General features: G+C 73.2%; 54 protein-coding genes (1 of these 54 running past the window's edge). 40 read left to right on the top strand and 14 right to left on the bottom strand.

The features are described from left to right. On the top strand, nt 1-420 hold a 420-nt coding region (locus C5N14_RS14675; RefSeq protein ID WP_133305766.1), incomplete at its 5' end, for a DUF305 domain-containing protein. Nucleotides 421-561: 141 nt separating this feature from the next. Here C5N14_RS14675 and C5N14_RS14680 read toward each other — a convergent pair. After that, nucleotides 562-864 (bottom strand): metal-sensitive transcriptional regulator, encoded by a 303-nt coding sequence (locus C5N14_RS14680; RefSeq protein WP_117668654.1) that lies wholly within the window; start codon nt 862-864, stop codon nt 562-564. 148 nt (nt 865-1,012) lie between these two features. Between C5N14_RS14680 and C5N14_RS14685 the strand changes: the two genes are divergently transcribed. From C5N14_RS14685 to C5N14_RS14705, 5 genes are all read left to right on the top strand, one after another. Continuing rightward, nucleotides 1,013-1,222: a heavy-metal-associated domain-containing protein gene (locus C5N14_RS14685; RefSeq protein ID WP_117668655.1), complete on the top strand. Its 210-nt coding sequence runs from the start codon at nt 1,013-1,015 to the stop codon at nt 1,220-1,222. Between the two features lie 29 nt (nt 1,223-1,251). Beyond that, nucleotides 1,252-2,259: a hypothetical protein gene (locus C5N14_RS14690; RefSeq protein WP_117668656.1), complete on the top strand. Its 1,008-nt coding sequence runs from the start codon at nt 1,252-1,254 to the stop codon at nt 2,257-2,259. Nucleotides 2,260-2,272: 13 nt separating this feature from the next. Continuing rightward, nucleotides 2,273-4,543 (top strand): cation-translocating P-type ATPase, encoded by a 2,271-nt coding sequence (locus tag C5N14_RS14695; protein WP_117668657.1) that lies wholly within the window; start codon nt 2,273-2,275, stop codon nt 4,541-4,543. Between the two features lie 218 nt (nt 4,544-4,761). After that, nucleotides 4,762-4,935: a CsbD family protein gene (locus C5N14_RS14700; RefSeq protein ID WP_117668658.1), complete on the top strand. Its 174-nt coding sequence runs from the start codon at nt 4,762-4,764 to the stop codon at nt 4,933-4,935. Between the two features lie 186 nt (nt 4,936-5,121). Then, complete coding sequence (locus C5N14_RS14705; RefSeq protein ID WP_117668659.1) at nt 5,122-5,631, top strand: hypothetical protein; 510 nt, start codon at nt 5,122-5,124, stop codon at nt 5,629-5,631. A 78-nt stretch (nt 5,632-5,709) separates the two neighbouring features. On the opposite strand, the gene C5N14_RS14710 is transcribed toward C5N14_RS14705, so the two are convergent. Then, on the bottom strand, nt 5,710-6,972 hold the full coding sequence (locus C5N14_RS14710) for a DUF2786 domain-containing protein (RefSeq protein WP_117668759.1): 1,263 nt from the start codon (nt 6,970-6,972) through the stop codon (nt 5,710-5,712). Nucleotides 6,973-7,302: 330 nt separating this feature from the next. Then, nucleotides 7,303-7,749 carry an ATP-binding protein gene (locus tag C5N14_RS14715; protein WP_117668660.1) on the bottom strand — a complete coding sequence of 149 codons (447 nt, stop codon included), beginning with the start codon at nt 7,747-7,749 and terminating at the stop codon, nt 7,303-7,305. A gap of 239 nt (nt 7,750-7,988) precedes the next feature. Here C5N14_RS14715 and C5N14_RS14720 point away from each other — a divergent pair, with 239 nt between their 5' ends. Then, nucleotides 7,989-9,512 carry a glycosyltransferase family 2 protein gene (locus C5N14_RS14720; RefSeq protein WP_117668661.1) on the top strand — a complete coding sequence of 508 codons (1,524 nt, stop codon included), beginning with the start codon at nt 7,989-7,991 and terminating at the stop codon, nt 9,510-9,512. 63 nt (nt 9,513-9,575) lie between these two features. Then, a complete protein-coding gene (locus C5N14_RS14725) occupies nt 9,576-9,911 on the top strand; it encodes a YnfA family protein (protein ID WP_117668662.1) in 336 nt (111 codons plus the stop codon). A gap of 155 nt (nt 9,912-10,066) precedes the next feature. Here the strand turns inward: C5N14_RS14725 and C5N14_RS14730 are convergent, their stop codons facing one another. The 5 genes from C5N14_RS14730 to C5N14_RS14750 form a co-directional block, all read right to left on the bottom strand. Then, nucleotides 10,067-11,470 carry an LLM class flavin-dependent oxidoreductase gene (locus C5N14_RS14730; protein WP_207892740.1) on the bottom strand — a complete coding sequence of 468 codons (1,404 nt, stop codon included), beginning with the start codon at nt 11,468-11,470 and terminating at the stop codon, nt 10,067-10,069. 83 nt (nt 11,471-11,553) lie between these two features. Beyond that, nucleotides 11,554-12,453 (bottom strand): ABC transporter permease, encoded by a 900-nt coding sequence (locus tag C5N14_RS14735; protein WP_117668663.1) that lies wholly within the window; start codon nt 12,451-12,453, stop codon nt 11,554-11,556. Further along, complete coding sequence (locus C5N14_RS14740; protein WP_165878113.1) at nt 12,450-13,496, bottom strand: ABC transporter permease; 1,047 nt, start codon at nt 13,494-13,496, stop codon at nt 12,450-12,452. Before C5N14_RS14740 ends, C5N14_RS14735 begins: the two co-directional genes overlap by 4 nt. Before the next feature lie 44 nt (nt 13,497-13,540). Further along, nucleotides 13,541-15,091 carry an ABC transporter ATP-binding protein gene (locus tag C5N14_RS14745; protein WP_243639598.1) on the bottom strand — a complete coding sequence of 517 codons (1,551 nt, stop codon included), beginning with the start codon at nt 15,089-15,091 and terminating at the stop codon, nt 13,541-13,543. Then, complete coding sequence (locus C5N14_RS14750; RefSeq protein WP_207892741.1) at nt 15,075-16,130, bottom strand: BMP family ABC transporter substrate-binding protein; 1,056 nt, start codon at nt 16,128-16,130, stop codon at nt 15,075-15,077. The genes C5N14_RS14745 and C5N14_RS14750 overlap by 17 nt, the downstream gene beginning before the upstream one ends. Nucleotides 16,131-16,293: 163 nt before the next feature. On the opposite strand from C5N14_RS14750, the gene C5N14_RS14755 reads away from it, so the two are divergent. The 32 genes from C5N14_RS14755 (at nt 16,294) to C5N14_RS14910 (ending at nt 47,353) form a co-directional block, all read left to right on the top strand. Further along, nucleotides 16,294-17,154 (top strand): riboflavin kinase, encoded by an 861-nt coding sequence (locus tag C5N14_RS14755; RefSeq protein WP_165878114.1) that lies wholly within the window; start codon nt 16,294-16,296, stop codon nt 17,152-17,154. 1,153 nt (nt 17,155-18,307) lie between these two features. Continuing rightward, nucleotides 18,308-19,411, top strand: coding sequence for an SUMF1/EgtB/PvdO family nonheme iron enzyme (locus C5N14_RS14760; RefSeq protein WP_207892742.1), 1,104 nt, complete (start codon nt 18,308-18,310; stop codon nt 19,409-19,411). Continuing rightward, nucleotides 19,399-21,258, top strand: coding sequence for a WD40 repeat domain-containing protein (locus C5N14_RS14765; RefSeq protein WP_117668667.1), 1,860 nt, complete (start codon nt 19,399-19,401; stop codon nt 21,256-21,258). Before C5N14_RS14760 ends, C5N14_RS14765 begins: the two co-directional genes overlap by 13 nt. Further along, entirely contained in the window at nt 21,252-21,932 is a 681-nt protein-coding gene (locus C5N14_RS14770; protein ID WP_165878115.1) for a hypothetical protein, read from the top strand. Before C5N14_RS14765 ends, C5N14_RS14770 begins: the two co-directional genes overlap by 7 nt. Continuing rightward, entirely contained in the window at nt 21,929-23,044 is a 1,116-nt protein-coding gene (locus C5N14_RS14775) for a pyruvate kinase (RefSeq protein WP_117668669.1), read from the top strand. Before C5N14_RS14770 ends, C5N14_RS14775 begins: the two co-directional genes overlap by 4 nt. Further along, complete coding sequence (gene udk / locus C5N14_RS14780) at nt 23,041-23,769, top strand: uridine kinase (protein ID WP_117668670.1); 729 nt, start codon at nt 23,041-23,043, stop codon at nt 23,767-23,769. The genes C5N14_RS14775 and udk overlap by 4 nt, the downstream gene beginning before the upstream one ends. Continuing rightward, nucleotides 23,766-25,001, top strand: a complete 1,236-nt coding sequence (locus C5N14_RS14785; RefSeq protein WP_117668671.1) for a serine hydrolase domain-containing protein — start codon at nt 23,766-23,768, stop codon at nt 24,999-25,001. Before udk ends, C5N14_RS14785 begins: the two co-directional genes overlap by 4 nt. Nucleotides 25,002-25,021: 20 nt before the next feature. After that, the gene (locus C5N14_RS14790; RefSeq protein WP_165878116.1) at nt 25,022-25,534 is read left to right on the top strand and encodes a VOC family protein; all 513 of its coding nucleotides are present in this window, start codon (nt 25,022-25,024) and stop codon (nt 25,532-25,534) included. Further along, on the top strand, nt 25,485-26,807 hold the full coding sequence (locus tag C5N14_RS14795) for a bifunctional diaminohydroxyphosphoribosylaminopyrimidine deaminase/5-amino-6-(5-phosphoribosylamino)uracil reductase RibD (protein WP_117668673.1): 1,323 nt from the start codon (nt 25,485-25,487) through the stop codon (nt 26,805-26,807). Before C5N14_RS14790 ends, C5N14_RS14795 begins: the two co-directional genes overlap by 50 nt. Nucleotides 26,808-26,818: 11 nt before the next feature. After that, a complete protein-coding gene (locus C5N14_RS14800) occupies nt 26,819-27,478 on the top strand; it encodes a hypothetical protein (RefSeq protein WP_117668674.1) in 660 nt (219 codons plus the stop codon). Beyond that, nucleotides 27,475-28,101, top strand: coding sequence for a bifunctional 2-polyprenyl-6-hydroxyphenol methylase/3-demethylubiquinol 3-O-methyltransferase UbiG (locus C5N14_RS14805; RefSeq protein WP_117668675.1), 627 nt, complete (start codon nt 27,475-27,477; stop codon nt 28,099-28,101). Before C5N14_RS14800 ends, C5N14_RS14805 begins: the two co-directional genes overlap by 4 nt. Nucleotides 28,102-28,350: 249 nt before the next feature. Beyond that, on the top strand, nt 28,351-29,223 hold the full coding sequence (locus tag C5N14_RS14810; RefSeq protein WP_165878117.1) for an ABC transporter ATP-binding protein: 873 nt from the start codon (nt 28,351-28,353) through the stop codon (nt 29,221-29,223). Next, nucleotides 29,220-29,957: a hypothetical protein gene (locus C5N14_RS14815; protein WP_128763585.1), complete on the top strand. Its 738-nt coding sequence runs from the start codon at nt 29,220-29,222 to the stop codon at nt 29,955-29,957. Before C5N14_RS14810 ends, C5N14_RS14815 begins: the two co-directional genes overlap by 4 nt. Further along, a complete protein-coding gene (locus C5N14_RS14820; RefSeq protein ID WP_128763586.1) occupies nt 29,954-30,700 on the top strand; it encodes an ABC transporter permease in 747 nt (248 codons plus the stop codon). Before C5N14_RS14815 ends, C5N14_RS14820 begins: the two co-directional genes overlap by 4 nt. 55 nt (nt 30,701-30,755) lie before the next feature. Continuing rightward, a complete protein-coding gene (locus tag C5N14_RS32165; RefSeq protein WP_117668679.1) occupies nt 30,756-30,941 on the top strand; it encodes a hypothetical protein in 186 nt (61 codons plus the stop codon). A 67-nt stretch (nt 30,942-31,008) separates the two neighbouring features. After that, the gene (locus C5N14_RS14830) at nt 31,009-32,085 is read left to right on the top strand and encodes a nucleotidyltransferase domain-containing protein (RefSeq protein WP_117668680.1); all 1,077 of its coding nucleotides are present in this window, start codon (nt 31,009-31,011) and stop codon (nt 32,083-32,085) included. Continuing rightward, nucleotides 32,082-33,476: a TldD/PmbA family protein gene (locus C5N14_RS14835; protein ID WP_165878118.1), complete on the top strand. Its 1,395-nt coding sequence runs from the start codon at nt 32,082-32,084 to the stop codon at nt 33,474-33,476. The genes C5N14_RS14830 and C5N14_RS14835 overlap by 4 nt, the downstream gene beginning before the upstream one ends. A gap of 1 nt (nt 33,477) precedes the next feature. Beyond that, a complete protein-coding gene (locus C5N14_RS14840) occupies nt 33,478-34,848 on the top strand; it encodes a metallopeptidase TldD-related protein (RefSeq protein WP_117668682.1) in 1,371 nt (456 codons plus the stop codon). A gap of 77 nt (nt 34,849-34,925) precedes the next feature. Next, nucleotides 34,926-35,990 carry a cobalamin-independent methionine synthase II family protein gene (locus C5N14_RS14845; protein ID WP_117668683.1) on the top strand — a complete coding sequence of 355 codons (1,065 nt, stop codon included), beginning with the start codon at nt 34,926-34,928 and terminating at the stop codon, nt 35,988-35,990. 64 nt (nt 35,991-36,054) lie between these two features. Further along, nucleotides 36,055-36,750 (top strand): pentapeptide repeat-containing protein, encoded by a 696-nt coding sequence (locus C5N14_RS14850; RefSeq protein WP_117668684.1) that lies wholly within the window; start codon nt 36,055-36,057, stop codon nt 36,748-36,750. Nucleotides 36,751-36,928: 178 nt separating this feature from the next. Further along, on the top strand, nt 36,929-37,927 hold the full coding sequence (locus C5N14_RS14855) for an ABC transporter substrate-binding protein (RefSeq protein WP_117668685.1): 999 nt from the start codon (nt 36,929-36,931) through the stop codon (nt 37,925-37,927). 60 nt (nt 37,928-37,987) lie between these two features. Continuing rightward, on the top strand, nt 37,988-38,755 hold the full coding sequence (locus tag C5N14_RS14860; protein ID WP_117668686.1) for an ABC transporter ATP-binding protein: 768 nt from the start codon (nt 37,988-37,990) through the stop codon (nt 38,753-38,755). After that, nucleotides 38,752-39,552 (top strand): ABC transporter permease, encoded by an 801-nt coding sequence (locus C5N14_RS14865; RefSeq protein WP_117668687.1) that lies wholly within the window; start codon nt 38,752-38,754, stop codon nt 39,550-39,552. The genes C5N14_RS14860 and C5N14_RS14865 overlap by 4 nt, the downstream gene beginning before the upstream one ends. Then, the gene (locus tag C5N14_RS14870; protein ID WP_117668763.1) at nt 39,549-40,616 is read left to right on the top strand and encodes an Ldh family oxidoreductase; all 1,068 of its coding nucleotides are present in this window, start codon (nt 39,549-39,551) and stop codon (nt 40,614-40,616) included. The genes C5N14_RS14865 and C5N14_RS14870 overlap by 4 nt, the downstream gene beginning before the upstream one ends. A 32-nt stretch (nt 40,617-40,648) precedes the next feature. Continuing rightward, nucleotides 40,649-41,383 carry an SDR family NAD(P)-dependent oxidoreductase gene (locus tag C5N14_RS14875; RefSeq protein ID WP_117668688.1) on the top strand — a complete coding sequence of 245 codons (735 nt, stop codon included), beginning with the start codon at nt 40,649-40,651 and terminating at the stop codon, nt 41,381-41,383. After that, nucleotides 41,380-42,984, top strand: coding sequence for an FAD-dependent monooxygenase (locus C5N14_RS14880; RefSeq protein ID WP_117668689.1), 1,605 nt, complete (start codon nt 41,380-41,382; stop codon nt 42,982-42,984). The genes C5N14_RS14875 and C5N14_RS14880 overlap by 4 nt, the downstream gene beginning before the upstream one ends. A gap of 29 nt (nt 42,985-43,013) precedes the next feature. Beyond that, entirely contained in the window at nt 43,014-43,385 is a 372-nt protein-coding gene (locus tag C5N14_RS14885) for a hypothetical protein (protein ID WP_117668690.1), read from the top strand. Then, nucleotides 43,382-43,918: a cupin domain-containing protein gene (locus C5N14_RS14890; RefSeq protein ID WP_207892743.1), complete on the top strand. Its 537-nt coding sequence runs from the start codon at nt 43,382-43,384 to the stop codon at nt 43,916-43,918. Before C5N14_RS14885 ends, C5N14_RS14890 begins: the two co-directional genes overlap by 4 nt. 27 nt (nt 43,919-43,945) lie before the next feature. Next, entirely contained in the window at nt 43,946-44,356 is a 411-nt protein-coding gene (locus tag C5N14_RS14895; RefSeq protein ID WP_117668765.1) for a RidA family protein, read from the top strand. Next, nucleotides 44,356-45,237, top strand: coding sequence for a fumarylacetoacetate hydrolase family protein (locus tag C5N14_RS14900; protein WP_117668691.1), 882 nt, complete (start codon nt 44,356-44,358; stop codon nt 45,235-45,237). The genes C5N14_RS14895 and C5N14_RS14900 overlap by 1 nt, the downstream gene beginning before the upstream one ends. A gap of 197 nt (nt 45,238-45,434) precedes the next feature. After that, a complete protein-coding gene (locus C5N14_RS14905) occupies nt 45,435-46,205 on the top strand; it encodes a GntR family transcriptional regulator (protein ID WP_207892744.1) in 771 nt (256 codons plus the stop codon). Nucleotides 46,206-46,396: 191 nt separating this feature from the next. Next, on the top strand, nt 46,397-47,353 hold the full coding sequence (locus tag C5N14_RS14910; protein ID WP_117668693.1) for an amidohydrolase family protein: 957 nt from the start codon (nt 46,397-46,399) through the stop codon (nt 47,351-47,353). A 61-nt stretch (nt 47,354-47,414) separates the two neighbouring features. On the opposite strand, the gene C5N14_RS33105 is transcribed toward C5N14_RS14910, so the two are convergent. The 6 genes from C5N14_RS33105 to C5N14_RS14940 form a co-directional block, all read right to left on the bottom strand. Beyond that, on the bottom strand, nt 47,415-48,809 hold the full coding sequence (locus tag C5N14_RS33105) for an N-acetylmuramoyl-L-alanine amidase (protein WP_243639601.1): 1,395 nt from the start codon (nt 48,807-48,809) through the stop codon (nt 47,415-47,417). Between the two features lie 273 nt (nt 48,810-49,082). Then, complete coding sequence (locus C5N14_RS14920; RefSeq protein ID WP_117668694.1) at nt 49,083-50,336, bottom strand: S8 family peptidase; 1,254 nt, start codon at nt 50,334-50,336, stop codon at nt 49,083-49,085. 320 nt (nt 50,337-50,656) lie between these two features. Beyond that, nucleotides 50,657-53,950, bottom strand: coding sequence for an Ig-like domain-containing protein (locus C5N14_RS14925; protein WP_243639603.1), 3,294 nt, complete (start codon nt 53,948-53,950; stop codon nt 50,657-50,659). Between the two features lie 324 nt (nt 53,951-54,274). Beyond that, nucleotides 54,275-56,518 carry a M4 family metallopeptidase gene (locus tag C5N14_RS14930; protein ID WP_243639604.1) on the bottom strand — a complete coding sequence of 748 codons (2,244 nt, stop codon included), beginning with the start codon at nt 56,516-56,518 and terminating at the stop codon, nt 54,275-54,277. A gap of 222 nt (nt 56,519-56,740) precedes the next feature. Beyond that, entirely contained in the window at nt 56,741-57,343 is a 603-nt protein-coding gene (locus tag C5N14_RS14935; RefSeq protein WP_117668697.1) for a hypothetical protein, read from the bottom strand. After that, a protein-coding gene (locus C5N14_RS14940) for an ABC transporter permease (RefSeq protein WP_117668698.1) crosses the window boundary here: on the bottom strand, nt 57,340-57,671 show its end. Its footprint extends 991 nt past the window's final position; only the last 332 of its 1,323 coding nucleotides appear in the window; the start codon falls outside the window, past its right edge; the stop codon is at nt 57,340-57,342. Before C5N14_RS14940 ends, C5N14_RS14935 begins: the two co-directional genes overlap by 4 nt.

Here is a 57,671-nt window from a genome sequence, read left to right on the forward strand (position 1 = left end):
CACCGGCAGGCGGTGGAGATGGCCGAACTGGCCGCCGCCCGGGCCGCCGACGCCGAGGTCAAGCGGCTCGCCACTCGGATCACGGCCGCCCAGGGGCCGGAGATCGCCACCATGACCGGCTGGCTCACCTCGTGGGGCCGCCCCGTTCCGTCCGACGGGCCCGGCATGCCGGGGATGGACCACGGCATGCCCGGGATGATGTCCGACGCGGACCTGACCAGGCTGGCGGGCGCGTCCGGGCCCGAGTTCGACCGGCAGTTCCTGGCCATGATGATCGCCCACCACGAGGGCGCGATCACCATGGCGAACGAGGAGCTGGCGAAGGGCACGAACGCCGAGGCCAGGGCGATGGCCCAGCAAATCGTCACCGCCCAGCGGGGTGAGATCGACGAGATGAACAAGATCCTCGCCAGGCTCTGACACCGGCGGACCCCGTGGTCGGGGGACGGGTCTCCCGCCCGCCCCCGACCCGGGCGCGTCCGGCGGCCACGCCCCCGAACCCGGCGACGGGGGCGGCGACGTGGCCGCCGGACGGCGGCGGGTGCGGGTGCGGGGTGGCGGTCAGCCGCGCTTCATGAGGCGGCCGACGGCGGCCATCATCTCGGTGGCCATCTCGTCGGCCCGGCCCCCGACGGCACCCTCGTGCATGCAGTGCCGGGCATGCCCGTCGAGCAGGCCGAGGGCGACCTTGTCGAGGGCGGCCTGGATCGCGGAGATCTGGGTGAGCACGTCGATGCAGTAACGGTCCTCGTCGACCATCTTCTCGATGCCGCGGACCTGGCCCTCCACGCGGCGGAGCCGCGCGAGCAACTGGTCCTTGCTGGCGGTGTATCCCCGGGTCGGGGCGGGCGTCGGTGCGGTCATGACACCGAGAATAGCCTACCCCTGGGGGGTATGCTACGGTCCTTGGTGACGCCGATACCCCCTCCGGGTATTGGGTTCTCGGAGACGGCTGTGGTCCGCCCCACAAGTACCCCCCCGGGGTAACGTGGGCCGGGAGAGGAGAATTGCGATGGTCACCACGACGTACCAGGTGCAGGGGATGACCTGCGGGCACTGCGTCAACTCGGTCAGCACCGAGGTCGGCGCGATCGAGGGCATCAGCGACGTCCAGGTGGAGCTGGCCTCCGGCCGGCTCACCGTCACCAGCGAGGGCCCGCTGGACACCGACACCGTGCGCGCCGCCGTCGACGAGGCCGGTTACGACCTCGTCGGCGCGTGACGCCGCCCGCACAGAAACCGAGGTACCCGATGAACACGGCGACGAAGCTGAGCGGTTTCGCCCTCGGCCTCGCGGCGGTGTTCGGCGCGGCGTACGGGGCCGGCCGGGTGGCCGGCCCCGTCACCCCGGCCGCCGAGACCCGCCACGACGCCGGTGACCCCGCCCACGGCGGCGCCGCACCGCCCTCCGGCGGCGCGCACTCCTCCACCGACGACGCGGTGCGCCTGCCCGGCGGGCTGCTCGTGTCCGACCGGGGCTACACCCTCGCCCCGGTGGCCGCGCCGGCCGGCGAGTTCGCCTTCCGGATCACCGGTCCCGACGGTGCCCCCGTCACCCGCTACGACGTCGCGCACGACAAGCGGATGCACCTGATCGTCGCGCGGCGGGACCTCTCCGGCTTCCGGCACGTCCACCCGGAGCTCGCCCCGGACGGCACCTGGCGGGTGGCGTCCCCGCTCGGCGGCCCGGGCGTCTGGCGCGCGTTCGCCGACTTCACCCCCACCGGGGGCCCGGCGCTGACCCTCGGCGCCGACGTCACCGTGCCCGGTGCGGTCGACGCCCGCCCGCTGCCCGTCCCGGCGACCAGCGCCACGGCCGACGGGTACACCGTCACCCTGGCCGGCTCGCCGCAGCCGGGCCGCGCCACCGAGCTGACCCTGACCGTGAGCCGGGACGGCACGCCGGTCACCGACCTACAGCCCTACCTCGGCGCGTACGGGCACCTGGTGGCGCTGCGCCAGGGGGACCTGGCGTACCTGCACGTGCATCCCGAGGGCGCGCCCGGGGACGGGCGGACCCCGGCCGGGCCGGCGGTGACCTTCTCCGTCGAGTTCCCCTCGGCCGGCGCGTACCGGTTCTACCTCGACTTCCGGCACGGCGACGCGGTGCACACCGCCGAGTTCACCGTCGTGGCGGGCGTCCCCGGCGGCCCGGCCACAGCCACCCCGACCACCACCGAGAGCCCGAGCGCCACCGCCCCGACCGGCACCCCGACCGCCGGTGCCGGGCACGGGGTCCCCGGGCACGGACACGACTGACAGGAGGGCGGCGATGACCTCGCCCCCGCGGCCGTTGCAGGTCGCAGCGAACCAGATCGACCTGGCGATCGGCGGGATGACCTGCGCGTCCTGCGCCGCCCGGATCGAGAAGAAGCTCAACCGGATGGACGGCGTGACCGCCACGGTCAACTACGCCACCGAGAAGGCCACCGTCTCGTACGCCGACGGGGTCACCCCGGACGACCTGATCGCCACCGTCGAGAAGACCGGCTACACCGCCGCCCTGCCGCCCCCGCCCGCCCCGGCCGGCGCGGAGCAGGCAGCCGCCGAGCCGGTCGACGAACTGCGCGGGCTGCGTACCCGGCTGTGGGTGTCGGTCGCGCTGGCCGCGCCGGTGATCCTGCTCGCCATGGTCCCGGCCTGGCAGTTCGACTACTGGCAGTGGCTGTCGCTGACCCTGGCCGCCCCGGTCGTGGTCTACGGCGGCCTGCCGTTCCACCGGGCCGCGCTCGTCAACCTGCGGCACGGCGCGGCGACCATGGACACCCTGGTCTCGCTGGGCACCCTGGCCGCGTTCGGCTGGTCGCTGTGGGCGCTGTTCCTCGGCGACGCCGGCACACCCGGGATGACCCACCCGTTCCGCCTCGACATCACCCGCACCGACGGCGCCGGCAACATCTACCTGGAGGCCGCCGCCGGGGTGACCGCGTTCCTCCTCGCCGGCCGGTACTTCGAGGCCCGGTCCAAGCGGACCGCCGGGGCGGCGCTGCGCGCCCTGCTGGAGCTGGGCGCCAGGGACGTCGCCGTGCTGCGCGACGGCGTGGAGACCCGCCTCCCGGTGGACCAGCTCGCGGTGGGGGACCGGTTCGTGGTCCGCCCCGGCGAGAAGATCGCCACCGACGGGGTGGTCGAGGAGGGCACGTCGGCGGTCGACGCCAGCATGCTCACGGGTGAGTCCGTCCCCGTCGAGGTCGGCCCCGGCGACACCGTGGTCGGCGCGACCGTGAACGCCGGCGGCCGGCTGGTGGTCGCCGCGACCCGGGTCGGCGGCGACACCCAGCTCGCCCAGATGGCGAGGCTGGTCGAGCAGGCCCAGACCGGCAAGGCGGCCGTGCAGCGGCTGGCCGACCGGATCTCCGGGGTGTTCGTCCCGATCGTGATCGCGCTGGCCGCCGGCACGCTGGGCTGGTGGCTCGGCTCCGGGGCCGGCCCCACCGCCGCGTTCACCGCCGCCGTGGCGGTGCTGATCATCGCCTGCCCGTGCGCGCTCGGCCTGGCCACGCCGACGGCGCTGCTGGTCGGCACCGGGCGGGGCGCCCAGCTCGGCATCCTGATCAAGGGCCCGGAGGTGTTGGAGTCCACCCGGCAGGTCGACACGGTGGTGCTCGACAAGACCGGCACCGTCACCACCGGCCGGATGGCCCTGGTCGACGTGCTCCCCGCCGCCGGCGGGGACGCCGCCGAGCTGTTGCGGCTGGCCGGGGCGCTGGAGGCCGCCAGCGAGCACCCGATCGCCCGGGCCGTCGCCGCCGGGGCCGCCGACGCGGGGCCGCTCGCCCCGGTGACCGGATTCGCGAACGTCGAGGGGCTCGGCGTCACCGGGACCGTCGAGGGCCACGAGGTGACCGTCGGCCGGCTGCGGCTGCTGAGGGAGCGCGGGCTCGACGTACCGGAGGGGGTCGAACGGGCGGTGACCGGCGCGGAGGCCGCCGGCCGGACGGCGGTGCTGGCCGGCTGGGACGGTCGGGCCCGGGGCGTGCTCGCGGTGGCCGACGTGGTCAGGCCGACCAGCGCGGGGGCGGTCGCCGGACTGCGCACGCTCGGCCTGACCCCGGTGCTGCTCACCGGCGACAACGCCACGGTGGCGAAGGCGGTGGCCGCCGAGGTCGGCATCGACGAGGTGACCGCCGAGGTGCTGCCCGCCGACAAGGTGGCCGTGGTGCGGCGGCTCCAGGCCGAGGGCCGGACCGTGGCGATGGTCGGCGACGGGATCAACGACGCCGCCGCCCTCGCCCAGGCCGACCTGGGCCTGGCCATGGGCACCGGCACCGACGTGGCGATCGAGGCCAGCGACCTGACGCTGGTCCGGGGCGACCTGACCGCCGCCGTGGACGCGATCCGGCTGTCCCGCCGCACCCTGGCGATCATCAAGGGCAACCTGTTCTGGGCCTTCGCCTACAACGTGGCCGCCCTGCCGCTGGCCGCCGCCGGCCTGCTCAACCCCATGATCGCGGGGGCCGCGATGGCCTTCTCCTCGGTCTTCGTGGTGGCCAACAGCCTCCGCCTGCGCCGCTTCCGGCCGGCGTACCCCACCCACCCCTGAACCGGCGACCCGGAGTTGACGGCAGGTCCGGTCCCGGGACCGCCGGCAACTCCGCGGCCGGCCGGCGGGACGCGGACCGGGTCGACCGGCGGGGCCGCGGTCGTCCAGCCCCGTCACCCTGGGTGAGTTTCGCCCGGGCGAAGACGGTTGGGCGGCCGGGCGGCGGGGTACATCCAGGGCGTCGAAGAACTGGGAAACCAGAAACGCTGGAGGTTCGCATGGGTATCGACGACAAGATCGCCAACACGTCCGAGAACGCGGCCGGCAAGCTGAAGGAAGGCGCCGGGCGGGCCACCGACAACGAGCGGCTGGAGGCCGAGGGGCGCAACGACCAGGCCAGCGCCAAGCTCAAGCAGGCGGGCGAGAAGATCAAGGACGCCTTCAAGAGCTGAACAGCTCGCACCCGCGCCGGGCCGGCCCACGCCGGCCCGGCGCGCTGCGTGCCGGTGGCCGCGTACCACGGGCGGGGCCGCTGCCGGCCGGGTGGACACCCTCGTGCCGGTGGGCACGGTCCGTGACACGTCCGGCATGCTGGCACGGTCCACCACCGAACGGGGGAGAACATGTCTCGTCGTGCCGTGACCGCGCTCCGTGCCACCGCCCTGCTGACGCTGGCGGCGCTCGCCGCCGGCTGCCAGTCGGCGGAGGACGGCGCAGAGCCGGCCGCCGCGCCGGCCACCAGCGACTCGACCGTGTCGACCGGGACCGCCGTGCCGGCCACCAGCGCCGCGTCGACCCCGTCGGGGTCGCCGTCCGCCGTCACGGCAGCCAACACCGACGAGGTGTGCCGGGCGGTCGACAAGCTGATCCTCACCGGGAGCAAGAAGATCGTCGCGGACTCCGCGGACGCCACCCGGGACGAGGCGACCAACGAGGAACTCGACGCCCGGCTCAAGCGGACCCTCTCGGGCCTGGCCGACGGCGTACGCAAGCAGGCCGCCCGCGCCGAGGACCCGCAGATCGAGGCGCTGATCAGGGCCACCGCGAAGCAGCTCGACGCGGGCGCCCGATCGGCCAGCCCGGTGAAGTGGATGAGCACCACCTTCGTGAACATCCCGCCGAAGCTGGCCCGGGAGTGCCGCGCCTGACGCCCGGCGAGAACGTCGGTGTGGACCGTTCCGCGCGGGGGCGACCCGGGGCTGAACCGGCGCCAGGTGCCCGGCGGGTCAGCGGTCGGAGCGGCGGGCGGGCCGGTGGCCGGCGGGCAGCGGCCGGGACGGGCGGCCGGCCGGGTCCAGCGACGCCCGGTCGGCAGCCGACGTGCCGGAGGACCAGCCCTCCTCGTCCGAGACCGTGAGCCGCTTGCGGGTGACCCCGGGGAAGAGGTCGTCCAGCCGTTCCCGCACCGCGTCCGTGCGGGCCGCGAGCACCGGCAACAGCCGGTCCGCCCCCTGCTCCCGGGCCGCCTCCCGGCTGGCCTCGTCGGTGGCCGAGCGCAGCCGCTCGCCGATCCGCAGCGCGAACGCGTTGAGGAACGACTCGTCGTACGCCTTCGTCCGGCGGCTGCCGCCCGTGGACCGGCGCTCGGCCCGGCCCCGCAGCATCGCGGCGGTGGCCTGCACCAGCAGAGACGTGTAGAGCAGTTCGACGGCGGCCAGGTCGGCCGGGAAGCCGAGCACGGTGGCGAACTCCAGGTCGTCGGACCAGACCGACTCGCACCGGTTCGCCGCCGCCACCTCCTGCACCAGCAGCGCCTTCGCCCCCGGGTACGGCGGCTCCGCGCCGAGCCGCACGCCGCCGGGCGCGTCGGCCCGCTCGGCGGTCGCGGCGACCAGGGCGACGTCGAGGCTGTGCCGGGTCATCAACTCCTGCGCCTTGCCGGTCAGCGCCTCCGCCTCCGCGGGGAAGGTGGTCGACTCGGCCTTGGCCAGCAGGGCCCGCACCCGGTCGAGCATCCGCGACCCGCTGCCACCGGCCGGGACGGCCGCCGCCGGGGCGGTCGTGCCAGGTGGCGGGCGGAGCACCGCGATCGGCGGCAGCCCCTCGACCAGCGCCAGCACGTCCACCGCGTCGCGCAGGGCGGCGATCCGGTCGGTGCCCTCCCGGGCCGCCCAGGACGTCAGGTACCGGCGATCGTCGTCCCACCACACGGCCGCGTCGAGGCCGGCGAGCTGGTCGTCCCACCAGCCGGGCACCGGACCGGGCTGGTCGCGGCGCTGGGCGGCGGCCAGGTCGACCGCCAGCCGCCCGGCCGGCGGGCCGAGCCGGCGGGCCGCGATCCGGGCCAGGTCCGCCGGCTGCCAGCCCCGGGGCCAGAGCCGGCCCACGCCGCGCACCAGCCGGGCCGTCAGGGCGGCGTCCACCGCTGCGGGGCCGTCCGCGACGCCCGCGCCGACCACCAACCGGTCCAGCAGCCGCTCCGCCGCGCGTACGTCGGTGCCACGCGCCGCCGCGAGGGCATCGGCGACCAACTCGTCGGCGTCCGGCACGGTGTCCTCCGTCGGTTCTGGTCCCCGGTGTTCGGCCGGCGGCTCGCGGGGCGGCCGGGTGCCGTTCCGCCCCGGGAACCGTACCGCCGGGGCGTGCCGGGCCGGGCGTGAGCGCCGCCACGCCCGCCGGGCCGCCGGGCCGCCGTCGGCTCCGTCCCGCCCCCTGGGGCGGGTGCCGCGGTGGTGACGGGCGGGGCCGGCGCGGACGACCGACACCGGCCGGAAGGCCCTCCGGCCCGGCCCGCTCGTCGTCGGTCGGCTCCGCAGATCGGCTCCGGGGTGGGTCCACCCGGCGAACCCGCAGCACCGTGGCGTCGTCGGGGTGGCCGCTCAGCCGTCTGCCTGGCCCTCCCCGCGCGGGAAGGACGCCCAGATGTGCTTCGTGTCCTCCGTGGCGTACCAGCCGACCGCCAGGGAGAACGCCCGGGCGAGTTGGAGGCCGCGACCGCCGGCGCCCAGCGGGCGGATGTCGGCCAGTTCGGGCACGGTGCTCAGGTCGCGGTCGGCGACGTCGAGGATGAACACCTCCTCGCCGCGCAGCAGCCGGACCGTGGTCGGCGGCAGCCCGTGCAGCAGGGCGTTGGTGGCCAGCTCCGTGGCGACCAGCACGACCCGCTCGGGAATGCCGTCGAGCTCCTCGCCCTCGGCGAGGGCGTGCCCGGTGAGTGCCTCGTGCAGGGACGCGCGGAGATTGCGCAGCTCCGCCCCGGTGGACAGGGCCCAGCAGCGCAGCTCGGTGGCGCGGGGCGGTGGCGGCGAAGTACGCAGCGATCGCATGGTCCCGGTTTACCCGCGGCGCTCGCCGCTCACACGGCCTCCGCCGGTCCCGCCAGCAGCCTGCCACCGGTCACGCGAGCACCTCGCCGGTGATGTCGATCTTGTTGGGGCGGAGGGCGCCAGGGGTGTTTTTGTGTAACGAGTCGGACACAGGAGAGACAACATGTGGTGCCTTCAACGGTCCATGATGGGCATTTGAGGCCGACCAACGATCCGCGGATCCGACGGGGAAGAAGACGATGACCGCCAGTACGAGTGCTCCGAAAGTCAGCGTCGTGGTGCCGGCGTACAACTCCGGGCCACACCTGGAGAAGCTGGTCGCCTCGCTGTTGCGCCAGTCGCTGCCGCCCGGTGAGTTCGAGGCGGTGTTCGTCGACGACGGCTCCACCGACACGACGCCCGCCCGGCTGGACGAGCTGGCCGCCGCGCACCCGCACATCCGCGTGCTGCACATCGACAACTCGGGCTGGCCGTCCCGGCCGCGCAACCTCGGCGTCGCCCACGCCCGCGGCGAGTACGTCTTCTTCGCCGATGACGACGACTGGTTCGGCGACGAGGCGTTGGAACGCCTGCACGCCCACGCCGTCGAGCACGACGCCGACATGGTGGTCGGCAAGATGGCCGGGCACGGGCGCTCGGTGCCGCGCGAGCTGTTCCGCCGGGACCGCTGCGACGCCACCCTGGCCAACTCGCCGCTGATCGACAGCCTGACCGCGCACAAGCTGTTTCGCCGGTCCTTCCTCGACGAGCACGAGATCCGGTTCCCGGAGGGGCCCCGCCGGCTGGAGGACCACGCCATGGTGACCCGGGCGATGTTCCTGTCCCGGCGCACCTGCGTGCTGGCCGACTACGTCTGCTACCACCACCTCCGGCGTGCGGACGCCGGCAACGTGACCGCCCGCAGGCTCGACCCGGCCGGGTACTACGCCAACCTCCGCGAGGCGCTGGACATCGTCGACGCGCACACCGAGCCGGGCCCGGTGCGCGACAGGCTGCACCGGCGCTGGCTGCGCAACGAGATGATCAACCGGCTGCGCGGGAAGCGACTGCTGGAGGCCCCGCCGGACTGGGCGGCCCAGGTGGCGCTGGAGTGCGGGAAGGTGATCCGGGAGCGCTTCGCGCCGGGCGTCGCGGCCGGGCTGCCGCCGCTGCAACGGGCGATCGCGTCCCTCACCGCGCGGGACCGGCTGGCCGAGCTGCGCCGGCTCGCCGAGTGGGAGGCGGGGGTCCGGGTCCGAGCCCGTGTCGACGGACACCTGCTGGCCGGGTCCGCCGTCACCCTGGCCGTCACCGCCCACCTGGAGTCCGGCGACCAGCCGGTCACCCTCGCCGTCTCCGACGGGCGGCACCGGCTCGCGCTGCCCGTCGACGGCGTCGACCCCGACCTGCTCGACGTCACGGACCGGCGGTCCAAGGCCCGGCTCGACGTCGTCGTGCGGCGCAGGGACGGCGGGGAGGAGTTCTTCCTGCCGGTCGACCAGCGCGCCGAGGAGGAACCGGTCCGGTCGGCCGGGCCGGGGCGGGTGCACCTCGTGCACCACGCGACCGCCCGGCTCGACTTCGCCACCCTCAACGCCGGCCGGACCGAGGGCACCTGGATCCTGAAGGCGCGGCTCACCGAGAACGGGTGGACCGAGGACGCCCGCCTGCCGCTGAGCTTCCACTGCGCGGCCGACGGCGCGGCACCGGTCCTGCTGACCCCGGCCCGGCCGGGCCTGCGGGCCCGCCTGCGCCGGGCCGTGCAGCGCCTGCTGGGTCGCTGACCGGGCGGTTCCGGGGAGCGCGGTGCGGGGGCCGGCGAGGGTGGCTGGGGTACGGTCCGGCAGGTGACCGTCTTCCGTTCGCTGCTGTTGTTCGCCCTCGCCGCGCTCGCGGAGATCGGCGGCGCCTGGCTGGTGTGGCAGGGCTGGCGCGAACATCGCGGCCTGTGGTGGGTCGCCGCGGGCGTCATCGCCCTCGGCGCCTACGGCTTCGTGGCCACCTTCCAGCCCGACCCGAACTTCGGCCGCATCCTGGCCGCCTACGGCGGGGTGTTCGTCGCCGGCTCGCTCGCCTGGGGCGTGCTCGTCGACGGGTTCCGCCCCGACCGGTGGGACCTGACCGGCGCAGCCATCTGCCTGCTCGGCGTCGCCGTCATCATGTACGCCCCGCGCGGCGCCTGACCGGCTCGACCCGCCGCCCGCCCGGGGCGGGTGGGGCCTGGTACTCCTCGTCGGTGACGAGGTCACCCCGCTGCGACCCGCGGACCGAACCCCGGCCGGTGACCGCCAGGGCCGGGCGGGCGGGGTGCCGCGAGCCGTGGGGGCCGGGCGGCGGCTCAGCGCTCCGACCCGGAGCCGTCCAGCTTGCGGAACTGGGCGCCCGGGTGGTCGTCGCGCAACCGGCGCTGGCCCGTGCCCTGGTACCGCTCACGCAGCGTCTGCGGTGTCGCGGCATAGGGCCGGAGCAGCCCACGGTCCCGCAGCACGGGGACGACCTCCCGGATGAAGTCCTCGAACGTGCCGGGGAACACCGCGTCCGCGAGCGCGTAGCCGTCCAGGCCGGTCCGGTCGGCGAAGTCGACCATCTCGTCGACCACCCGCTCGCCGGACCCGACGAACTTCGGGTGGATGCCGCCGATGCCCATGTACTCGGCCACCGCCCGCAGGGTCCAGGTGCGGCTCTTGTCGATCTGCGTGAAGGCCGCCAACGTCGACCGGCTGGCCTCGGTCTCGATGTGCACCAGCGGCTGGTCCGGGTCGAACTTCGACCAGTCGACGCCCGTCCAGGTCGAGAAGAGCACCAGGGCGGCCTCGTGGTTCGGGTAGGTCGTCAGCTCGGCGTACCGGGCCTGCGCCTCGGCGTCCGTGGCACCCGTGATCACGCTCACCGCCGTGATGAACCTGATCGAGTCCGGCGCCCGCCCGAGCTCGACGGCGCGACCCCGGATCAGGTCGATCGACCGCTTCACCGACTCGGCCGAGTGCCCGCCGAGGAAGACGACCTCGGCGTTGCGCGCGGCGAACTCCCGGCCCCTCGGCGAGGCGCCGGCCTGGTACAGCACCGGGGTCCGCTGGGGGCTGGGCTCGGACAGGTGGGCGCCCGGCACGCGGTAGTACCGGCCCACGTGGTCGATCGGGTGCACCCGGCGGGCGTCGGCGTAGACCCCCGCGGCCCGGTCGGCGACGACGGCCGTGTCCTCCCAGGAGCCCTCCCACAGCTTGTAGCAGACCTCCATGAACTCCTGGGCCCGGTCGTAGCGCTCGTCGTGCGGGACCTGCCGGTCGAGCCCGAGGTTGCGGGCCGCGCTCTCCTGGAGGCTGGTCACGATGTTCCAGGCGATCCGGCCGTTCGTGACGTGGTCCAGCGTGCTGAACTTGCGGGCGAGCTGGTACGGCTGCTCGTACGTGGTCGACACGGTCACGCCGAAGCCGACGTGCTCGGTGGCGGCTGCCATCGCCGAGACCAGCAGCAGCGGGTCCAGCAGCGGGGACTGCACGCCGTTGCGGAGGGCCGCGTCCGCGTTCCCGCCGTACACGTCCTGGTGGCCGAGCGTGTCGGCCATGAAGATCCCGTCGAAGCCGCCCCGTTCGAGTCGCTTCGCCAGCTCGATCCAGTGCTCGATCCGGGTGTACCCCGTCGAGTTGTCGTCGGGGTGGGCCCACAACCCCGAGGGGCTGACCGCGCCCAGGCCGAAGGCGTTGAGGATCAGCGGCCGGCGGGGCAGGTCCGGCATGGTCATCGGGGGCTCCTTAGTGTTGCCGGGGGTGGCTTCTCTCGGGCGGTGTCGACCGGCGGGCGGGGGCTGTCCGGCCGCCCGCCGCCTCATGTGAGCCCCCGCCGGAAGGGCACGCCGAGGGCGGCGGGGCCGTGCCCACGGCGGGCGAGGACGGTCATGGTGAGCAGCGCGAGGAGGTACGGCGTGGCCAGGAGGAGCTGGGGGTTGAACTGGTACCCGAGCGCCGGCAGGGCGAGCCGCATCGCGTCGGCGGCGCCGAAGAGCAGGCAGCCGGCCAGCGTCCCGCGCAGCGTCCAGCCGCCGAAGATGACGGCGGCGAGGACGAGATAGCCGCGTCCGGCGGTCATGTTCGGGTTGAAGAGCCCGACCTCCGCGACCGCCAGGTAGCCGCCGCCGAGACCGGCGAACGCCCCGCACACCAGCACCGCCTGGCGACGTCGGCGCGGCACGTCCACGCCCGAGGCGTCGGCGGCCCGGGGACCGTCCCCGCAGGCGCGCAGCTCCAGGCCCCAGCGGGTGCGGTACCCGACCCACCACAGCGCCGGCGCCAGGCCGAGCAGCAGGTACGCGGGCCACGGCTGGTCGAACAGCGCGCCGCCCACCACCGGCAGGGCAGACAGGCCGGGGACGGTCAGGTGCGGTACGTCCACCGGCTCCGTGGGCGCCGGCAGGTAGCTGGTCAGGCCGAGGACCAGCACGTTGAGGGTCAGGCCGACGACGTTGGCGTCGACGGTGAGCCGGTAGCTCATGCCCGACTGGGCGAGGGCGACGCTCAGCCCCGTCGCGGCGGCGCAGAGCAGGCCCAGCGCGGAGGAGCCGGTGGCGACGGCGCCCACGTAGCCGCCGAAGGCGGCGGCCAGCATCATCCCCTCCAGGGAGACGTTCAGCGCGCCGGCCCGCTCGGCGATCCACTCGCCCAGCGCCGCGAACAGCAGGGGGACGCTCAGCCGCAGCGCGCTGGCGAGGACGAGTTCGAGGCCCGTCACGACCGGCTCCGCCCGGGACGCCGACGCAGGCGCAGTTCGGCGAACGCCGCCGGCAGGGTCGAGGCGATGACGATCAGCGCCGTCAGCACCGACACCAGATAACGGGGGACGCCGGTGGAGGCGAGGAAACCCGCGCCGGCGCGCAGCGCGCCGAAGAGGACGGCGACCGGCACGACGGCGGCGGGATGGTGGCGGGCGACGAGCGCCACGAGCAGCCCCTCCCACCCGAGATTGTTGGCGATGCCGCCCTGCATCCGGTGGACGTCGCCGGCGAGGACCACGCCCCCGGCCAGGCCGGCGCAGCCGCCGGAGATCAGCAGCGCGCCCCCACCGACGAGGCCGGCGCGGACGCCGGACCGGCGGGCGGCGACCGGGTTGAGCCCCAGCAGGCGCAGCCGGAAGCCCCACTGACTGCGGGCGAGCAGCACCACCGTCGCCGCGGCGATCCCGATGGCGAGCAGCGCGCCCGCGCCCACCTCGATCCCCGGGTATCGGCCCCACCGCGGCAGGTGCGCGGCGGCGGGCAGGACGGCCGACTGGGGCAGCCGGTTCTGGCCGGCCGGCGTCGCCTCCTGGAGCAGCCAGTCCCGGTTGAGCGCGAAGGAGACGAGCTGACTGGCGAGGAAGATCAGCAGCAGCGTGCCGATCACCACGTTGACCCGGCGCCAGTAGTGCAGGGCGGCGGCGACGCCGGCCCACAGGGCGCCGCCGGCCGCCGCCGCGCCGAGGGTGAGCACCGGCGCCAGCCAACCGGGGGCGGGCACGCGCAGGGCGACGAAGGCGCCGGCCAGGGCGCCGATCACCAGTTGACCCTCCTGGCCGATGTTGAACATCCCGGCCCGGGCGCATACCACCGCACCCGTCGCGACCAGCAGCAGCGCCGTCGCCTCGTCGAGCACCCGCCCCAGCGAGAGCAGATCCGCGAAGCTGCCCTGGTAGAGGGTCAGCGCGACCTCGGCGGCGGAGTGTCCGGTCAGCTCCACGAGCAGGGCGACCGCCGTCATCGTGACGGTGAAGGACGCCAGGTAGGCCAGTGGCGTCACCAGCCTGGCCGGTACGGCTGGGCGCATCCGGGCGACTCGGTCGGTCATTCCGGCCGGCCGCCCAGCAGCAGGCCCAGCCGCTGCGGATCGGCTGTGGCCTGCGTCAGCTCCCCGACGACGGCACCCCGGTGGAGGACCACGATCCGGTGGGCGAGCCGGCGGATGTCGGCGAGGTCGCTGGAGATCAGCAGCACGGCGACCCCCTGCGCGGCGAGGCCGCCGATCCGCGCGAAGACGTGCTCGACGGCGGCGGCGTCGAGCCCCCGGGTGGGCTGGGCGACGACCAGCACCGAGGCGGCGGCGCCGAGCTCGCGGGCGAGCACCACCCGCTGCTGGTTGCCGCCGGAGAGCAGCCGCAACGGGGTGTCGGGCGACGCGCCGCCGATGGCGAACTCGCGGATAGTCGCCTCCGCCCGCTGGCGCAGCCGCCCGCGGCTGACGAATCCCCACCTCGACACCGGGCCGAGATCCGTCATGGCCAGGTTCTCGGCCACGCTCATGTCGAGCACGCATCCCGAGACGTGCCGGTCCTCCGGCACGACTCCGACACCGGCGCGTTGCATGGCGCCCGGCCGGCCGGGCGGCACCGGGTTCCCGTCCACCTCGACGTTGCCCCGGTCGAGCGGCAGCAGGCTGGACAGCAGGTCGGCGAGGGCACCCTGACCGCTGCCCTCGACGCCGGCGACGCCCACGATCTCGCCGGCCCGGACCCGCAGGTCGAGGCCGCGCAGGACCGGCCGGCGCGCCTGCGTGGCCCAGGCGTCCCGGATCCGCAGCCGCACCTGTTCCCGCGGCTCGCCCGCCGGCGCGGCGACGGCGGCGGGTAGCTGGTCGCCGACCATCAGCCGGCCGAGTTCGCCGACGTCGACCTCCGCCGCGCTGCGCCGGGCCAGCACGGCGCCGTCGCGCATGACGGTTACCTCGTCGGCGGCGTGCGCCAGCTCGTCCAGGTCGTGGCTGATCAGGACGACCGCGCGGGACTCGTCGGAGACGACCCGGCGGAGCACCGACAGCAGGTGCCGCGCCTCCGGCGGCGTCAGCGTCGAGGTGGGCTCGTCGAGGATCAGCACCTGCGGCGCACGGATGAGGCACTTGACCAACTCGACCCGCTGCCGCTCGCTGGTGGTCAGCTCATCGACCCGGCGGTCCGGGTCGACGAGCAGGCCGTACCCGTCCGCCACCCGGCCGATCTCCCGGCGGGTCCAGCGGCTGTCCAGCCGCCCGCGCCCCCCGAGCGCCACGTTCTCCCACACCCGCAGCCGCCCCACGAGGCTGAAGTGCTGGTGGACCATGGCGATGCCGAGCGCGGTGGCGGTGGCCGGGTCGGTGACGGTCACGGGCCGGCCCGCGACCAGGATCCGTCCGGCGTCGGGGCGGACGAGGCCGGCGAGCATCCTCATCAGGGTGGTCTTGCCCGCCCCGTTCTGGCCCAGCAGGCCGTGGATCCTGCCGCGGAGCACCGTCATCGACACGTCGGCGCAGGCGAGCACCGGGCCGAACCGCTTGGTCAGGCCCTGGAGCTGCACCGCCGGCGCGTCGGCGTCCGGTGCCTCGGCGCCCCGCGCCGCCCGGACCGGTCTACCGAAGCTTCGCAACCGCTGCGTCCACGTCGAGCCGGCCGCTGCCGATGTCCTTCATCACCTGGTCGAGCCGGGCCTGCTGGTCGCCCTCCGGGGCGCAGATCCGTACCGTCGGCACGGGGTCGACGCCGAGGGTCCACAGCCTCGTCGTGCCCATCTTCAGGGTGCCGTCGCGGAACTCGTCGAGGGCCGCCGCGAAGTACGTGCCAGGGCTGAAGACGACCGACACCGCGTACCGCACGGTGCTGTCGGCGCACCGGTCGGTGCCGGGCGTGAGCACCGGGACCCCGGCCAGGTTCGCCTCCCGGGCCACCGCGTCGGTGGCCCCGCCGAGGTACGGGTAGACGATCCCGACCCCCTGGGCGCGCTGCGCGACGAATGCCTCCTTGGCCTTGGCCGAGTCGTCGAAGCTGCCGGTGTAGGTGACGACGAGCTGCGCCTTCGGCAGCACGGCCCGGAGCCCGGTCTCGAAGGCGCGGGCCCCCTGCTTGGCGAAGTCGAGCTCAGGGCCGGTGATGTAGCCGGCCTTGCTGCCGCCGGAGCGTTGCAGCAGCAGCCCGGCGGCGTAGCCGGCCGCGTAGAGGGTCTGGTTGATGACGTCCTTCGACTGGGCGAAGTACTCGGTCTGGGCGATGCCGCTGCCGCTGTTGACATACCAGTTGACCCCCTGGCAGTAGTCCTCCGGGGCAGCGGTCAGCGCGTCCTTCAGCTCGCCGGCGCCCACGGCGATCAGGTCCACCCGCTGTCGGCAGAGGTTGCGGGCCTGGGTGAGCGCGTCCGCCGGGTTCACCCGGTCGATCGTGCGGACCTCCCAGCCGGCGGCGCGAGCGATCTTGTTCGCGTCGTCGACGAAGCTCTGGTAGTAGCCGCCGTCCTTGGTGTCGCCCGGGCTCAGGATGCCGACGACGACCTTGCCGTCTCCGTTGACGTCCGGTTGTCTCCGCTCGCCCGGGGCGCCGGAGCCGCCGGACGACTCGGAACCGTCGCACGCGGTGAGCAACAGGCTCATGACGGCCGCCGAGGCGATGACCGCCCGGACTCGGGATCCTCTCAAGGCTGACTCCTGTCGTCATGTCGATCCGGGCGGTCGTCGGGCGGGCGCCCCGCCGCTCGCCGAGCTTGGCGGGGCCGCCCCGGCAGACCGGTAAGGTGGCACGGTGCGTATCTGGCGAGGCGTCTCAGACGTACCTTCCGATGTGGGCCCGTGCGTCCTTGCCGTGAGCGACGGATCGCAGCTCGGAAGCGACCGGCTGGTGTGGAGCGCCGTCGCGGAGGCCCGTCGCCTCCGGGTGGCCTGCGTGCTGCTGCTCGTGGTGCCCTCGCCGGCCGAGGCCGCCGCCGTCGAGGACGACGGACGACTGCTCGCGGGCCTCGGCGTCGACGCGATCTGTGTGCAGCCGCTCGCCGTCGCGCCGGCAGGTGGCGGCTGGGACGAGCCGGCGGTCGCCACCCTCGTGGCGAAGTTGCCGGCGGTGGAACTGGTGCTCGACCCGGTGGCCGTGGCCGCCGGCGGGGGCGACCTGGTGGCGCTGGGCCGGCGTACCGGCGTGGCCGTGCACGCCGTCGACTCGCCCGGGCAGCGGCAGCCGGACCGGCTGTCCGTGGCCTACGTCAGGGAACGCCTGCTGGCGGGTGACGTGGCCGCGGCGGCGGAGACGCTGGGCTGCCCGCACCGGGTGGCGGGGGTGGTCGTGCACGGCGAGGGCCGGGGCAGCGGTCTCGGCTTTCCCACCGCGAACCTCGCCCTCGCCGAGCATTCGGTGGTGCCCGGCGACGGCATCTACGCGGGTTGGTTCACGGTGGTCGACAAGGGCTGGTCCGACGGGGACATGGTCGGGGGCATCTGCTACCCCGCCGCGATTTCGATCGGCCGGAACCCCACTTTCGCGGGCCGTCGGCGCACGGTTGAGCCGCACGTGCTCGGCGTGTCCGCCAACCTCTACGGCCAGACGGTGACAACCGACTTCGTCGAGCGGGTACGCGTTACCGAGCGCTTCGATTCGATCGAGGAGTTGATCGCCACCATGCAACGGGACATCGAGCGTGTTCGCTCGGTGTTGCGTGAGGCGCACTGCTAGTGCGCCAGTGCTGAGCCGGCTCGCACACGCCCAGGAATCGTCGACATCTTCAGCTCCTTTGCCCCCGCAAGACTGAAGTGCCGATCCTGCGGCAGGATGCGGAACGTAGTCAAGCGATTGCGGGAACCCGCCACCCCGCCTGGGCGCTGACCCGGCGCCCAGGTGGTGCCGAGCGGCGGAGGGCCCGCAGGTCGCGGGCCTGGTGGGAGTCCCATCCCCGGGCCGACTGGAAAATGTGACGTGCGTCTCAGTTGGCGAAGCGTTGCCGCTCGGCAGATCGAGGTTGACGATTCGCCTTTTCGGCTGGGCTGTCCGCATTCCGACCCGATTCCGCTCGCGCGTTCGACGGCTTTCCGGGGTGGCCCGGGCGGCGACTGACGACGGTGTCGCTCATCCGACCTGGATCGGGGAGGGGTGACCGCCAGGAAAACGCCGCCGGCCCTGCCGCGCGTCCGGCGTTCCGGCCATTCATGCAGGTCATACCCTGATTGCCGGGACGGATGACGACGGCCGCGAGAAGATCGTCGGGCGAACCGCCCACCCGCGGTGACGGCCGTCGAGGTCTTGTCAGCCCCCGACCCGTCGGGCACGATGGCCAGCAACGGGGAGGCGCTGTGATTGTTGTGGACGACAACGTCATTGGACGACTACGGCGGATCTGGCAAGAGAATTTCGGTGTGACCGGCATGGGCATCGGCGTAATTTCCATTTACGGCGGTCGGTGCCGATGTAATCGGCAGTCCCGCCCGGTGGACGCCTGCCTCTCGCGGTGACCGGCCGGTTCCGGCCCCAATTCGGCCCAGGACCCGGGACGGTCCTGGCGGGGCCGCCCGAGCGGGTGGAGCCGCCCGCCGTGCCGTCCAGCGACCGATGGTGCCGCGGGTCCCACCCGTACCCGGGATCGAGCTGACGGCCGGGGGCCCGCCCCTGCCGATCCGACGGAAGCCGGCCGGGTCCCGCCCGACGGTCGGCGGGCCGGCCTGGCCCTGGACGCTGCGCAGCTTCGCCGACGCCCCACATCGGAGACGGAGGTCAGGACCGTGATGCCAGAGATCGCCGGATACCCCTCGGCCTACCTGGAGGTCAAGCGGCTCCACCCGGGGCACCTCCCCACCGACGAGCCGGCGGACGCCGACGCGACGAGGGAACCGGTGTGACCGGCGGGGCCCCGGGCCCGAGCGGCGACACGGCGGCGCGTACGGCGGTCGGGCCCGCGCGGCCGACCCGCGCGACCGGTGGCGCCGACGTCGTCGTCCACGGCGAGATCAACTCGATCTCCGACCGGGCGGCGATGGGCCTGCCCGCCCACTACGTGTCGCCGCGGTTCGAGGATCTCGGCGCGGCGGTCGACGCGCTCCGCGACTGTGGCGCGCCCGGCTGGGTCGCGGTCGTCGAGTCGGCCGAGGCGTCGCTGGAGTCGCGCCTCGCCGCGGGCCTCCTCCTCGGCATTGCCGGCGACCCGCGGATCCGCCCGCTGGACCCGGAGATGATCACAATCCCCGGCGCGACCGTGCGGCTCGGGCTCGATCCGTCGCGCGTCGACGAACTGCACGGGCGCTATTCGAGGTACGGCGTCCAGCGGAACTGGATCGAGAAGGAGTGCCCGCGCTTCGCCGCGACGGTCGGCGCGTTCCGGATCGCGAAGTACCCGGTGACGAACGCCGAGTACGCGCTGTTCCTCGCCGACACGGAGCACACCGAACTGCCCACGTCCTGGCCGTTCGGGCGGGTGCCGGTCGGGTGTGCGAACCACCCCGTGTACACGGTGACGCCAGCGATGGCGGACGCGTACGTGCGGTGGCTCGCCGCGAGCACGGGCCGGCCGTTCCGCCTGCCCACCGAGTACGAGTGGGAGTACGCGGCGTCGGCCGGGCGCGAGCAGGACTTCCCGTGGGGGCACGACTTCCGCGACACGTGCGCCAACACGATGGACCTCGGTCTCCTGTCGACCACCGCGGTGGGCACGTTCCCTGCGGGGGCGTCGCCGTTCGGCGTCCTCGACATGGCCGGCAACGTCGAGGAGTACGTCTCGACGCACTACCACGCCTATCCGGGCGGTGAGCTCGTGGAGGACGACCTCTTCAGGGTCCTGGGCCACTACCGGATCGCCCGCGGCGGCGCGTTCAACCGCTTCAGCGACCTCGCGCGGTGCGGGCGTCGCCACGGGCCGTACCCGAAATCGCTCTACGCCATCGGACTTCGCGTGGCCGAGGACGCCTCGGCCGAGGACGGAAGGGACCCCGCGTGCAGCACATAGCCCCGATCAGCGGCGTGGCCTGCTGGAAAGACGAGTACGTCGCCACCGCGGGGTACGACAACCAGCTCATCGTGTGGGACGCCGCCACCCACCTGCCGGTCGCCCGCTCGTTCCACGACCACCTCGCCAACCAGTGCACGTTCAGCCCGTGCGGGCGGTTCCTGGCGAGCGCGAGCAGCGACCACACCGCGCGCCTGTGGCGGGTGCCGGACCTGACCCTCGCCGCGGTGTACGCCGGGCACGACGACGACGTCGAGATGGTCGCCTTCCGCGCCGACGGCGAGCGGGTCGCGACCGCGTCACGTGACCGGAGGATCCGCGTCTTCACCCGCGAGGGCGGGCTCGTGCACGTGCTCGCGGGGCACGAGGCCGACGTCATCTCCGTGCAGTGGCTCGCCGGGGGGCGGCGGCTCGTGTCGAGCAGCGACGACGGGACGGTCCGGCTGTGGGACGCGGAGGCCGGGCGCCTCGAACACGTCGTCGATCTCGGTGACTGCGAGACGGACACGGTGGTCGTGGGCCCCGACGGCCGGCTCTACGCCGGCAACGACGACGGCGAGATCGTCGTCATCGACGGCGGCGAGAAGCGCGGCGCGGTCAGGGCCCACGACGCCGGGATCAAGCGGCTCCAGTTCGACCAGGCCACGGACGCGCTGATCAGCATGAGCTACGACCGGCGGGTGAAGGTGTGGTCGGCGAGCGCGACCGAACTCCTCACGCTGGTCAGCGAGACGGCCGCCCCGCCGTCGATCTGGATGCGGTCGGCCGCCGCCGCGCCGAACGGCCGGACCGTGTTCGCGACGTTCGGCAGCACGTACGCGACGTACGACCGGGCGACCGGCGAGTGGGACGCGTCGCGGGTGGAGGACACCCAGGGGGTGAACGCGACCGCCGTGATCGACGGCGCCGTCTGGACGGTGGGCGACGCCGGCGTGGTCCGGGTCGACGGCAGGTTCGCGCGGCGGCTGCCGAGCCTGTGCAACTTCCTGCTGGAGTGGCGGGGCGACGGGCGGGGCGACGACCTCGTCCTCACCGGCGGGCAGACCGGCGAACTGTTCGACGCGCGCACCGGGGCGCTCGTGCACCGCCACCGGTCGCCGCTCAACTGCGGGGCGCTCGTCCCCGCGCCCGGCTCGCCCGCGGACGCCGGCCCGCCGACGACCAACGCGGTGGTCGGCGCGTACACCGGCGAGGGGCTGCTGTTCGAGCGTGCCGAGGACGGGTCGCCGCGCCTCGCCCGGACGATCCCGCTCCACACGAACGCGATCAAGGGACTCGCGTGCGACGGCGAGGTGCTCTTCAGCGTGAGCGCGAACCGCGCGGCGGCGTACCACGCCGCGGACGGAACGCTCGTCGAGCGGCTCGACGGCGCGCACGACAAGATCGCCAACGCCGTGGTGGCGGTCGCGCCGGGCCTGTTCGCGTCGGTGTCGCGCGACCTGCACCTGCGGCTGTGGAGCGGCGACGGCGTGCGGCGGATCGAGTCGCCGCACCGCCACTCGATCAAGTGCGTGGCGGCCTGCCCGGTCACGTCGCTGGTCGCCACCGGCAGCTACGACGGGACGATCGTCGTCTACGACCTGGCGGCCGGCGGTTGGCTGACCCCGCACCGCCCCACCGCGGCCGGCATATCGAGCCTCGCCTGGTCCGGCGTGCCGGGGATCTTCCTCGCCTCGTCCTACGACGGGGCGGTCTACGCGAGCGGCCCCGCCGTCGACCGGGCGCGGTCCGCGTCCCGCGTCCTCCCGCCGGTCACCGGCCGGGACGGCGGCGACGATCCGCTGGCGAAGCTACGCGCCGCCGCGGGCGTCGGCCCCGGGGCGTCGGCCGGAGCGCTCCCGTGCTGATCACCTTCTCGGGGATCGACGGGTCCGGCAAGACGACGTACGCGGAGACCGTCGCGGAGGCGCTGCGCCGGCGAGGGCTCCCGGCGTTCGCGGGCCGACCGGTGTACCTCACCTGCAAGGCGGTCGAGTCGTTCTGCGAGGCGCAGTTCGGCAGCCTGACCAGCTTCGTGACGCGGCTCGATCCGCAGGTCTACCTCCACGCGCTGATGGCCGACTGGCTGGAGCACCTGACGCGGACGCTCCGGCACCACGAAGGAAAGATCATTCTCTGCGATCGCTACGTCTACGACGTCTGCGCGCAGCTCCTGCACTACCGCACCGATCCCGCGCCGGCGCTGCGGCTGCTCGGGTACTTTCCCCGGCCGGCGCTGAGCTACTTCCTCACGGTGTCGCCCGAGCAGGCGCGGGCGCGGATCGACCGGCGCGGGCAGGCGCCCCGCGATCTGGAGAGCCTGGACAACCTGATGGTGCTCGATCAGGCGTACCGCGACGTGCGGGAGCTGCTCGCCTGGTCGCCGGTGGAGCGGGAGTCGACGTTCGACTTCGACACGGTGGTCGCGGAGATCCTCGCCGCGCGTGCCGACGAGCGGGCGCGGGGCCCGGCGGGCGGTCGGTACGGCGGCGGGCCGGGCGCCCCCGCCGTCGACCTCCTGCGGGTGGGAGCGGGGGAATGACCGCGCCGCAGATCATCGCGACCATCGGGCACGGCAGCCACCACGACGACCTGGTACGCGCGATCGTCGACGCCGGGGCCGACGTGCTGCGGTACAACGCCGCGACGATGAAGACGCTGGACGGGACCGTGGAGCGCATCGTCGGCGCGAGGCGCGCGCTCGCGGATCGCCCGACGTCCCCCGGCCCGGCGGCGCCCCGTACCGCTGTCCCGATCATGGTGGACCTCCCGTTCCCCCGGCGGAAGCAGCGGCTGCACACGTTCCGTGGCGCGGAGCACGACGTCCCCGGGGGGAAGACGTTCCGGTTCGTCTGCCGGCCCGCGCTCCAGACCGGGCCGGACCACGTGCTCGTCGAGGTGCCCACGTTCGACGGGGTCGTCACGCCGGGCGAGGTGTTCGTCATCGGCGACGGTGAGCTGGCGTTCCGGGTGACGGAGGTCGTCGACGGGGATCGCTTCGACGCCGTGGCGCTGACGAAGTGGTACCTCAGCGACGGCAAGTCGATCCACCTCGCGCGCGTGCCGACCCGGGCCGTCGACGCGGCGCGGTACGTCGCCGAGGTCGCGGCGGCGTTCGGCGGCGTCCGGCCGGAGTACCTGGCGTTCTCGTTCGTCTCCGGCGCCCGCGACATGACGCGGATCCGCAGCCTGCTCGCGCCGTACGCCGCCGCAGCGCACCCGCCCGCGAACGGGCCGGACGTCGAAGCCGGCTGGCGCCCGAAGCTCGTCGCCAAGATCGAGACGAGCGAGGCGGTGCGGAACATCGACGAGATCCTCGACGCGTCCGACCTGGTCCTCTTCGCCCGCGGCGACCTGGCGATCCAGGCGCCCTACGAGCTGCTCGGCATCTACCAGAAGCACGTGGTGGCACGGGCGCGGGCCCGGGACGTGCCGGTGATCATCGCGACCCAGGTGCTGGAGACGACGATGACCCGGTACGTGCCGAACCGGTCCGAGGTGCTCGACCTGACGAACCTCGTCCTCGACGGCGCCTGGGGTGTGCTGCTCGCGAAGGAGACCTCCGCGCCGGGCAACCCGGTCTATCCCGTCACGGTCGCGAAACGGATCATCGACCAGGTCGTCGCCTCCGGCCTGCCCGGGAAGCCGTCATGACGCCCCCGGCGCACGCGGCGCGCCGCGCGTGGGTGGTCGGCGTGGCCGGGCCGACCGGGTCGGGAAAGTCGCTGGTGGCGGACATCCTCGCCCGCGACCAACCCGGCGACGCGTTCGTCGTCGGCGCCGACTGGTACTGCCGCGACCAGAGCGCCGTCCCCTGGCCGGAGCGGGCCGACGCCAACATGGACCATCCCGACGCCATCGAGGACACCCTGCTGGCCGAGCACCTCGCGGCGCTGCGCGCCGGCCGCCCGGTGGAGTCCCCGCAGTACGACTACGCCACGTTCTCCCGGCTGCCGGCGACGCGCCGGGTGCACCCGCACCGGCTGATCGTCGTCGAGGGGATCCTCGTCCTCGCGTCGGAGGTCGTGCGGCGCGAACTCGACCTGCGGATCTACGTCGACGCGCCGCTCGACCTCTGCCTGCACCGCCGACTCCTGCGCGACGAGTCCAGCCGCGGGCTCGGCGTGGCGCACACGCTGCGGCAGTACCCGCGCACGATCCGCCCCATGTTCGAGCGCTTCGTCGGGCCGTCGAAGCGCCACGCCGACGTGGTCGTGCACAACGACGGACCGCCCGAGTCGCTCCCCGACGCGATCACCGGCCTGCGGAAGCGGGTGCGCGCGATGCTGTCCGACGCCGAGGCGGACCCGGCCACCGGCCGCCCGACGGCGGCAGGCGTCCCGGTGGGGTCCGAACCCGGGCCGGGAGGCCGGCGGTGAGCGGCGGCACCGTCCACGGGACCTGCGAGCCGCGCTACGAGCGGGTCCGGTCGGTGTTCGCCGAACACTTCGAGACCGGCGTCGAGGTGGGGGCGTCCTTCGCGGTCGTGCACCGTGGGCGCACCGTCGTCGACCTCTGGGGCGGGCACGCCGACGCGGCGCGCACCCGGCCGTGGCGCGACGACACGATCGTCAACGTCTACTCGACGACGAAGGGCGTGGTCGCGCTGCTCGTGGCGCTCCTCGTCCAGGAGGGGAGGCTCGCCTACGACGCGCCGGTCGGCCGGTACTGGCCGGGGTTCGCCACGAACGGCAAGCAGGACGTCACCGTCGCGATGATCCTGTCGCACCGCGCCGGGCTGTGCGCGGTGGACCCGCCACTGCTGACCCACGACCTGTACGACTGGGCCGGGATGACCGGGATCCTCGAACGCGCCGCGCCGCTGTGGCCGCCGGGGACGAGGACCGGCTACCACGCGCGGACGTACGGGTTCCTCGCGGGCGAACTGATCCGCCGGGTCACCGGCCGCGGCGTCGGCGCCTTCCTCCGCGAGCGCCTCGCCGGCCCGCTCGACGCCGACATGTTCATCGGCGTCCCGGCGTCGGAGACCGCGCGGGTCGCCGACATCGTCGGACCGGCGAGCCTGGTGCCCGACGACGGGTCGGGCGAGGAGACGCGTCTCGCCGAGCGGATGGGGCCGGTGCTCGCCGGGATGATGGGGACCGACGTGCGCTCCGGCGCGCAGGAGCCCCCGCCGCCCGACGTGCTCGCGATGATGGAGAGGGTCTTCACCAATCCGGTCAACCCGCCGGAGTCGGCCAACGATCCGGGCTGGCGCGCGGCGGAGATCCCCTCGTCGAACGGCCACGCGAACGCCCGCGCACTGGCGCGGATCTACGGCGCGGTGGCCTGGGGCAGCGATGGACGGCCGCCGCTGCTCGGCCCCGCCACCGTCGCCGAGGCCACCCTCGTGGAGGGGGATCCCTTCGACGGGGTGCTCGGCTTCCCGGTGCGGTGGGGGCGCGGCTTCACCATGAACGGTGGCGAGTTCGGCCCCCGCCCGGACGCCTTCGGCCACCGCGGGATCGGCGGCTCCTTCGCCTACGTCGACCCCGCCGAGGGGATGGGCGTGGGCTACGCGATGAACCAGTGGATACCCAAGTTCGGGGACAACCCGGGAAACGATCCGCGCGCCGACCGTCTGGTCCGAGCGCTCTATGGATGTCTGTGACGAGGGAAAGGCGTCGAACAATGACCGAAGTCACTGCGAGAACGTTCGAGGTCCACGCGATCGGCGAGGTCGCCATTCGCGTCCGCGACATGGACGCGATGATCGACTTCTACCACGGCAGGATCGGGCTGCCGATCCTGCGACGCTTCGCGAACGACGTGGCCGCCCTGAAGATCGCCGATGGCGTGCACGGACAGATCCAGACGTTGACCCTGTTCGGCCCGGGTCTCCCGCCGAACCACCCGACCGTCAGGTGGACGGGGCTCGAACCGCAGCACTCGACGCTGCACCACTTCGCGCTCACGATCGCGCCGAAGGACTACGACCAGGTGCTGCGCGACTTCGCGGCGGCGGGGATCGAGACGAACACCGCGAACCACCGGTGGAACGGCTGGCGCGGAATCTACGTGCGCGACCCCGAGGGGAACATCATGGAGCTCGTCAGTTACCACGAGGACTACGACGAGGGGAAAGAGGGGACGTATGACTTCGGAAAGCTCCACGGCGGAACGCCTGGCAAGGCTTTCGACTGACCCCGTTCCGCGCCGGGCGCCGTCGTCGAGCTTCGTCCTCGCGCCCGGCTACGGCCTCGGCGGCATCGTGGACGCGATCCTCGGCGCCGTCGACCCCTCGCCGCCGCCGGATCGGGAGGACGCCGGGGACGCGTACTGGATGCGCCGTGCGCTGCTGGCCGCGATGGCGGCCGAGGGACGCGCGAGCCCGAACCCCACCGTCGGGGCGGTGATCGTCAAGGACGGCGTCCTGATCGCCACCGGGGCGACCGAGGCGTACGGCCAGCGCCACGCCGAACGCTGCGCCATCGACAACGTCGCCGACCGTGCGCTGCTGCGCGGCGCGACGATCTACACGACGCTGGAGCCGTGCGCGCACTGGGGCAAGCAGCCGCCGTGCGCCGACCTGGTCGCGTCCTGCGGCTTCGCGCGCTGCGTCGCCGGCCTGCGGGACCCGAACCCGCGCGTCCACGGGATCGGCCTCGACCGGGTGCGCGCGGTCGGCACGGAGGTCCGCTCCGGCGTCCTGCGCAACGAGATCCTCGCCTGGCACCTGCCGTACCTCTTCCCGTACCTCCTCCCGCCGGCCGGCGGGCGACCGCTCGTCTCGGCCCTCGCCGTGGCCGGGGACGGCGCGGAGCCGCTCCTCGGCCGGGCCGACGGGTGGGAGGCGCGGGACGCCGGCCGCCGCTACCGGAGCTGGCTGCGGCGCAAGTGCGACCTCGTGGTGACCGAGCCCTCGCTCGCGTCGGTCGACCCTGTGGCCTTCGCGCGCGGGCCGTGGCGCGGCGTCGTCTGGTGGGACCTGGGCGACCGGCTCGCCGGGATGGGCGTGGCGGAGGCCCGCGAACTCGGCGTGCGGGGCCGCGAACTCGGCGCCCCGGTGACGCTGGTCTGCACCCCCGACCGGGAGAACTCGGCGCAGCTCGACGCGTGCCTGAGGGCCGGCATCGGGCACCTCGCGCCACCGGCCGACGCCGATCCGGCGAGCTGGCTCGCGGCGGCCGGCCGGAACGGAGCGCTCGCCGCGGTGACCGGCGCGCCGCCCGCATGGGTCCTCGTCGACGGCCACCCGCGCCTGGCGGCGGCGCTCGCGGCGGGACTCGCGGTGGACGCGGTCCACGCCCTCCACCCCGCCGACGCCCCGCCGACGTCGGGCGGGGCCGCCCCGGCCCGGCCCGCGCAGCCTTCGACCGACCTGTCGCCGGTCGCCCGTGTCGCGGCGTCCGGCGCGCTGATCAGTGAGTACTACCTGGAGCCCCTCTCGTCGGCGCTCGACGGGACCGCGTGGTGAGGAGCGGAGACATGCAGGACTGGGAACGCCGGATCGCCGGGATCGACTGGGGCGACGCCGAGCGCGTCCACCCGGAGGCGTCCGCGGTGCTCACCGAGCTGGCGGCGGGCGGCGCGCTGGCGGAGCTGCTGGAGCAGGTGCCCGATCGGCCGGACCTCGCCGCGAGGTGCGAGCACCTGAGGAGCCTGGACAAGCTCGTCCTCTTCGACGACCCGGCGAGCGGCGTCCGGCTCCGGCTGCACCTGTTCAAGGACCGGTACCTGGACCTGCCGCACAACCATCGGTGGACGTTCACGAGCTTGATGCTCCGCGGCGGATACACCCAGTACCTCTACGGCCCCTGGCACGATGAGGTGGCGCCACCGCCCGACCTGAAGCCGACCTGCGTCCAGGTCGTCCAGCCGGGCGAGATCTACACCCTCGACCACACGGTCGTGCACTCGCTGGCGGCCGACTCGTCGGCGGTGACGGTCATCCTGCGCGGCCCGGTGATGAAGGAACGCGCGGTCTGGTTCGACCGTACGACCAGCGAGAGCTGGCTGCACGAGGGCGGGGCCGGCGACACCCGGATGCAGCCGATGACCGGGCCGGAGGTCGAGGACGTCGTGCGCCAGGCCCTCGCGGTCGTCCGGGGCGCGTCGGGACGGGCGCCGGCGGAAGCCCGCGCATGACGACCCGTGTCGCGCTGTGGCCGCCCGACCCGTCGCGCCCCGCCCAGTGGTGGGACGAGTTCTGGGCGCAGCGGGACCAGGACTTCGGCCCGCCGTCGGAGCGGGTCGTCGAGCTGGCCGAGGAGTTCCTGGCGGCGCGCGGGGCGGCGACCGCCGTCGACGTCGCGTCGGGCAACGGGCGGTACGCCGTACCGCTGGCGCGGATGGGGTACGCCGTCACCGCGATCGAGTACACGTCCTCCGGGGCCGCCCGGATCCGGGACGCGGCGACCGCGCAGGGGGTCCGCCTCGCCGTCGAGCAGGGCGACTTCCTCGTCCTCGGCGCGCGGCCCCGGCCGTTCGACCTGGTGCTCAGCTCCGGCCTGCTGGAGGAGGTGCCGGCCGGGGACCAGCTCCGGGCGCTGGAGGGCTACGTCCGGTGGACCGCGCCGCACGGGCGCAACATCGTGAAGTACTGCCTCGAAATCGACGGGCGGGGGCCGCTCGTGGCGGACGGTCTCGTCCCGCGCTTCTACGAACGTCTCGGGTGGGACCTCAGGCTCGTGCGCGAGAACCAGGCGATGAAGCCCTCCCGGGCCGGCATCGTCCTCCGCACGGGCACGGTGGCCGCCGACCGGCGCTGAGGCGCGGCGGCGAGCGGACGCCCGTGCCCCGGGTGGCGGGCCGCAGGGGTGGCCGCCGGGCATCCCGTCGCCGGCGCCCGAGCGGTTCCGGCCGCCCCGGGCGAACCACCGCACGTGCCCGGAGCCACCGATCGACCACCAGCCGACGCAATGCCTCGGCGGATTGAGGACAGGGTGATGGAGAAGGATCCGGGAATCCGAACCCGAGGTCTCAGGCGTGAGTTCACCGATCGCGGTGGGAACGTCCGGGTGGCGGTCGTCGGCCTGGACCTCACCGTGGGCCGGGGTGAGGTGGTGTCGATCCTGGGACCGAACGGCGCGGGCAAGACGACCAGCGTCCGCATGCTGACCGGCCTGCTGGTGCCGACCTCCGGGGAGGCCTCCGTCGGCGGGTACGACGTGGCCCGCCACCGGCGCCGCGCCGCCCTGGCCTGCGGCGTCAGCCTGGGTGGCGACAGTGGCCTGTACCCGCGGCTGAGCGCGGCGCAGAACCTGACCTTCTTCGGCCTGATGTACGGGCTGCGCGGCCGGTCGCTCGACAGGCGGGTCGAGGAGCTGCTGTCCCTGGTGGACCTCGGTGACCGCGCCGGCGACCTGGTGGGCACGTACTCCAGGGGGATGAAGCAGCGGGTGCACCTGGCCCGGGCGCTCCTGCACGACCCGCCGGTGCTGATCCTCGACGAGCCGTCCGCCGGCCTGGACCCGCAGTCGGCCAGGTCGATGCGTGCCCTGGTCAGGAAGCTGGCCACCGACGGCCGCAGCGTCCTGCTCACCACCCACGACATGCGGGAGGCCGAGGACCTCAGCAACCTCGTGGTGCTGATGAAGGGCGGCGCGGTCCACGCCGAGGCGACGCCGGCGCAGCTTCGGGTGCGGGCCGCCGAACGGTTGGGGCACACCGTCGAGATCGTCTGGAACGACGACGTGCCGGCGCCGGACTGCCGGTCGTGTCCGGGCCTGCTGGACGTCGCGCACGACAACGGGGTGACCCGGCTGCGGGTCCGCTCCGGGGCGGAGGCCGTGCGGTGGGCGTTCGACCGGTTCGGCGCACAGGCGGCCAACGTCTCCGTCAGCTCGCCGTCGCTGGAAGAGGTGTTCCTTGAGATGGCGGGCCGGCCATGATGGTCAGAACGGCGCTGCGGGCCGCCGTCGACCAGCTCCGCATGCAGGGCCTGAGCCCGCTGGCGCTGCTCTCCGGTGTGGCGCTGCCCTGCGTCTTCGCGTACGTCCTGCACAGCTACCGGGGCGGCCGGACCGACGCGGAACTCGCGGTCGGGGTCGCCGGCCTCGGCATCCTCGACGCCCTGGTCGTGCTGGTCACGTTGGGTTTTCTCGCCGAGAAGAGCTGGAAGACCCTGCAACCGGCGCTGGGCAGCCCGGGCGGGCTCGCGCCGATCGTCCTGGGCCGGCTGCTCGGCATGGGGGTGCAGTCCCTGCTCTCGATCCCCGGGACGCTGGTCTTCCTGGTGGCCATGTGGGGGCTGGCGCCCCGGTTCGACTGGCCCCGCTGGCTCGTCGGAACGGCGGTCCTCGCGGTCGCCACGACGTCGGTGATGGGGCTGCTCGGCTTCGTCGTGCTGCGCTTCCCGTTCTCGCCCGGGATGACCAACGGCATCGTCGGGCTGGTGCTCTCGCTGAGCGCCCTGCTGGCGCCGGTGTCCGCGCTGCCCGCCGTGCTGCGCGCCCCCGCCTGGGTCCTGCCGCAGAGCCAGGTGATGGCCTGGGTGCGCGGCGGTGGCACCGGCCACCTGCTGCTCGGCTGCCTGCTGTCGGTCGTCGCCGCCGTCGCCGTCGTCGGCCTGATCCGGCTGCTGGAGCGGTCCGCGCGGCGGCAGTCCCTGTCGCTGGAGGCATGACGATGAGCGATCTGCTGCGCGGCGCCGCGCTGTCCTACCGGGCCCTGTTCACCTGGTTGAACCCGCTCGGCTACCTGAGTTCCCGGATCGTGCGGCCGATCGGGATCGCGGTCGCCTTCACCGCGACCACCTCGCACTACGGTGCCCCGCTCGGGCCCACGCTCGTCGGCACCAGCCTGCTCGCGGGCGCCCACGCCGTGATCTACGGGATGGCGCTCGCCGTCGGCAACGAGCGCAACTTCGGCACCATGCCGATCTGGCTGGCCTCCCCGCAGAACATCCTGGGCGCCGTGTGCCAGCGGGCCCTCCCGCACCTCGCCGACGGCTTCGTCAGCGGCTTCCTGACCTACCTGGTCTGCTCCGCGCTGTACCGGAACCTGCTGCTGCCCATCGACGTGTTCGCGGTCCTTCTGCTGCTCGCGCTGGTCAGCGCCTTCGGGACTGGCCTCGTGGTCGCCGGGCTCAACCTGCGCGTCCGGGACACCTTCCTGTGGCCCAACATCGCCGTGCTGGCGATGATCCTCTTCTCCGGCGTGCTGCTCGCCCCGGCCCAGCTTCCGGGCCTGCTGCGTCCCGCCGCGTCGGCGTTCCCGCTGAGCCACCTGATGTCCTCCGTACGGGCCGGTCCGGGCCTCGGCCACCTCGCCGACAGCGTGCTCGCAGAGTTGGTCACGGGGGCCTGCTGGGCCGCCGCCGGGGTCCTGGTCGTGCGGTTCGCGCTGCGTCGTCGCCCTTCGGACTGAAGCCGAGGTCCGCACCTCGATCTCCCTGCCCGCAGGCGGGGTTGCCATCGATCCCATGGGGGAGGTGAACAGCATGGAGGACATCAAGGAGTTCGGTGACGTCGAGGCGGAGGTCGCTGACCAGGTCGAGGCCGAGGCCGTGGACGCCGTCGACGTGGCCGACGTCGTGGACGTGACGGACGTGGTCGACGTGACGGACGTGGTCGACGTGGCCGACGTCGTGGACGTGGTGGACGTGTAAGGCACAGCTCGGGGGCGCGGCCAGCCGCCGCGTCCCCGACCCCGACCCCGAGCTTCAAGGGACTGATGTGAGCTACCGCGAAGAGAAGCTGGCGAAGGCGATGTCCACCGCTCAGGAGGTCGCCCAGGAGACCCACGTCGACTCCGTCTACCTGGCGGGCAGCCTGACCGCCGGACTGGGCAGCCCGACCAGCGACGTCGACGTGTTCGTGCTGTCGTCGGGTGCCGTCGACGACGGCGCCGCCCGGCAGAGGCGCGTCGGCGACGTACGCGTCGACATCGAGGACTACTCGATCTCCTGGGTGGACGGCGCGCTGCGCAAGCTCGCCGGCTGGGACAGCTCGCGGCAGCGGCTCCGGCACGGCGCGCTGTCCGACGGGGAACTGGACTTCCTCATCCGCATGCGGGACATCGAGGTGGTGAAGACGTCGCCGGAGCTCGAACGGCTGCTGGGCGCGCTCGCCGCCGCCGAGGACCGGCTCCGGCAGATGGCGCTGTCCACCTGGGCGCTCAGGGCCAACGGGGACCTGTCCGACCTCCGGGGGGCGTGGCAGGACGGGGACCACGCGTCCGCCGGCCTGGTCGGGCAGAGCGTCATGGTCTGTGCCGGCAAGGCGGTGAGCACCGCGTCGGGGGATCTCTATCTCGGGTCCAAGTGGGTGCACCGCCAGTTGCGCCGGTCGCTGGGCGACGCCTTCCCGTGGGACCAGTTCCTCGACTGGCAGTGCGGCGCCTGGGCGCGGCCCGGCTCCGACGCGGCCTTCCGGGACTTCGTCGCCTTCCAGCAGACCCTGATGGCGGCGGCGCAACTGCTCGGCTGGAACAGCCCCGCGGTCGCCGAGTGGCCGTTCTGGGAACTGGGCAAGGGGCCGTACCGCCGCAATCCCCACTACAACACCATCCACCTGACCGAGGGCGTGCTGCTCAACAACGAGCTCCAGCGACAGGTGGTGGTGAAGCCGGACGTCGCGCTGGTCTGGGCGCTGAGCAACGGCCGCGACGAGGACGAGATCGTCGATGCGGCGGTGCACCTGTCGGCGCGGGTGTCCACCGCCGCCGAGGAGCCACTCGGCGCCCAGCGGGCCCGGGACCTGCTGGCCCTGCTCCACCAGCGCGGGCTGGTCTCCAGGGACCTGTTCCGGTGACGCTGACCACCGACGCCGACCGGCTCACGGACGAGCTGCTCGGGGTGGCCGAGCACTGGTGCGGGGAGGGCACGCGCCTCGGCGCGGAGTACGCCCAGGCGTTCGTCGAGGTCACTGCGGACATCCGGCTCGACTGCGCGGTGCGGGACGGGGCGGCCGTGGAGACCGGCTCGGTGTTGGCCCGGCGGTCCGGGGTGGGCCTGCTGCTGCGGTACCGCGACTCGTGGTGGTTCGGCTCCGCGCCGCTCGCGGAGCCGCAGGCCCTGGCCCGGCAGCTCGCGCTGGTCTGCCCGACGGGTCCACGGGTCCCGCCGGCGATCCCGCGCCTCCGGTCGGTCCCGGGTCCGCCGTCCCCCTGGCCGGCGGTCGCGGATGCCGGTCTCGCCGGTCGGTGGTGCGCAGGGGCGCAGCCGGTGCGGCTGGACCTGATCCAGGACTTCTTCCACCGGTACCGCGTCGTCGTGGACACCCGTGGGGTCCGGGCGGCGTCGCCGGTGTCCGGTGGCCGGCAGCGCTGCTCCGCGACCGCCGTCGGCGCGGACACGGTGGCTCGCTCGTTCACGCGGCGGAGCCGCCCGGACTGGGGGGCCGAGACCCCGGTCGGCGAGCTGGTCGAGTCCGTGGACGCGATCGCCCGGGACGCCGTCCGCCGGGCGCGGGGACTGCTCCCGGCCCGGAACCTGGGACACCGCAGGACCCCGGTCGTGCTCGCCCCGAAGGCGGGCGCGGCCCTTCTGCACGAGCTGATCGGGCACGCCGTCGAGGCCGACAACTTCGAGAAGCACACCCACCTCGTGTCGGCCATGACGGACGGGCCGCTGTGCGACGCGCCGCTCGGGCTGGTCGACGACGCCGGCGTACCCGGCGGCATCGGCAGCCTGGGCGTCGACGACGACGGCCAGCCGGGCGCCCGTACGACGCTGGTCCAGGACGGGGTCCTGGTCGGCCGGCTGACGAACCTGCTCGCGGCGTACCCGGACGCGGCCGGCTCCACGGGCAACGGCCGGCGGCAGGACTACACGAGGGCCTCGTTGCCCCGGGCCACCAACACGGTCGTCCTCCCCGGCCCCGACGGGGTGGACCGGCTCTGCGAGGTGCCGCCGGAGGGGCTGCTCTACGTGTTGGCGCTCAGCTCCGGCGAAACCGTCCCGGCGCGCGGGGACTTCTGCTTCTCCGCGGCCGAGGGCTACTACCTGACGCCGGGCGGCGGGCGGCAGCCGCTCAGGGACGTCAACCTCCACGGCGACGCCCGGGGCACGCTGCGCAGGCTCGTCGGCATCGCCGACGACGTCGAGGGCGACAACGTGACGTGCGGCAAGCAGGGGCAGTCCGTGCTCATCGGCCTGTACTCGCCGACCATGCGCTTCGACAGCACCGACTGGTGGTGCTGAGATGAGCGACGCGCCGCCGCCCGCCCTGCGCGCCGCCGGCTCGCTGTCCGGGGCGGCCCGCGCCGGCGAGGCCCTCGAAGTCCGCACGTCGCGGATGAGCCGCCGCAAGCACCGGATCACCGCCGGCCGGGTCCGCTCCGGCGCGGCCGTCACCGGCGCGGCGCCGACGCTGGTCCGGCTGGCCCGCGACGGCCGCGAGGTGCATCTCTGGGTGGACCACCTGTCCGCCGCGACCGCGCCGGGCACCCTCGCCGAGGCGCGCGAGATGCTCCGGTACGGGCGTCCCTACCGGGACGCGGCTGCTCTGCACCCGGACGCCGACTGGGACGACCAGCGGTACGTGGACCACGGGATGCGGGATCCGGACGGGCCGCTCGCCGCGTTCTGGCGGTCCGTGCGCGAGGCGGCCGAAGCGGTCGGCGACCGGCTCGGGATCCGGGTCGCCGTCGCCGACGCGTTGATCGTCGAGGAACAGCACACCGAGGTGTTCGCCCGGTCCGACCACGCCCCACGGACCTTCTCGTTGACCCGGATCGAGGCCCGGCTGCTGGTCGAGGTCCGGCAGGGGCAGCGCCGGACCCGGCTGTGGGCGGCGCGGCACGGCAACCGGATCGCCGAGCTACCGGTGGCCGACCTGCTGACGGAGGCCGCGCTCCGCGGCGCGGTGACGCTGGCGGCCGACGGGCGGCGCGAGCCGCGGCGGCAGGCCGGGGGCGCGCTGCTGCTCGGCCCCAGGCCGACCGCCGCCCTGCTGCGCGTGTTGGCGAACGACCTCTTCGACCGGCCCGACGCGCCCCGGCCCGCCGGGCCGCTGCGCCACGTGCTGGTCGACGACGCCCACGCCGCCGGTGGGCAGCACTCGCGGCCCTTCGACCACGAGGGCTCGCCGACCGGCCGGACCGACCTGCTGGACGGGTCGGGGCAGCCGACCCGGATGACCGTCCGAGGTGGCCTGCCGGCGGCTGCGGCCGGGGCCGCCCGGCTCACCGGCAACGCCTACGCGCCGGTCGGTCAGGCCGCGCCGATGCCGCGGCCCACCAACGTGGGTCTCGCCGGCGTCGGGCCGGGCTCCGGGGAACGGGCGGCCCCGGACGGCTTCTCCGGGCTGTTCGGGTTCAACCTCAGGGGCGAGGGCACCCAGCAGATCCGCGCCGGTGACGTGATCAGGTTCCGGGTCGAGACCGCGTACCTGCGCGCCGGCGCGGTCGCGGGGCGCGGGGCGACGCTCTTCGTCGCCGGCACCGTGCGGCGACTCCTCGACGCGATCGAGGCGGTCTCGCCCGGGACGTCCTACGTCCCCTGGCGCGATCACTCGACCGCCTGCGTCTGGACGCTCTTCGCCGAGGAGGGTCGGCTCACCGACCGGCCCTGACCGGGTGCCGCCGCCGGCCGGGCACCTTCGCGGACGGATGTTGCATTGATCTATGTTCGTCTCTATGTTTTCGGGGCATGGGCCTTCCTACTGAACCGATCGGCAGTATGCCCCGCGCGCCGGAACTCCTCGCCGGCCTCGCCGAGCACGCCGCAGGCCGGCTGGACCACGCCGCGCTCGACGCGCTCTACGACCGGGCGGTGCGGGACACCGTCGCCCGCTTCGAGGAACTCGGCTCCCCGGTGGTCACCGACGGGGAGCAGCGCAAGCCCAGCTTCGCCACGTACCCGGTCGACGGCCTCGGCAACCTGGCCCCGGACGGGGTCGTCATCCCGTTCGCCGACGGGCACACCCGGCGGCTGCCCCGCCTGACCGGCGGGCCGTTCCGCTACGCGACCCACGCGGCGGAGTACCTGCGGACCGCGCAGCGGCACGCCAGCGTGCCGGTCAAGCAGGCGGTGATCGCGCCGTCCGCGCTGAGCCTGCTCTACCCCCAGGACGGCATCCCGGGGTACGACCGGGACGCGTTCCTCGACGACCTCGTCGACGAGGCGGAGGCGGACATCCGGGGCGCGCTCGACGCGGGCGCGCACCGGGTGCAGCTCGACTTCACCGAGGGTCGGCTCTCGGTGAAGCTCGACCCGTCCAAGGGGATTCTCGACTCGTTCGTCGCGCTCAACAACCGGGTCCTGGACCGGTTCACCCCCGCCGAACGGGCCCGGATCGGGGTGCACACCTGCCCCGGCGGCGACCAGGACTCGACGCACAGCGCCGACGTCGACTACGCGGAGCTGCTGCCCAGCCTGTTCGCGCTGCACGCCGGGGTGTTCTACGTGCAGCTCGCCAGCGAGCCCGACCAGGAACGGGTGCTGCGGACGATCGCCGAGCACGTCGGCTCCGAGCAGACGGTCTTCGTCGGCGTCACCGATCCGATCGACCCGGCGGTGGAGACCCCGGAGCAGGTGCGGGACCGGGTGCTGCGGGCCGCCGAGCACATCCCGCCGGAGCGGCTCGGCACCTGCGACGACTGCGGGTTCGCGCCGTTCGGCGACGACGTGTCGACCTCGCGGGAGACCGCCTGGGCCAAGGTGCGGGCCCGGGTCGAGGGCACCGCCCTCGCCGCCGCGCGACTGGGGGTGTGACCCGGCGCTCCGGCGCCCCGGCCCGGCGGCCCCCGGGCCGCGGGGTCTCGGTTAGCGTGCGGGGATGGTGGTGCGATCGTCGCGTGGTGGTGCTGGTCGGTGGCGGGCGCCGGTGCGGCCGAAGCCGCCGGTGTCGCTGGAGCTGGCCACCGTCGAGGGTGCCGTCGTCGAGGACGAGGCCACGTTCCGCCGGCTGGGCTTCTTCGACCTCGACCTGTCGGGGCGGTCGGCGGACGGGGTCGAGTTCGCGCAGTGCCGGTTCAGGGGGACGGACCTGAGCGGGGCCGGGCTGGAGGGGGCGAGGTTCACCGACTGCCTGTTCGAGAGCACGAACCTGGCGAATCTGCGGGCGGAGAAGTCGTCGCTGCTGCGGGTGCGGCTGTCGACGGTGCGGATGACGGGCGTGCAGTGGATCAACGGGTCGGTGCGGGACGTGACGGTCTCGGACTGCCGGCTGGACCTGTCGTCGTGGCGGTTCACGAACTTCTCCAGCGTGGCGTTCGAGGGGTGCAACCTGACCCGGGCGGACTTCCAGAACGCGGACCTGCGCGGGGCCCGGTTCACCGACTGCGACCTGACCGGTGCGCAGTTCTCCCAGGCGACGCTGGCGGGCACCCGGTTCGCCAACTGCGTCCTGGCCGGGATCGGCGGCGTGACGAGCATGGCCGGGGCGGTAGTGGCCCAGCAGGACCTCGCCGCCCTGTCGTACACCCTGGCCGGGGCGTTGGGCATCCGCATCGAGGACGCCGACGGCGAGTGAGACCGGCCGGAGCCGGGGTTCGGCGTCCACGCGGATCGGGGTGACCCACTGCCTGGCTTCGTCATCCCGTCCCTCCGCAGGCCTGGCAGGGTGGCGGGCCGACCGGCGTTACCAAAACGAGGTCTTGACGGGTGGGGAAGTTTGACATTTGATAAATCCTGCCCACGCAGGAGGTCCCATGTCAGGTCGTAACCGTCTCGTCGCGGCTGTCGCCGCGGCGGCCCTCGCACTCACCGTCTCCGGCTGTGGTGGCTCGGAGAAGAGCGACTCCCCCGATGCCGCCTCCGTCACCTACCTGACCTCCTTCGGGACGTTCGGTCGGGACTCTTACGCCTACGTCGCCCTGGAGAAGGGCTACTTCAAGGAGGCCGGGCTCAACGTCACCATCAAGCCCGGCACCGGCACCGTCGACGTCATGAAGCTGATCGGGTCCGGGCAGGCCGACTACGGCACCGGCGACCTCTCCGGGGTCATCACCACGATGGCCAACGAGAAGATGCCGGTGCGCGCGGTGGCCGCCATCCACCAGAAGTCGATGGCCGGCATCGCCTCCCTGGACAAGGCGATCGACTCACCGGAGAAGCTGTCCGGCGCCAGCATCGCGGACAGCTCCGGCTCCACCAACATGATCATCTTCCCGGCGTACGCCAAGGCGGCCGGCATCGACCCGAAGTCGGTGAAGTTCGTCCCGTCCTCGCCGCAGTCGCTGCCGCAGTTGCTCGCCGCCGGCTCGGTGGACGCGATCGGCCAGTTCGCCGCCGGCAAGCCGCTGCTGGAGAAGGCGGCCGGCGGCAAGACCGTCACCATGCTGCCGTACGCGGACAAGCTGCCCGACCTGTACGGCAACGGCCTGCTGGTCTCCGCCACGAAGCTGGACAGCGACCGCGCCCAGGTCGAGAAGTTCACGGCGGCGCTGGTCAAGGGCCTGGTCTACGCGGTGGAACACCCCGACGAGGCCGCCCAGTTGCTCAAGAAGCACGACCGGACGGCCGACGAGAAGGTCGCCGCCGCCGAACTCACCGAGATGCGGCCGTACGTCCTGGTGGACGGCGGGCAGGCCGGAAAGCTCGACCGGGCGCGGGTGGAGGCGATGATCAAACTGCTCGCCGGCACCGGCACCCTCAAGTCGACCCCGAGCGCCGACGACCTCGGCGTCTACGACATCGCAAAGCCGTAACTTCCTCTTCGACGGCGGTGCGCGCGGCCGGTTGCCGCGCGCACCGCGAGGGGCGAGACCATGATCGGAATTCGTAACGTTTCGCAGATCTTCCGCACCAGGGCCGGTGACGTGGAGGCCCTGCGCGACGTGTCGCTGGAGGTCGCCGACGGCGAGTTCGTGGCGATCGTCGGGCGGTCCGGCTGCGGCAAGTCCACCCTGCTGCGGCTGGTGGCGGGCCTCCAGTCGGCCACCTCCGGCGAGATAACCGTCGCCGGTACCCCGATCAACGGGCCCCGGCGGGACGTCGGCTTCATGTTCCAGCGCCCGGCGCTGCTGCCGTGGCGGTCGGTCGTCGACAACGTGCTGCTGCCGACCCAGGTGTTCAAACTGGACCAGCGGGACGCCCGGACCCGCGCGCACGAACTGCTCGACCTGGTCGGGCTGACCGGCTTCGAGAAGCGCCTGCCGCACGAGCTCTCCGGCGGCATGCAGCAGCGGGTCTCGCTGTGTCGGGCCCTCATCCAGCAGCCCCGGGTGCTGCTGATGGACGAGCCGTTCTCCGCGCTCGACGCGCTCACCCGCGCCGACCTCACGGTGGAACTCCAGCGCCTCCAGATGAAGCACGCCTCGACCGTGCTGTTCGTGACGCACTCGGTCGACGAGGCCGTGCTGCTCGCCGACCGGGTCGTCGTGCTCAGCCCGCGACCGGGCCGGCTGCGGGAGATCGTGGAGATCGGCATCGCCCGTCCCCGTTCGCTGGGACACGACGGCCACTCGGCCGAGCTCGGCGAACTGCGCGCCCGCCTGCACGACCTGCTCATGACCCCCGAGGAGGTGGCACGGTGACGGTCACCGAGGCCCGCCATGCCCGCCGCGACAAGCCGCGCGCCGACGTCCGCTGGGCCCAACACCTTCCGCCCGTGCTCGGCGTCGTGGCCGCCGTCGCCCTGTGGTGGGCGATCACCGTCGTCTTCGAGGTGGAGAGCTTCATCCTGCCGTCCCCGGTGCAGGTGGGGCAGGCCATGGTCGAGCAGTCCGACTACCTGTGGGACAACACCCTGGTCACCCTCGCCGAGACGCTGCTGGGCTTCGGACTGGCCATCGCGGTCGGGGTGCCGCTGGCGCTGATCGTCACCGCCTCGCGGATGCTGGAGCGGACCGTCTACCCGCTGCTGCTGATGCTCAACGCCGTACCGAAGGTGGCCGTCGCGCCGCTGCTGGTGGTGTGGATGGGCTTCGGCCAGTTCCCCAAGGTCTTCCTGGTCTTCCTGGTCTGCTTCTTCCCGATCGTCATCTCCACCGCCGCCGGGCTCAGCTCCACCCCGGCCGACCTGGTCGAGCTGGGCCGGTCGCTGAAGACCAACTGGTGGCAGACGTTCCGGATGATCCGGATGCCGGCCGCCGTCCCGCAGCTCTTCGTCGGTCTCAAGCTCGCCATCACCCTCGCCGTCATCGGCGCGGTGATCGCCGAGTTCGTCGGCGCCACCGAGGGGCTGGGCTACGCGATCGTCGCCTCCGGCGCGAGCGCCGACACCGCGTTGGCCTTCGCCGCGATGATCCTGCTCGGGGTGCTCAGCGTCGTGCTGTTCTACCTGCTCGCCGCGATCGAGCGGTTCTTCGTGCCGTGGGCGGGCCGGTCATGAGCGCGCCGAACCTCCCGGTCCGGTGGCTCACCGACGCGGTCGCCTCGGTCTTCGGGGCGCTGGGCTTCTCCGAGCAGGCGGCCGGTCTGGTCGCCGGCTCCCTGGTGGACGCCGACATGCGCGGGATCGGCTCGCACGGGGTGATGCTGCTGCCGATGTACGTCGACCGGATCAGGGCTGGCTCGGTCAGCCGGGCCGAGCGGGCCGAGGTGGTCCGGGACAAGGGTGCCGTCGCGGTGCTCGACGCCGGCCACGCGCTGGGGCAGCTCACCGGTGACCAGGCGATGCGGCTGGCGGTGGCGAAGGCCCAGACGTACGGCGTCGGCGTGGTCACCGTCCGCCGGGCGTTCCACTTCGGCGGGGCGTTCCGTTACGTGGACCTGGCCGCGCGCAACGGCTGTGTCGGCATCGCGGCGGCCAACACCCGCCCGCTGATGCCCGCCCCGGGCGGCGCCTCGGCGGTGGTCGGCAACAACCCGCTCGCGGTGGGCGTGCCCCGCGCGGGTGGTCGGCCGGTGATCCTCGACGTGGCGCTCTCCGAGGCCGCGCTCGGCAAGATCCGGCTGGCCGCCGATGCGGGCCGGGAGATCCCCGCGAGCTGGGCGACCGACGCCCAGGGGCGGCCCACCACCGACCCGGCCGCCGCGCTCAAGGGGCTCCTGCTGCCGTCCGGCGCCCACAAGGGATACGGTCTCGCCTTCATGGTCGACGTGCTCACCGGGGTGCTGTCCGGCGGGGCGTACGGCCGGGGGGTCCAGGGCCTCTACGCCGACGTGGCGGTGCCCAACGACTGCGCGCACTTCTTCCTCGCCCTGGACGCCGAGACGTTCGCCGAGGACGCGGAGGAGATCGCCCGCCGGGTGGACGACCTGGCCGGCCAGGTGCTCGGCTCCGCGCTGGCCCCCGGCACGGAGCAGGTCCACCTGCCCGGTGACATCGAAGCCGACCGGTACGACCGGGCGCTGCGCGAGGGCGTCGCGCTCCAGCCGTCGGTCCTCGCCGGGCTGGTGGGCGTCGCCGCCGGGGTGGGCGTGCCGCTCACCGTGCCGGGCAGCGTCGGCTGAGCCGGTCGGGCCCGAGGAAGGAGGAGGAAGTCATGCAGGCCAGTTTCGACACCACCGGCGAGGTGCTCGTGGTCACCGGCGGCGCCAACGGGATCGGCGCCGCCCTCGCCCACGCGTACGCCGACGCGGGCGGCACGGCCGTGGTGTTCGACGTGACCCCCGGCCGGCTGCACCCCGCCGGGCGGGTGCACGAACACCGGGTGGACGTGTCCGACCGGGACGCCGTGCACGCCGCGGTGACCCGGGTGCTCGCCGAGCACGGCCGGATCGACGCCCTGGTGGCCGGTGCCGCCGTGCAGCCCCGGTGCGACGTGGTCGACATGGACCCCGAGCAGTGGCGCCGCACGCTGGCGGTGAACCTGGACGGGGTCCTCTGGTGCGCGCAGGCGGTCCTGCCGGACATGATCGCCCGCCGTTCGGGCGCGATCCTGGTCTTCGCCTCGGGCCTGGCCACCGCCGGCCGGGCGCAGGCGTCGGCCTACGCGGCGAGCAAGGGAGCGCTGATCGCCTTCGCCAAGTCGCTCGCCGCCGAGGTCGCCGAGCACCGGATCCGGGTGAACACCGTCTTCCCCGGTGTGGTGGACACCCCGCAGTTCCAGCAGGCCAACCCGACCGGCGGGGAACGGGAGCACTGGGAGCGGGCCACCGGCATCGGCACGCCGGCCGACGTGGTCGGGCCGCTGATGTTCCTGCTCTCGACCGCCGCGACCATGACCGGATCCACCCTCACCCGTGACCGGGCGTACCCGAGGAGCGACGCGAAATGAGCGGCACGACCGAACAGTTGCCGGTGGGCATCGTCGGCGCCGGGCCGGTCGGCCTGGTCACCGCGCTGGGCCTGGCCCACTACGGCGTACCGGTGGTCATCTTCGAGGAGGACGAGCGGCTGTCGCTGGACACCAAGGCCGGCACCGTCCTCACCCGCACCCTGGAGGTGCTGCACCGGTACGGTGCCCTGGCCGACGTGCTGGCCGGGTCGCTGCGCATCGACGAGATCGGCGAGCTGGACCGGGCCACCAACACCCAGACGCTCAGCGTCCGCACCGGCGACCTGACCGAGGACACCCGGTTCCCGTTCGTCATCAACATCCCGCAGCACGAGCTGGAGCCGATCCTGCGCCAGCGGCTGGACGCCACCGTCCCCGGCGCGCTGCGCATGGGGCACCGGCTGCTCGACTTCGTCCAGCACCCGGATCGGGTGGACCTGCGGCTGCGTACCGCCGAGGGGGAGCGGACCGTACCGGTGCGCTACCTGCTGGCCTGCGACGGCGGCCGGTCCGTCGTCCGGGAGCAGATCGGCGCGGTGGTCGAGGGCGAGACGTACCAGGAGCGGTACATGCTGGTCGACCTGAAGGTCGACCTGGACGTGGAGAACCCGCGCGACTACCCGTACCTGGCCTACTTCGGTGACCCGAAGGAGTGGATGATCCTGGTCCGCCAGCCGCACTGCTGGCGCTTCCTCTACCCGCTGCCGGCCGGGCAGGCCGAGCCGAGCCGGGAGGAGCTGGTCGACAAGGCGCGCCGGTTCATCGGGGACACCAAGACCCTGGAGATCGTCGGCACCAACATCTACAACGTCCACCAGCGGGTGGCCGACCGGTGGCAGGACGGTCGGGTCTTCCTGCTCGGCGACGCCGCGCACCTGATCACGCCCATGTGGGCGCTGGGCCTGAACACCGGGGTCCTGGACGCCTCCAACCTGCCCTGGCGGATGGCCTGGGTGCTGCGCGGCTGGGCCGAGGAGAGCCTGCTCGACGGTTACCAGGTCGAGCAGGAGCCGGTCGCCACCAAGGGCTCCGCGTCGATGGCCGCGGCGGCGCGGGCCTACATGGCCCGGCGGGCGGACGACCCGGGGGTGATGACCGCCGGCAACTGGGGCAACGCGTTCACCCGCGCCATGCTCGGGGTACGCCTCGACGTGGACGGCACGGGCGACTGGTCGATGGTCGCCGCCGGTGACGAGCCGCTGCCGGTGCTGGCCGGGGCGCGCAGCCCCGACCTGCCGCTGTTCGGCCAGTCCGGCGCGGTGCACCTGCACGACCTGGCCGCCGACGCCTTCGTGGCGCTGTACTTCACCGACCCGCGCCGGGTGCCGGCGCTGCCGCCGCAGGACTCGCCCGCGCTGCGGCACTACGTGGTGAGCCGGTGGGACGCGCCGCACGACTCCGGGCTGCGGGACCGGGCGCTGTTCGATCCGGGCGACCGGGTGCGGCGCCGGTTCGGGGTCGGGAACGACACGCTGGTGCTGGTCCGCCCGGACGGGCACGTGGCGGCGATCGTCCCGTTCGACCCGGTCTCCGGCGTCGACACGGCCGCCCAGCTCTACGCCCGGGTCACCGGCTGCCCACCGCCCCGTGACCCGGCCTGACCACACCCTCGTCTGCGAAAGGGATGACAATGAGCAACTACGGTCACGCGACCGCCCCGGACGGTAGCCAGGTCGAACTCGGCGCCGTCGGCCAGCGGGTGGTCTTCGAGAACGACCAGGTTCGGGTCTGGGAGATCAGCCTGGAACCTGGCGAGCAACAGCCCTGGCACCACCACCTCAACCCGTACCTGGTGATCGCGCTGGCGGCGGCCGACAACCGGATCGACGCGCTCGCCGGTGGCGACCCGCGGCTGGTGCACGAGGCCGTCGGCGGCGTGGTCTACCGCGAGCCGGGCGAGGTCCACATGCTCACCAACAACGGCACGACCCGCTACCACAGCCGGCTCGTCGAGCTGAAGTGCCTGGGGGAAAACCTCGCGGCCGGTCAGGGCGACCGATGAGCGACCTGCCGCCGCTCGTGCCGGCCCCGCCGGTGCCGGCCGGCGTCGACCCGCAGGAGTGGGCCAACAACCTCTCCGAGCCGTCGAACTACGGCGGCGAGGCGGCCGACCGGTCACGCGAGGAGCTGGTGCCCGCCCCGGGCGGCGTGGTGCTGGCCCGGTTCCGCGAGATCCTGCTCCAGACCGGCGAGCTGGACTGGGCGGACAAGACGCTGGCCGGCCTCTCGCACAAGGCGCTGTGGCGCAACGACGAGACCGAGGCGTCCATCTCGCTGGTCCGGTTCCGCAAGGGATCCGGCATCCCGCTGCGCCACTCGCACGCGTCCAACCAGTTCATGTTCTGCCTCAGCGGCCGGTACACCTACGTGCCCACCGGGCTGACCCTCACCCCGGGCTCCTTCTACTGGAACCCGAAGGGCAGCCTGCACGGGCCCACGCTCGCCGAAGAGGAGAGCGTCCTGCTGGAGATCTACGACGGGCCGCACTACCCGACCCAGCCGCAGTGGTACACCGATCCGGCGGACGCCCGCTAGCTCCACCCTCGGAAAGAGAAGATGACCATGCCCAAGCAGCAGATCGTTTCCCCCGAGCTGGCCGTCCCGAACGGTCACTTCGCCCAGGCCACCCAGATCAGGGCGCAGGGCCGGATGGTGTTCGTGTCCGGCATGACCGCCCGCAACCGCTCCGGTGGGGTCACCGGCGTCGGTGACATCACCGCCCAGACGCACCAGGTCTGCCAGAACCTGCGCGCCGCGATGACGGCCGCCGGCGGGTCGCTGGAGGACATCGTGCGGGTGGACGTCTACGTCCGCAACATGGAGGACTTTAACGCCATCCACGAGGTACGCCGGCAGTACTTCACCGGTGAGCCGCCGGCCTCGACGATGGTGGAGGTCGCCAAGTTCGTGAACAAGGACTACCTGATCGAGATCAACGCGATCGGCGTGATCGACGACGAGCAGGACGCCTGATGAAGCTCGCCAGTGTGCGTACCGAGGGCGGCCGACGGATCGGGGTGGTGCACGGCGACACCGTCGCCGTGCTCCCCGCCGAACTGGGCGGGCTCGACGAGGCGATCCGGGGCGGCGCGGACGCCCTGGACTCGGTCCGCGCCGCCGCGCGGCAGGTCGCGGCGGTGCCGTTGGCCGAGGTCCGGCTCGACGCGCCGCTGCGCCGGTTCAACCGGGACATCCTCTGCACGGGCTGGAACTACTGGGACCACTTCGAGGAGTCGCGCGGCAAGCGGGAGGGGCAGGATCCGGCGGAACGCCCCAAGCACCCGACCTTCTTCACCAAGGGACCGGACACGGTCGTCGGCCCGTACGACGACATCGCCTACGACCCGCAACTCTCCGCGAAGTGGGACTACGAGGCGGAGGTGGCGCTGGTCATCGGCGCGGACTGCCGTTCGGTGAGCGAGGCGGACGCGATGTCGTACGTGGCGGCGTTCTGCGTCGCCAACGACGTGTCGCAGCGCGACCTGCAACGCGCGCACGGCGGCCAGTGGCTCAAGGGTAAGAGCATCGACGCCACCATGCCGCTCGGGCCGTGGCTGACCACGGTGGACGAGGTGCCGGACCCGGCGAACCTGCGCATCCGGTGCGAGGTGAACGGCGTGGTGCTCCAGGACGCGTCGACTGCGCAGATGGCCTTCCCATTCGCCCGGATCATCGCCGAACTGAGTTGGGGGATGACCCTGCGGGCCGGCGACGTGGTGCTCACCGGAACGCCGAGCGGCATCGGGAACGCCCGCGATCCGCAGGTGTTCCTGAACGACGGCGACCTGGTGGTGACCCGGGTGGAAGGGCTCGGCGAGCTGCGCAACCGCGTGCGGCTCACGAAGCTGCACTGATTCCCGACGGGTGCGGGGCGACGCAGCGCGGCATCGCCCCGCACCATTCCACAGCGGCGAAATTGGTACCATTTCCAGGGCGCGCCGGTGCGTTTGTGGGATCACCCGAAACACCCATGAACCAGGATCATGTACCGCATGTCCCCCAGTCACGGGACGCGGACGCATCCACCAGCGGCTCTATCCGGAGGCACACCGTGGCAACAACCCGTCGTAGTACCGTCCTGAGCGACGCCAGCGATGACGGCCGGGTCGGCGCCGGTGGAGCCGATGGGCAGCACCGCACCCTCGCCGACTCGGCCACCGCGATCCTGCACGAGGCGATCCTCACCGGCCGGCTGCCGGCCGGCACCCCGCTGCGGCTCAACGAGATGGCCGACCTGCTCGGCATGAGCATGAGCCCGGTCCGGGAGTCGATCCGGCGGTTGGCCGCGATCGGCCTGGTCGAGGTGGTCCAGCACAAGGGCGCCTGGGTCATGCCGCTGACCGTCGAGGACGCGGTCGACACCCACGAGGCCCGGATCGCCATGGAGACGGCGCTGGTCGAGCGGGCGGCGACCCGGTTCACCGCCGAGGACGCCCGGCGCGCCGAGGCGGCACTCGACGAGCACATCGCCGCGTCCGCGCGCGGCGATGCCACGGCCGCCCGCCGGGCACACACCGATTTCCACTTCACCATCTACCGCTCGGCCGGATCGCGCTGGCTGCTGCGCGGTCTGGAACCGGTCTGGGAGAACAGCGAGCGGTACCGGTTCGCCACGGTCACCCCGACCGGGCAGAACGAGGAGCGGGTCCGCGAGCACCGGGCCATCCTCGACGCGTGTGTGGCGGGGGACGTGGCGGCGGCCGTAGCCGCCGTGCAGGTCCACATCCAGCACGCGGCCGACCGGGTGATCGGCAAGATGAACACCGACGCCGCGGCGGTGCCCACGGCCCGGGAACCGGGGCACCCGAGTACCGGCAGATGACCACCGGCGTCACCGGGCCGGCACACCGCGCCGGCCGGCCCTGACGCCACCCGCCACCGGGCGGGCCGCCCACGCACCGGGCGGCCCGCCCGGTCCCCCCGGTGCCGGGGTGGACGACCACGCCAGCACCACCCCGTACCGTCGGCGCGTCCCGTCGCGACCGCGGTCGGGCCAACCGTTAAGGAACCCCAGTGCCCGGCATCGACATGCACGCCCACCTCGCCCCCGACCTGCGCCCGGCCGACCTTCCCGGGGTCGCGGTCGACGGTGACGGCGCGGCCCTGCTCGGCGGCAGGCGGGTCGGCCCGGCCGACCTCTACCACCCGGACCGGCTTGAGGGCCACCTGGACCGGGCCGGGCTGGACGAGGCGATCGTCAGCGTCCCCCCGCCCTTCTACCGCCAGGGACTGCCCGCACCGGAGGCGTCGGCGTGGGTCCGCGCGGTCAACGACGGACTGCTGGCCGTGGTCGCCGGCCGGCCCCGGCTCACCCCGCTGGCGTACCTGCCGTTCGAACACCCCGAGGTGGCGCTCGCCGAGTACGACCGGATCGCCGCCGACGACCGCTGGGCCGGGGTGGTCGGCGCCGCCGGTGGGGACGCCGGCCCGTTGGACGGCCCGGCGCTGCGCCCGTTGTGGCAGCGTCTCGACGCCGACGGACGCACCCTGCAACTGCACCCCGCGCACTCGGCGGATCCCCGGCTGGAGCCCTACTACCTGGCCAACCTGCTGGGGAACCCGGTCGAGACGACGGTGGCCGTGGCCCAGCTCGTCTTCGGTGGGGTGCTCGGCGGGTACCCGGGGATCCGGTTCGTGCTGGTGCACTGCGGCGGTTGCGTGCCGGCGGTGGTCGGGCGCTGGGAGCGCGGACACACCACCACCCGGCCGGGCGTACCGGTGCTGTCGCCCACCCCGGCCGAGGCGGTGCGCGCGCTCTATGTCGACAACCTGGCCCACGACGCGGCGGTGGTCGACCTGGCGGTGTCCGTCTTCGGCGCCGACCGGTTGGTGCTCGGCAGCGACTGGCCGTTCCCGATGGGCACCGCCGACCCGGCCGCCACGGTGGCCCACCGGGGCGGGGAGTACGCCCGGCAGGTGGCCACCGACAACGCGGCCCGGGCCCTGGGACGGGCCCCCGCTGGTCCGTGACGTCGGTCGGACCGGTCGTCGCACACCATCGGCCGGCTGCACCGTGCTCCCCGCTCCCCGCTCAGCAGCGAGGCACGCCCGGAATGAAGCCGTCGTGACCGGTCAGTACGAAGGCGTCGGCGACGTACTGGCCGGTGCCGATCCGGTTCCAGACGTTGGAGGTGCCGGAGGGGCCGGTGACCGTGGTGCCGGTGGTCTGGCAGTAGATCGCGACGGTGGCGCCGTCGGCGACCGAACCGACGACGGTGTACCCGGTGCCGGGGCCGGACCGGACGTTGAGGCTCGATGCCTCGGTGTTCACCGTTCCGGAGCCGACGGTGCTGGCGCCCCCGTTCACGAGCTGCATGTAGTACGTCCAGTTCCAGTTCGGCCCGGGATCGGTGTGGGTGGCGCCCGGCACCTGGCTGTGGCCGATGATGTGCGCCCGGTCCTTCGGGATGCCGTACCGATCGGCCAGGGTGCGGGTGAGCGCCGCGGACGCCCGGTACATCGAGTCGGTGTACCAGCTCGGGTTGTCGACGTATCCCTCGTGCTCGATGCCGACCGACTGGGTGTTGTAGGTCCAGTTGCCGGCGTGCCAGGCGACGTCCTTCTCACGCACCGACTGGGTGACCGCCCCGTCGGAGGAGCGGAAGGTGTAGTGCGCGCTCACCTGGGCCGCCGGGTTCTGGAACCAACTGATCGCGCTGGCGTAGGAGCCCTGCGTGGTGTGGATGACGATGTAGTTGATCCGGTAGGTGCTCGGCCGGCTCGCCACGGTGTAGTTGCTGGTGCTGGCCGGCGCCCAGGCAGCCGGCCCGTAGTCGGTGCTCATCGTGCCGAAGCCGCCGGTCCCGGCGGCCGGCACCTGGGCCAGGGCGCCACGCTGCGGCGCCACCGGCCGCCCCGCAACGGTCAGCGCGCCGGCTCGCCCTGCGGTGAATCCGGCCGTGAGCAGGCCGAAGACGGTGTCCGCGTAGAGCCGGGCGACCGTCGGATCGGCCGCCCCGCCGTAGCGGACCACCGGGCCGTACCAGTGGTTGACGTCGGCCCGTTGGGCAACGGTGAGCCCGGCCCGGTCGGCGTACGAGCGCAGCACGGCGGCGGCGCCGGCGATGTTCGCAGCCGGGTCACCGGTGAGCGCCCGGCGGTGCAGCCCGGTGAGGGTGGCCGCCTCGTCCAGCGTGCGTACCTGTCGGTTGCTGGCCAGGTGCATGACACCGTAGCCACCGGAGGCGCTCGGCAGACCGGCGTGGCCGTCCAGCCGGGTCTCGGCGTAGCCGAGCGCGATCAGCAGATCGCGGGGCACGCCGTACCGGGTGGCGGCCGTGTCGAAGGCGCTGCCGAGCGGGTGTGCTGACACGACGGGCGTCGTCGCGCGGGTGGAGCCGGCGGCGGCGGCCGGCCCGGTGGCCAGCAGGGCCGGGCCGCCGAGCCCGATGGCCAGCACCGTCACGGCGCCGAGCAGGCGACTCACTCGCCTTACGGGAATTCGAGGACTCACCGTCACCCCTTCCGGAGAACCAGGACTCCGGCTCTCGGAACCCTGGTCGCCGCACGATATATGACAACGAGGATCGATGGATAGATTTGCCGGTCACCTCGTCTTCTGTGATGGAAACCTTCACGACCGCCGTCCTCCCGGCCGTGGTGATCGGCGTCGGGCCGGCCCTGCGCGGCCTGCTCGCCACCTGCGTGATGTCAGGGAGTTGACCGCGCAGGGCCGGCCTCGGCAGCCTCCGGCGACGGATCAGAACGTTGGAGACAGGTAGAGGAGCCGGTTGGGCGAGCCGGCACCCGGGTTGACCACGGCCGGGTTGGCGACGCCGAACAGGAAGCTCTCCACCTGGGCCGGTGTCCACGTCGGGTAGATGCTCAGCACCCGGGCCGCCGCCCCGGCCACATGCGGCGCGGCGTGTGAGGTGCCGCTGAACATCTGCACCGCCGTGGTCGAGCTGATCCAGGCGGACATGATGCTCACGCCTGGGGCGAAGATGTCCACGCAGGGGCCGTAGTTGGAGAAGCTGGCCCGACTGTCGTTCGACTGCGTCGCGGCAACGGTCAGCGCGGTCGGCGCCGACGCGGGTGAGAAGTTGCAGGCGTTGGTGTTCGAGTTGCCAGCGGGGACCGTCACGGTGATGCCGTCGGCGACGGCGTTGGCCACCGCGGTGTTGAGCGCGTTGTTGAAGGTGGACTGGATCCCGACGTTCGCGACGGCGGGCTGCCCCGCCTGGTGGTCGGCGACCATCCAGTTGATGCCGTTGATCAGGATCGACAGGGTGCTGGGCAGGGCGCAGTCGAACACCTTGACCGCGACCAGCACGACGTCCTTGGCCACCCCGTACGTCGTCCCGCCGACGGTGCCGGCGGTATGGGTGCCATGCCCGTTGCAGTCGTCGGCCGGCAACATGCCGTCGACCGCGTCATAGCCGTAGATCGCCTGACCGCCGAATTCCTGGTGCCCGATGTAGATCCCGGAGTCGACGATGTACGCCCTGACCCCGGTGCCCTGGCTGACGTAGCTGTAGGTGCCGCTGAGCCCCGACGGTGCGTCGATCCGGTCCAGGTTCCATGGCGCGTTCAGTTGCGTGGTGGCCAACGTGGTCAACCGGTCCTGCTCCACGTGGGCCACCGCCGGGTCGGCGGCCAACCGGCGGGCGACCGCCTCCGGCGCCCGCATGGAGAAGCCGTTCAGGGCGTCGCCCCAGACCTGGTCCGGGTGCACGCCGTACCGGCCGGCCAAGCCGCTGACCGCGCTGGACACCGTGGACCGGCTGCCGACCGCGCTCTCCTTGAGCGTCACGATGTAGCTGCCGGGAACCGCCGTCGCACTGCCGGCGCCCAGGATCTCGCCGATCGCGCCCGACGCCGGCCCGGCGGCGGGTGCCGAAGACGCCGGACCGGCGAGCATGGTGGCGGCCAGGGTGGTGGTGGCGAGGACGGCCATGACGGCCAGCCCGGGTCGACGGGTGTGGGTGAAGATCGTCCTGTGGCGGAGTCTCATCTCTGCGCCATCCCTCTGCTCCGGCCAGTCCATCGTGCTCGTGACCCGATGGAATGGTCTGATCGGTTTTCGGGATAGTACTGCGTCGATTGACGGGACGGCGATTGGCAGAATACGTCCATCGATTGATGGAGTTCTTTTCGACGCGGGTTGATAGATATGGTTTCCGCGGGTATCAGGAGGTCGTATGAGGACTCGCGCTCCCGCATGACCTCCGGCGGCCCGCCTGGGAGCGCGTCGACGGTACGAGGCCGCGGACCGATCTGCCGTGGGAGCGAAAAGCGCTGTCCCGCAGCAGATCGGTCCGCGGCCGATCGGACTCAGCTGACGGTCACGGAGACGGTCTTCGGCGGTTGTTGCAGCTGACCGTAGTTGTCGGTCCCCCGGACCGAGATGGTGTAGGCACCCGCCGGGATCACCGGTGACGTGTACGCGAAGTTTGACCCCGGGGAACCCGGGCTGGTGAGGAAGACCGAGATCCAGGGGGCGTTCGTGCTGCCGAACACGCCGGAGGCGTTCATCCCCTTGCCCGCGCTGTTGACGATCTGGACCTCCACCCGAAGCATCCCGACGTCGTCCACGGCACGTCCGGTGACCACGATCCGCGAGTCGGGGTAGACCTCGCCGTCCTGCGGGGTGAGGCTCGGTTCCAGCCGTGGGTCGAGGTCGCCCGGATACACGAGGTACCGGGCGGTGGCGCCGGAGGTCGAGCCGTCCTGCTGGCCCGCCGTGTCGACGGCCCACGCCTCGACGCTGTACTCACCCTTGGTCGGCAGGTCGATCGACAGGGCGAAGGTGCTGCTCGTCGCGCCGGGCGAGGCGAGGGTGGCGTTCACCGTGGCGAAGCTCGCCGCCATGGTGCCGTTCGGCTGCACGTACCGGCCGGTGTCCAGGTCGCGCAGCGCCACCCGCACGCTCTGCACGCCCTTGTCGTCGGTCGCGGTGCCGGCCAGGTCGAGGTGCAGTTGCTCGACGTTCTGGTCGACACCGGTGAAACTCAACAGGCCGTTCGGGAAGGCGTCACCGGGCACCTGGGCGGTGACGGTGAGCCGGCCCAGGTTGGCGGTCGCCGTGCTCAGGCCCAGGTTGTCGGTGGCCCGTACCCGAAAGTCGTACACCCCGGGCGTGAGCGGCACGGTGGTGTAGGACCAGTTGTACGACGCGGCGTTCAGGTTCGTCGGTGAGACCCGGTGGTAGGCCGCGATCGAGTCGGCGCCCCACGTGCCGTCGGCGGCCAGCGCCTCGCGGGTGGTGTTGTTGCGCAGGTAGATCTCAACCGACTTGAGGGTGCCGTCGTCGCTGGCGGTCCCCGAGAACGTGATCGAGCCGCCCGGTGCGACGGTGATCGGCGCGGCGGCGGTGGGCGGCGTCATCGGCACGGGGGCGCTGACGGCCACCGTCGGCGCGGCACCCGTCGCCGAGATGATCCAGTCCCGGCTGTCGCCGCGCAGGTCGCTCTGACCGGCGGTGTCGATGGCGGTGGCCGTCATCTTCCACTCGCCCTCGGTGGGTAGGACCACCTCGACCTGCCAGGTGGTCGACAGCGCGCCGATGACGTCCGGCTCGCCGCGGAACGTGTTGTAGACCGGTGCGGCCGTCCCGTCGTCCTGGAGGTACTGGTTGTCCGACCTGCGGAACGAGTACGTCATCGCGCTGACGCCCTTGTCGTCGCTGGCGGTGCCGGTCGCGACGAAGCTCTGAGCGGCGACCAGGCCGGCGGGCGGCGAGGTGATCTTCGTCGTCGGCGGCAGGTCGTCGAAGCTGAAGGTCTCGATCTTCTTGACGGCCTTCGAGGCATCGCTCTCGCCGCTGTTGCCGAACGTCTTCGCCTGGACCTGGTATTCGCCGACGGGCAGCGACACCGGAAGGGACCACGAGGTCGAGGCGGTGTTCACCGCCGCGACCGTCGCGTTGATGCTGTTGGCGGCGCCCCACGTCGTGAGGTCGTCCTGTAGGTACTTCTTGGAACCCCGGTTCTGGATCTCGATCCCGACCTTGGTGACGCCGGCCGGGGAGGTCGCCTGCCCGCCGAGCGCGAACGGCGTGTTGGCCTGCTCGACCGCCCCCTCGATGGGCGTGGCGATCGTCGTGTCGACCGGCGAGGGTGCCGGTGCCCGGGTGAGGTCGAAGAACCCGACCCGCCCCACCGGCAGGCCGCCCTTGGTGTTGCCGTCGCCACCGGCGAAGAGACCCCGCGGGGTGGCGAGGAGGGCCTTCTCCCCCTCGTACGAGCTGGAACCCGGGTTCCACTCGATCGCCGTGCCCGTGGCCGGGTCGAGCGCGCCGAGGTGGTCACGGCGGACCACCTGGTCGCCGAGACCGTAGCCGCTCAGGCCCTGGCCCGTGCCGTACCCGACGTTGTCCAGGCCGGGCCACGGGACGTTGGAGGTCGGCGACTCCTGCCAGCTGAAGTGGCCGCCGACGTACACGGCCGTCTCGGTGATGGCGACCGAGTAGATGCTGTCGAAGTGCCGGGACACCCAGATCGGCTCGACGTGGTCGGCGCCGGTCACCGGGAACGCGATCGCGGTGTCGTTGATCGGCGGCCGGTCGCCGCCCGAGCCGCTGGTGACGACGAAGTAGGAGTCGTCAGGCGCGACGTCACCGGCGAAGACCCGCTGGATGCCGCCGACGAAGGAGAGGTTGTCCTCCCACAGTCGCGTGCGCCACGGCAGGAGGGCCCTGGTGGCGGTGTCGACGAGGCCGACGCCGTAGCGGTCCTGGCCGGCGATCTGGCGACCGGTGTGCACGACCAGCAGGCTGCTGCCGTCGTGCGTCAGCTTGAGCTGCTGCACGGTGAGCATGCCGCCGACGCCGATGCCGCCGGACAGGGGCAGGTTGAACGCGCTGTCCACCGCCCCCGTCGTCGGGTTGAGCGCGGCCAGCCCGTTGCGGGTCACGCTGTTGATCTTCGTGAACTGGCCGCCCACGTACACGGCGGTGTCGCTCACGGCCAGCGCGGTCGCGCGCCCGTTCCCCTGGGCGGTGAACGCCGCGATCGGAGCGCCGGTGACCGGGTCGAGCCGCACGATCTTGCGCTTCGTCAGGCCACCGACCGTGTTGAACGAGCCGGCGACATAGAGCGACGAGCCGTCCGGCGCGGCTTCGACCGCCTCCACCGATCCGTCGAACGTCGGCCGGAAGCCGGTGTCGATCTGGCCCGTGTCGATGTTGTATGAGGCCAGCGCCGGCTGCGCGAGCGGCGTCGCGCCGACGTTGGCGATCGCGGTGAAGGAGCCGGCGATGAAGACCCGGTTGCCGATCACCTCGATGTCCGTGATCTCACCGTCGGTGATCCTCGGTACGTCATTGCGCGGCGTGCTGGGAACCAGCCCGGTGTGCCCCGGGGCCGGTTGCGTCGCGGCCGTGCGCGTCGCAGCGCCGCCGACTGTTCTCACGACGGTGCGAGCGGCGGTGCTCGCGACATCGTCGGCGGTCCCGCCCGGCACAGTGCCCGCAGCCGCCGGTTGGCCTGTCAACAGAACAGCCCCGGCAACCAGACCCGCGACGACGCGGCTCCGAACGTGCATCGAGACAACCCCCTGTAAAACGCCTGAATCGCGCCGCCGGGTCGATTCCCGGCGGCGTCCATTCCGTGGCGTGCCGGAAGCCACCGTAGGAGGTCATCGTCCTTTGTGTACTTGGGCCGGTCGGAAACCCGACCGATCGACATCCCTTCCGGCCGTACCGGCCGGCTCCGCCGTCCGTGGATCCAGACCCGCTCCACCAATCGGATCGCTGCCGGGCCGCCCAGCGGGGTCGCCGGATCCTCGCGCACCGCCTGCCGTCCTGCGGGAACGGGCGATCCCGGCGGGCCGGGTACTCGGCGATCGGGTCGAGGCCCTGTTCGGGCAGGTCGGGGGTGACGCCGGCCCGGGACTGAACGCGGAGCGGGCCACCCTGGACGACCAGGGTGGCCCGCTCTCACGGCGGTACGGTCAGAGGTTCAGGGTCCAGCCGTTGAGGTAGCCGGTGTCGAGGCTGGCCGCGTCCTGGACCCGCAACCGCCAGGTCCCGTTCGCGGTCTCCGTGGAGAGGTTCACGGTGTAGGTCTGGTCGATGTTGTCGGTGCTGCTGCCGGAGCGGTTGTGCAGCACGTACGCGCTGCCGTCAGGTGCGACGAGGCTGACCACGAGGTCACCGATGTAGGTGTGCACGATGTGCACCTCGACCTTGCTCGCGGTGGAGGGGGTCGCCGCGCAGCCGCTGATCACGATCGCGCTCTCCACCGTCGTGTTGTCGGGGATCGTCACGTCGGTCCCGTTCGTGCCGGAGCAGCCCGGCAGCCCGTTCACCGTCAGGTTCAGGGTGCTCGTGCGGGCGATCGAGGGGGAGGTGCCGACCACGGTGATCGCGGAGGAACCGCTGCCGGCCGTGGCGGAGGCACTGACCGTGAGCGTGGTCGACCCACCGGCGGTGACCGACGGCGGATTGAACGAGACGGTCACGCCCGCCGGCAGCGGGCCGGTCGAGAAGGTCACCTGCTCGGCCGTGCCGCGGATGACCGCGGTGCTGACCGTGGCGGTGGCCGAGGCGCCCGGGTCGATCGTCAGCGCCGCCGGGGCGACCGAGACGGAGAAGTCGTTGGCGGCACAGGACTCGGAGCCAACCACGTTCACCGCGGTCCAGGCGGCCATCACCGCCTTGTACTCGGTGCTGCAGAGGCCGTACAGGTCGGTGGCGGCCGACAGGGTGTGCAGCCGCGCGGTGTTCGTCGGCTGGGCGGTGTTCACGTAGCGGGTGTTCGAGACGAAGTACACGTCCAGGGCGCGGAACCAGATCTTCTCCGCCTTCGCCCGGCCGATCCCGGTCATCGGGGCAGCGGTGCCGCAGAGCGGCGAGGTGCCGTACGCGGTGGCGCCGGTGCCCTCGGCCAGGTTGAAGAAGAAGTGGTTGGCCACGCCCGAGGAGTAGTGCACGTCGATGCCGTTGGTGCCGGTCGACCAGCAGCCGTGCGACCTGCTGTCCAGCGTCGGGTCGTACATGTAGCGCAGTGGGGTGTTGTTGCCGTTGATGTCGATCTTCTCGCCGACCTGGTAGTCGCCCGGGTCGCTCGGCGCGTTGGCGTAGAACTCGACCATGTTGCCGAAGATGTCGCTGGTGGCCTCGTTGAGGCCGCCGGACTCGCCGGAGTAGGTCAGGCCGCCGGGAACGACGTTGGCGGTGACGCCGTGGGACATCTCGTGGCCGGCCACGTCGAGCGAGACGAGCGGCTTGGCGTTGCCCGCGCCGTCGCCGTAGGTCATCTGGGCGCCGTCCCAGAAGGCGTTGACGTAGGCGTTGCCGTAGTGCACCCGCGACGGCACGCCGGTGCCGTTGCCGAAGATGCCGTTGCGGCCGTGCACGTTCTTGAAGTAGTCGAACGTCTTGGCGGCGCCGAAGTGGGCGTCGACGGCGGCGGACTGCCGGTTGGTGTTGGCGCCGGTGCCCCAGACGTTGTCGGCGTCGGTGAACGTGGTGCAGGTCGACGTGCCGTTGTTCATGTCACAGGTACGGCCGTTGCCGCGCACCGGGTCGATCATCTGGTACGTGCTGCCGGAGAGCGTGGTGTCGACGCTGACCGCGCCGGTGTAGATGCCCGTGCCGCTGCCGGTGACCGACTCGATCTCGTCGTACGAGCCGATCAGCGCGCCGGTCAGCGCGTCGCTGATGACGTGCAGCTTCGACGGGGTCTGCCCGTCCGGCGCCCAGCCGGTGACCACGGTCTCCCAGGCCAGCCGCCCGGTCCCGCTGCTGGCGTCGACGAACAGTTCCGCCTGGCCGGTGGCGGTGACCTTGCCGGAGAACTCGGCGGTTGCCGCCTTCCGGGCCCGTTCGGCGCTGACCTTCGGGGTGGTGCCGAGACTCAGCGGGGCCGCCAGGCCGACCGAGCTGCCGGCGAAGTCGCCGTCGGCCTCGGTGCGAATGACGAAGTCCCCGCCGTAGACGCGGAGCCCGTCGTACGTGCGGGTGTAGCGGACCACGCCGCCGCCGTTCGCGTCCCGCTTGCTGCTGTGGACGGCGTACCGGTCCTTCGCCGAGGCCTTGACGGTCCGGGCGTTGTCCTTCAGTGCCGCGTCGGCGGCGGTGACCAGCGCGGGGCCCGGCGTGGGTGGCGGGGCGGCGGACGCACTCGTGGCGGTGACCACGAGACTGCTGCCGACCAGCATGGTGACGCCGGCCAGCGCAAGGGCTGATCTCAAGTTTGACCTCCCCAATCCGAGATGCATTCGCATCTATCGATGTCGAGATCATCGTCCGGCGTGGGGAGCCTGGGAAGAAGCGCGGGGGCAGTGCTCCATACCGATTCCCCCATACCGTCGCCGTATGGCCCCGCGCCGGCGTGGGGGATGTTCCGCCTCTGTCACGGAATCAACCCATTGGCAACCGGGTCGGGATCGCGCAGTTGGCGGCGGGGCGCCAGGTCATTGCTGGGCGGCTTCGGCGGGCGCGCGCGGAGCCGGCCCGGCCGCCGCGTACGCGATGAGCCCACCGAGCGCGAGCAGCCCTGCCGTCACGGCCGCAGCGGTACTCCCCGGAGGCTGCGCCTGCCACGTCAGGATTTGCCCGATCGGTTCCGACCGAGGGAACAGGATCGCGGCCAGCGTCCAGCCCAGCGGCAGGAACCACGCCCGGGCGGTGCCGATCGTCGCGGCGCCCAGGGCGGTCAGTCCGAGCAGCCCGGCCGCGTCGCGCACCACCAGCCAGGCAGGGCCGAAGCGGGCCCCGGTCGCCAGCGTGGCCAGCGGCAACACCACTACGACCAGGAACGCCACCAGCAGATGCGCGACCCGTCGCGGCGGCCAAGGCAACCCGGCCGCTCTCTCGATGGCGTCGTCGGGGCCGCCGAGCGTGGCGGTCAGGGCGGCGACCAGCAGCAGGACCGTCAGGACGACCATCAGTACGTCTACGTTGCGGCTGTCGGAGAACACGGACCACAGTGACCACGTCAGCGCCGCACAGCCGCCGGCCGCGGCCAGCGCCATCGGGGCACGCCGGGAGCGCAGGTACAGCGTCAGCCACCTCATCGCGTGCTCCGGGAGAGCAGTCCGTCGCCGACCGAGCAGGTCACCGCGGCCTGGCGCAGTGCTCTGACCCGGGCGTCCGCCTCGCCGGCGGGCAGTCCTCGCAGGTCGCGCCACAGCTGCACGGCTTCGGCGATGTCCGCGGGGTCGTAGCTGTCGTCGGCCACCGGCTCGCGTCCGATCAGCCAGTGGGCGGCTGCCAGTGTCTCCGCCAGGCTGGCGGACTTCTCGCATCCAGGTGGGCCGGTGAACGCCCCGGACACCACGCCCGCCGGCACACCGGCCTCGTTATCGAGGTGACCGTTGGGGCCGGCCTCGATGCGGAGCAGGA

It is taken from the genome of Micromonospora sp. MW-13 (assembly GCF_003434305.1).
Classification (GTDB): Bacteria; Actinomycetota; Actinomycetes; order Mycobacteriales; family Micromonosporaceae; genus Micromonospora.

What these genes read in the sequence shown, in the direction of transcription:
- C5N14_RS14680 (WP_117668654.1), bottom strand. Translation starts at nt 864, where the DNA reads ATGACCGCACCGACGCCCGCCCCGACCCGGGGATACACCGCCAGCAAG.
- C5N14_RS14685 (WP_117668655.1), top strand. Translation starts at nt 1,013, where the DNA reads ATGGTCACCACGACGTACCAGGTGCAGGGGATGACCTGCGGGCACTGC.
- C5N14_RS14690 (WP_117668656.1), top strand. Translation starts at nt 1,252, where the DNA reads ATGAACACGGCGACGAAGCTGAGCGGTTTCGCCCTCGGCCTCGCGGCG.
- C5N14_RS14695 (WP_117668657.1), top strand. Translation starts at nt 2,273, where the DNA reads ATGACCTCGCCCCCGCGGCCGTTGCAGGTCGCAGCGAACCAGATCGAC.
- C5N14_RS14700 (WP_117668658.1), top strand. Translation starts at nt 4,762, where the DNA reads ATGGGTATCGACGACAAGATCGCCAACACGTCCGAGAACGCGGCCGGC.
- C5N14_RS14715 (WP_117668660.1), bottom strand. Translation starts at nt 7,749, where the DNA reads ATGCGATCGCTGCGTACTTCGCCGCCACCGCCCCGCGCCACCGAGCTG.
- C5N14_RS14720 (WP_117668661.1), top strand. Translation starts at nt 7,989, where the DNA reads ATGACCGCCAGTACGAGTGCTCCGAAAGTCAGCGTCGTGGTGCCGGCG.
- C5N14_RS14730 (WP_207892740.1), bottom strand. Translation starts at nt 11,470, where the DNA reads ATGACCATGCCGGACCTGCCCCGCCGGCCGCTGATCCTCAACGCCTTC.
- C5N14_RS14775 (WP_117668669.1), top strand. Translation starts at nt 21,929, where the DNA reads ATGACCGCGCCGCAGATCATCGCGACCATCGGGCACGGCAGCCACCAC.
- udk (WP_117668670.1), top strand. Translation starts at nt 23,041, where the DNA reads ATGACGCCCCCGGCGCACGCGGCGCGCCGCGCGTGGGTGGTCGGCGTG.
- C5N14_RS14790 (WP_165878116.1), top strand. Translation starts at nt 25,022, where the DNA reads ATGACCGAAGTCACTGCGAGAACGTTCGAGGTCCACGCGATCGGCGAG.
- C5N14_RS14795 (WP_117668673.1), top strand. Translation starts at nt 25,485, where the DNA reads ATGACTTCGGAAAGCTCCACGGCGGAACGCCTGGCAAGGCTTTCGACT.
- C5N14_RS14800 (WP_117668674.1), top strand. Translation starts at nt 26,819, where the DNA reads ATGCAGGACTGGGAACGCCGGATCGCCGGGATCGACTGGGGCGACGCC.
- C5N14_RS14805 (WP_117668675.1), top strand. Translation starts at nt 27,475, where the DNA reads ATGACGACCCGTGTCGCGCTGTGGCCGCCCGACCCGTCGCGCCCCGCC.
- C5N14_RS14815 (WP_128763585.1), top strand. Translation starts at nt 29,220, where the DNA reads ATGATGGTCAGAACGGCGCTGCGGGCCGCCGTCGACCAGCTCCGCATG.
- C5N14_RS14820 (WP_128763586.1), top strand. Translation starts at nt 29,954, where the DNA reads ATGACGATGAGCGATCTGCTGCGCGGCGCCGCGCTGTCCTACCGGGCC.
- C5N14_RS32165 (WP_117668679.1), top strand. Translation starts at nt 30,756, where the DNA reads ATGGGGGAGGTGAACAGCATGGAGGACATCAAGGAGTTCGGTGACGTC.
- C5N14_RS14840 (WP_117668682.1), top strand. Translation starts at nt 33,478, where the DNA reads ATGAGCGACGCGCCGCCGCCCGCCCTGCGCGCCGCCGGCTCGCTGTCC.
- C5N14_RS14845 (WP_117668683.1), top strand. Translation starts at nt 34,926, where the DNA reads ATGGGCCTTCCTACTGAACCGATCGGCAGTATGCCCCGCGCGCCGGAA.
- C5N14_RS14850 (WP_117668684.1), top strand. Translation starts at nt 36,055, where the DNA reads ATGGTGGTGCGATCGTCGCGTGGTGGTGCTGGTCGGTGGCGGGCGCCG.
- C5N14_RS14855 (WP_117668685.1), top strand. Translation starts at nt 36,929, where the DNA reads ATGTCAGGTCGTAACCGTCTCGTCGCGGCTGTCGCCGCGGCGGCCCTC.
- C5N14_RS14860 (WP_117668686.1), top strand. Translation starts at nt 37,988, where the DNA reads ATGATCGGAATTCGTAACGTTTCGCAGATCTTCCGCACCAGGGCCGGT.
- C5N14_RS14870 (WP_117668763.1), top strand. Translation starts at nt 39,549, where the DNA reads ATGAGCGCGCCGAACCTCCCGGTCCGGTGGCTCACCGACGCGGTCGCC.
- C5N14_RS14875 (WP_117668688.1), top strand. Translation starts at nt 40,649, where the DNA reads ATGCAGGCCAGTTTCGACACCACCGGCGAGGTGCTCGTGGTCACCGGC.
- C5N14_RS14880 (WP_117668689.1), top strand. Translation starts at nt 41,380, where the DNA reads ATGAGCGGCACGACCGAACAGTTGCCGGTGGGCATCGTCGGCGCCGGG.
- C5N14_RS14885 (WP_117668690.1), top strand. Translation starts at nt 43,014, where the DNA reads ATGAGCAACTACGGTCACGCGACCGCCCCGGACGGTAGCCAGGTCGAA.
- C5N14_RS14890 (WP_207892743.1), top strand. Translation starts at nt 43,382, where the DNA reads ATGAGCGACCTGCCGCCGCTCGTGCCGGCCCCGCCGGTGCCGGCCGGC.
- C5N14_RS14895 (WP_117668765.1), top strand. Translation starts at nt 43,946, where the DNA reads ATGCCCAAGCAGCAGATCGTTTCCCCCGAGCTGGCCGTCCCGAACGGT.
- C5N14_RS14900 (WP_117668691.1), top strand. Translation starts at nt 44,356, where the DNA reads ATGAAGCTCGCCAGTGTGCGTACCGAGGGCGGCCGACGGATCGGGGTG.
- C5N14_RS14920 (WP_117668694.1), bottom strand. Translation starts at nt 50,336, where the DNA reads ATGAGACTCCGCCACAGGACGATCTTCACCCACACCCGTCGACCCGGG.
- C5N14_RS14935 (WP_117668697.1), bottom strand. Translation starts at nt 57,343, where the DNA reads ATGAGGTGGCTGACGCTGTACCTGCGCTCCCGGCGTGCCCCGATGGCG.